Origin of the sequence: Paenibacillus sp. S150, from assembly GCF_019352175.1 — a bacterium.
Lineage (GTDB): Bacteria > Bacillota > Bacilli > Paenibacillales > Paenibacillaceae > Paenibacillus_AQ.
Genome location: NZ_JACBYI010000021.1, coordinates 57,672 through 99,958 on the forward strand (window position 1 = coordinate 57,672; position 42,287 = coordinate 99,958).

At 52.6% G+C, this 42,287-nt stretch carries 38 protein-coding genes and 1 pseudogene (1 of these 39 only partly in view); 13 read left to right on the top strand and 26 right to left on the bottom strand.

Annotated elements, in window-relative coordinates; genetic code table 11:
• Both HYD27_RS18645 and HYD27_RS18650 read right to left on the bottom strand, forming a co-directional pair.
• A protein-coding gene (locus HYD27_RS18645) for an aldo/keto reductase (protein WP_219217665.1) crosses the window boundary here: on the bottom strand, positions 1 to 142 show its beginning. Its footprint begins 857 nt before the window's first position; 142 of the gene's 999 nt are visible here — the first part of the coding sequence; its start codon is at positions 140 to 142; the stop codon falls past the left edge of the window.
• A 62-nt stretch (positions 143 to 204) separates the two neighbouring features.
• Positions 205 to 435: a stalk domain-containing protein gene (locus HYD27_RS18650; RefSeq protein ID WP_219217667.1), complete on the bottom strand. Its 231-nt coding sequence runs from the start codon at positions 433 to 435 to the stop codon at positions 205 to 207.
• 127 nt (positions 436 to 562) lie between these two features.
• On the opposite strand from HYD27_RS18650, the gene HYD27_RS18655 reads away from it, so the two are divergent.
• Positions 563 to 1,234: a tetratricopeptide repeat protein gene (locus tag HYD27_RS18655; protein WP_219217669.1), complete on the top strand. Its 672-nt coding sequence runs from the start codon at positions 563 to 565 to the stop codon at positions 1,232 to 1,234.
• Between the two features lie 156 nt (positions 1,235 to 1,390).
• On the opposite strand, the pseudogene HYD27_RS18660 reads toward HYD27_RS18655, so the two are convergent.
• The 11 genes and pseudogenes from HYD27_RS18660 to rpiA form a co-directional block, all read right to left on the bottom strand.
• Positions 1,391 to 4,547 (bottom strand): annotated as a pseudogene (locus HYD27_RS18660) (MMPL family transporter).
• Positions 4,544 to 4,996 carry a MarR family winged helix-turn-helix transcriptional regulator gene (locus HYD27_RS18665; RefSeq protein ID WP_219217670.1) on the bottom strand — a complete coding sequence of 151 codons (453 nt, stop codon included), beginning with the start codon at positions 4,994 to 4,996 and terminating at the stop codon, positions 4,544 to 4,546. Before HYD27_RS18665 ends, HYD27_RS18660 begins: the two are co-directional and overlap by 4 nt.
• 225 nt (positions 4,997 to 5,221) lie before the next feature.
• Complete coding sequence (locus HYD27_RS18670) at positions 5,222 to 7,462, bottom strand: helix-turn-helix transcriptional regulator (protein ID WP_219217671.1); 2,241 nt, start codon at positions 7,460 to 7,462, stop codon at positions 5,222 to 5,224.
• 124 nt (positions 7,463 to 7,586) lie between these two features.
• The gene (locus HYD27_RS18675) at positions 7,587 to 9,278 is read right to left on the bottom strand and encodes a type 2 periplasmic-binding domain-containing protein (RefSeq protein WP_219217672.1); all 1,692 of its coding nucleotides are present in this window, start codon (positions 9,276 to 9,278) and stop codon (positions 7,587 to 7,589) included.
• Between the two features lie 67 nt (positions 9,279 to 9,345).
• A complete protein-coding gene (locus HYD27_RS18680) occupies positions 9,346 to 10,218 on the bottom strand; it encodes a carbohydrate ABC transporter permease (protein ID WP_219217674.1) in 873 nt (290 codons plus the stop codon).
• A 13-nt stretch (positions 10,219 to 10,231) separates the two neighbouring features.
• Positions 10,232 to 11,131, bottom strand: coding sequence for an ABC transporter permease (locus HYD27_RS18685; RefSeq protein ID WP_219217733.1), 900 nt, complete (start codon positions 11,129 to 11,131; stop codon positions 10,232 to 10,234).
• 175 nt (positions 11,132 to 11,306) lie between these two features.
• Complete coding sequence (locus HYD27_RS18690) at positions 11,307 to 13,118, bottom strand: sialidase family protein (protein ID WP_219217675.1); 1,812 nt, start codon at positions 13,116 to 13,118, stop codon at positions 11,307 to 11,309.
• Between the two features lie 89 nt (positions 13,119 to 13,207).
• Positions 13,208 to 13,897 carry a GntR family transcriptional regulator gene (locus HYD27_RS18695; protein WP_219217676.1) on the bottom strand — a complete coding sequence of 230 codons (690 nt, stop codon included), beginning with the start codon at positions 13,895 to 13,897 and terminating at the stop codon, positions 13,208 to 13,210.
• A gap of 220 nt (positions 13,898 to 14,117) precedes the next feature.
• Positions 14,118 to 14,558, bottom strand: a complete 441-nt coding sequence (locus HYD27_RS18700) for a GNAT family N-acetyltransferase (protein ID WP_219217678.1) — start codon at positions 14,556 to 14,558, stop codon at positions 14,118 to 14,120.
• 56 nt (positions 14,559 to 14,614) lie between these two features.
• A complete protein-coding gene (locus HYD27_RS18705; RefSeq protein ID WP_228745208.1) occupies positions 14,615 to 15,139 on the bottom strand; it encodes a VanZ family protein in 525 nt (174 codons plus the stop codon).
• Positions 15,108 to 15,788, bottom strand: coding sequence for a ribose-5-phosphate isomerase RpiA (gene rpiA, locus HYD27_RS18710; protein ID WP_219217735.1), 681 nt, complete (start codon positions 15,786 to 15,788; stop codon positions 15,108 to 15,110). The genes HYD27_RS18705 and rpiA overlap by 32 nt, the downstream gene beginning before the upstream one ends.
• Positions 15,789 to 15,867: 79 nt before the next feature.
• Between rpiA and HYD27_RS18715 the strand changes: the two genes are divergently transcribed.
• A complete protein-coding gene (locus tag HYD27_RS18715; RefSeq protein ID WP_219217681.1) occupies positions 15,868 to 16,065 on the top strand; it encodes a hypothetical protein in 198 nt (65 codons plus the stop codon).
• A 6-nt stretch (positions 16,066 to 16,071) separates the two neighbouring features.
• On the opposite strand, the gene HYD27_RS18720 is transcribed toward HYD27_RS18715, so the two are convergent.
• Genes HYD27_RS18720 through HYD27_RS18730 form a run of 3 tightly spaced genes read right to left on the bottom strand, consistent with a single transcriptional unit; the run spans position 16,072 to position 17,612 of the window.
• Entirely contained in the window at positions 16,072 to 16,548 is a 477-nt protein-coding gene (locus HYD27_RS18720) for a GNAT family N-acetyltransferase (protein ID WP_219217683.1), read from the bottom strand.
• Between the two features lie 49 nt (positions 16,549 to 16,597).
• Positions 16,598 to 17,161 (bottom strand): macro domain-containing protein, encoded by a 564-nt coding sequence (locus tag HYD27_RS18725; protein ID WP_219217684.1) that lies wholly within the window; start codon positions 17,159 to 17,161, stop codon positions 16,598 to 16,600.
• Positions 17,145 to 17,612, bottom strand: coding sequence for a hypothetical protein (locus tag HYD27_RS18730; RefSeq protein WP_219217685.1), 468 nt, complete (start codon positions 17,610 to 17,612; stop codon positions 17,145 to 17,147). The genes HYD27_RS18725 and HYD27_RS18730 overlap by 17 nt, the downstream gene beginning before the upstream one ends.
• Positions 17,613 to 17,843: 231 nt before the next feature.
• Between HYD27_RS18730 and fsa the strand changes: the two genes are divergently transcribed.
• The 3 genes from fsa to HYD27_RS18745 all read left to right on the top strand — a co-directional run bounded on the left by fsa (position 17,844) and on the right by HYD27_RS18745 (position 20,489).
• Positions 17,844 to 18,491, top strand: a complete 648-nt coding sequence (gene fsa, locus HYD27_RS18735) for a fructose-6-phosphate aldolase (RefSeq protein WP_219217686.1) — start codon at positions 17,844 to 17,846, stop codon at positions 18,489 to 18,491.
• Positions 18,492 to 18,814: 323 nt separating this feature from the next.
• The gene (locus HYD27_RS18740) at positions 18,815 to 19,258 is read left to right on the top strand and encodes a MarR family winged helix-turn-helix transcriptional regulator (protein WP_219217688.1); all 444 of its coding nucleotides are present in this window, start codon (positions 18,815 to 18,817) and stop codon (positions 19,256 to 19,258) included.
• Between the two features lie 10 nt (positions 19,259 to 19,268).
• Positions 19,269 to 20,489 (top strand): MFS transporter, encoded by a 1,221-nt coding sequence (locus tag HYD27_RS18745; RefSeq protein ID WP_219217689.1) that lies wholly within the window; start codon positions 19,269 to 19,271, stop codon positions 20,487 to 20,489.
• A gap of 55 nt (positions 20,490 to 20,544) precedes the next feature.
• Here the strand turns inward: HYD27_RS18745 and HYD27_RS18750 are convergent, their stop codons facing one another.
• From HYD27_RS18750 to HYD27_RS18760, 3 genes are all read right to left on the bottom strand, one after another.
• On the bottom strand, positions 20,545 to 21,822 hold the full coding sequence (locus tag HYD27_RS18750) for an MFS transporter (RefSeq protein ID WP_219217690.1): 1,278 nt from the start codon (positions 21,820 to 21,822) through the stop codon (positions 20,545 to 20,547).
• A 135-nt stretch (positions 21,823 to 21,957) separates the two neighbouring features.
• The gene (gene helD / locus HYD27_RS18755) at positions 21,958 to 24,315 is read right to left on the bottom strand and encodes an RNA polymerase recycling motor HelD (protein ID WP_219217691.1); all 2,358 of its coding nucleotides are present in this window, start codon (positions 24,313 to 24,315) and stop codon (positions 21,958 to 21,960) included.
• Between the two features lie 845 nt (positions 24,316 to 25,160).
• The gene (locus tag HYD27_RS18760) at positions 25,161 to 26,192 is read right to left on the bottom strand and encodes an FUSC family protein (RefSeq protein ID WP_219217692.1); all 1,032 of its coding nucleotides are present in this window, start codon (positions 26,190 to 26,192) and stop codon (positions 25,161 to 25,163) included.
• A 291-nt stretch (positions 26,193 to 26,483) separates the two neighbouring features.
• On the opposite strand from HYD27_RS18760, the gene HYD27_RS18765 reads away from it, so the two are divergent.
• On the top strand, positions 26,484 to 26,990 hold the full coding sequence (locus HYD27_RS18765) for a hypothetical protein (protein ID WP_219217694.1): 507 nt from the start codon (positions 26,484 to 26,486) through the stop codon (positions 26,988 to 26,990).
• Positions 26,991 to 27,088: 98 nt separating this feature from the next.
• On the opposite strand, the gene HYD27_RS18770 is transcribed toward HYD27_RS18765, so the two are convergent.
• Complete coding sequence (locus tag HYD27_RS18770; RefSeq protein ID WP_228745209.1) at positions 27,089 to 27,697, bottom strand: phosphatase PAP2 family protein; 609 nt, start codon at positions 27,695 to 27,697, stop codon at positions 27,089 to 27,091.
• A gap of 152 nt (positions 27,698 to 27,849) precedes the next feature.
• Between HYD27_RS18770 and hfq the strand changes: the two genes are divergently transcribed.
• Positions 27,850 to 28,071, top strand: coding sequence for an RNA chaperone Hfq (gene hfq / locus HYD27_RS18775; protein ID WP_219217696.1), 222 nt, complete (start codon positions 27,850 to 27,852; stop codon positions 28,069 to 28,071).
• Positions 28,072 to 28,243: 172 nt separating this feature from the next.
• Here hfq and HYD27_RS18780 read toward each other — a convergent pair whose 3' ends face one another.
• Positions 28,244 to 29,338 (bottom strand): lactonase family protein, encoded by a 1,095-nt coding sequence (locus HYD27_RS18780; protein ID WP_219217698.1) that lies wholly within the window; start codon positions 29,336 to 29,338, stop codon positions 28,244 to 28,246.
• A 220-nt stretch (positions 29,339 to 29,558) separates the two neighbouring features.
• Here HYD27_RS18780 and HYD27_RS18785 point away from each other — a divergent pair, with 220 nt between their 5' ends.
• Positions 29,559 to 29,894, top strand: a complete 336-nt coding sequence (locus HYD27_RS18785; RefSeq protein WP_219217700.1) for a LytTR family transcriptional regulator DNA-binding domain-containing protein — start codon at positions 29,559 to 29,561, stop codon at positions 29,892 to 29,894.
• Between the two features lie 220 nt (positions 29,895 to 30,114).
• Positions 30,115 to 31,287, top strand: coding sequence for a peptidylprolyl isomerase (locus HYD27_RS18790; protein WP_219217702.1), 1,173 nt, complete (start codon positions 30,115 to 30,117; stop codon positions 31,285 to 31,287).
• Positions 31,288 to 31,384: 97 nt separating this feature from the next.
• Here the strand turns inward: HYD27_RS18790 and HYD27_RS18795 are convergent, their stop codons facing one another.
• The 4 genes from HYD27_RS18795 to HYD27_RS18810 form a co-directional block, all read right to left on the bottom strand.
• Positions 31,385 to 31,579: a DUF2188 domain-containing protein gene (locus HYD27_RS18795; RefSeq protein WP_219217705.1), complete on the bottom strand. Its 195-nt coding sequence runs from the start codon at positions 31,577 to 31,579 to the stop codon at positions 31,385 to 31,387.
• 74 nt (positions 31,580 to 31,653) lie between these two features.
• Positions 31,654 to 32,253 carry a nitroreductase family protein gene (locus HYD27_RS18800; RefSeq protein WP_219217707.1) on the bottom strand — a complete coding sequence of 200 codons (600 nt, stop codon included), beginning with the start codon at positions 32,251 to 32,253 and terminating at the stop codon, positions 31,654 to 31,656.
• A 267-nt stretch (positions 32,254 to 32,520) separates the two neighbouring features.
• Positions 32,521 to 34,035 (bottom strand): copper amine oxidase N-terminal domain-containing protein, encoded by a 1,515-nt coding sequence (locus tag HYD27_RS18805; protein ID WP_219217710.1) that lies wholly within the window; start codon positions 34,033 to 34,035, stop codon positions 32,521 to 32,523.
• A gap of 101 nt (positions 34,036 to 34,136) precedes the next feature.
• Positions 34,137 to 34,805 carry a TraX family protein gene (locus tag HYD27_RS18810; RefSeq protein WP_219217712.1) on the bottom strand — a complete coding sequence of 223 codons (669 nt, stop codon included), beginning with the start codon at positions 34,803 to 34,805 and terminating at the stop codon, positions 34,137 to 34,139.
• Between the two features lie 204 nt (positions 34,806 to 35,009).
• Between HYD27_RS18810 and HYD27_RS18815 the strand changes: the two genes are divergently transcribed.
• From HYD27_RS18815 to HYD27_RS18830, 4 genes are all read left to right on the top strand, one after another.
• Entirely contained in the window at positions 35,010 to 36,164 is a 1,155-nt protein-coding gene (locus HYD27_RS18815; RefSeq protein ID WP_219217714.1) for an alpha/beta hydrolase, read from the top strand.
• Between the two features lie 281 nt (positions 36,165 to 36,445).
• Positions 36,446 to 36,880: a MarR family winged helix-turn-helix transcriptional regulator gene (locus HYD27_RS18820; protein ID WP_219217716.1), complete on the top strand. Its 435-nt coding sequence runs from the start codon at positions 36,446 to 36,448 to the stop codon at positions 36,878 to 36,880.
• A gap of 55 nt (positions 36,881 to 36,935) precedes the next feature.
• A complete protein-coding gene (locus HYD27_RS18825; RefSeq protein WP_219217718.1) occupies positions 36,936 to 37,922 on the top strand; it encodes an NAD(P)H-dependent flavin oxidoreductase in 987 nt (328 codons plus the stop codon).
• Positions 37,923 to 38,201: 279 nt separating this feature from the next.
• On the top strand, positions 38,202 to 39,644 hold the full coding sequence (locus tag HYD27_RS18830; RefSeq protein ID WP_219217720.1) for an MFS transporter: 1,443 nt from the start codon (positions 38,202 to 38,204) through the stop codon (positions 39,642 to 39,644).
• A gap of 246 nt (positions 39,645 to 39,890) precedes the next feature.
• Here the strand turns inward: HYD27_RS18830 and HYD27_RS18835 are convergent, their stop codons facing one another.
• Positions 39,891 to 41,696 carry an LTA synthase family protein gene (locus HYD27_RS18835; protein WP_219217722.1) on the bottom strand — a complete coding sequence of 602 codons (1,806 nt, stop codon included), beginning with the start codon at positions 41,694 to 41,696 and terminating at the stop codon, positions 39,891 to 39,893.
• Positions 41,697 to 42,287: the final 591 nt, after the last annotated feature.

The following is a 42,287-nucleotide window of genomic DNA, read 5'->3' on the forward strand; positions in this document are numbered from 1 at the left end:
CCGCATCCTCCAGATTGCTCCAATACCTTCCTACAATGCCTTTCCCCCTGCTGAATTGCCAGCAGCCAAGTCCAAGCGGCGATACGGCTAACGAGGATTGCCCCAAGGGGCGTAAACTGGCCTTTGCCGAGCCTGATTCCATGACTCATCCTTCTCTCAGAAATTTAGTAGGTATTCCCAGCTTAAATCTTAACCGGATGACTGTCAATTTAGCGCTGCAGGCGGGTTTCCGGCTCCCGGGACAAGCCGCATTAAACGCCCCTGAATCAACAGCGATTTGCCGTTTCTGGTGAGCTTCGTGCCCCCATCCCATAGAGTCATATAGCCCAGACTTTCGGCAACCGCCCCGACCGGAAGCATAACCTTCCCATTCATAGATCGGCGGCTGCCCACTCCGACTTTCTTGCCGGTAACGACCAATCTGACCGGCTTCAAAAAAAGTTGTGCTGCTGCTGCCCAAAAAATAACAATCAGAAATATAGACTGATATGGTATAATTACCCTGCTCTGCAGTTCAATATAGGAATTAAGTTCGGAAACACCATCATAACGGAGGGAATTCATGTTTAAAATTTTCGGTTTCTTGCTGCTGTTCCGTCTGATCGGCAACCCTTTTCTCGCGCTCATTATTCTGCTCGTTATCCTGTATTTCCTGGACCGCCGCTATGTCGGCATTCTTCCCAGCTTCACCAAGCCGTTCCGCCGGAGCCGGCAGATTTCCAGACTGCGGACTACGATTTCATTGAATCCGAACGATGTGTCGGCCAAATTCGATTTGGCAAGACTGCTGACTGAGCGCAAGCGGTACAGTGAAGCCAAGGAGCTACTTGTGCAAATCGCCGACCGTTATGAGCAATCGGCCGAATATTGGGTGGAGCTCGGCTATGCCAATCTCAAGCTGGGTCTGCTGCCTGAAGGCGAAGCGCAAATGCTGCAAGGGCTGGAAATCAACCGCAAGGCCCAGTATGGACAGCCTTATCTCCGTCTCGCGGAAACCTTCCGCAACATTGACCACGATAAGGCCCTGCATTATGTGGGCCAGTTCCAGGAGATCCAGTCCTCCTCCAGTGAAGCTTATTATCTCGCCGGCTCCATGTACAAAGCCCTTGGCAGAGACGAAGATGCCAAACGCGCTTTTGCCGAATCGACGGCCATTTACCGTTCGCTGCCCAAATACAAGAAGCGCCAGGAACGCGGCTGGGCGCTGCGCAGCTATTTTGCGAAGATGCGCTAGAGCCGCTGCTACATAGCTTAAAAACCCAAGAACCTCCGGTCTGCATGTTAATGTGCACCGGAGGTTCTTGGGTTTACTGGATTGAATTACAACCGGCAGCAGCATAGCTGCAAAAGGCCCTTAGGCTGCCGCTGCCGGCCAGAGTATGCGATATTGCTACATATCCAGCATTTTCGGTTTGCCGGCCGAGGCGGAGCCGCTGAACGGCCACCAGTTGGCCCGGCCGAACATGCGCACCATCACCGGCACGAAGAAAGGCAGGAACACCAGCGCGTAAAGGGCCAGGCCGGACAGCACCACGGTAGCAATCTGCATCATCGACAGCACCCCTGACGGATACATCGAGGCAAAGGTTCCGCCGAGAATGATAACCGCAGACAGGATTACCGTACCCATATTGCGCATTGCGTGCAGGATGGCTTCACGCACATCCCAGGTTTTATTCTCGTTGAAGCGGGCCATCAGAAAGATGCTGTAGTCCACCCCAAGCGCAATCAGCATCACAAAGCTGAAGAACGGCGTCGTCCAGGTAATCCCCGAATAACCCAGCAAATGCACGAAGATCGCCTCGGTAACCCCAAGCGCGGTGAAGTATGTGATCACCAGGGAAACAATCAGATACAGCGGCATAATCACTGAACGCAGCAGGAGTACCAGGATAATGAAAATACCGCCCAGCATCAGGATAACAGTCCGCGTGTAGTCTTCATTGGATATTTTCTGCAAATCGCTGTAGGTGCTGGTCACCCCGCTGATCGCCGATTCGGCGTTCTCCAGCTTCGTGCCTTTGACGGCGCGGTCTACCGCCGCCTGGATATCCTCCATGCTGTCAATCGCCTTCGCGCTGTACGGATTGGCAGCGAACACCACATCCAGAGTCATCACCTTGCGGTCAGCGGACAGGTAATTATCGAATATCTGCTGAATGCCGCCCTCTTCCAGCGCTTCCGCAGGCACGAAGAATCCGCTCAGCTCATCATCCTTCGCATTCTGAATCTGTATGAGATAATCCTGCGCGGAAGCGAGTCCGCCCGTAATCTGCTTCAGGCCGTCCGCACTGCCGCTTAGACCATCGGTCAGCTGGCCGATTTGACCCGTCAGCTGGCCGAAGCCGTCTGCCAGCTGCTGCTGTCCGCCCTGCAGCTCATCGAGTCCGCCGGAAATGAACGGAATCCGGTCAACAATCTGGCCTTGCCCCGCTGCCGCCTGGTTCAGCCCGGCTTGCAGCTGGCCGATGCCGGCCACCAGCTTGTCGAGGCCCTGCGCCAGCGCGGCCTGCCCGGCTGCCGCTTTCGCATAGCCGGCATTGGCCTCTGTAAGGCCCGCTGCCGCGCCTTGCAGCTGCCCGGAAATCTGGCCCAGCCCTCCGGCGAGCTGCGCTGCTCCCTCAGCACTCTGCGCTACTGTGCCCTTGATCGCCTGGTAGTCCACCTCCTGCAGCAGATCAGGATGAGAGGCTTCCAGTCCGGTGAAGGAAGCATCCAGACCGCCCAGTGCGTGCTACCCCTTGAAGCTGGGTCTGCAGCTCACCGAGGCCTCCATCCAGCGCGGCCAGTCCTGCGCCAATTTTCTTGTAGCCTTCCAGCAGCGCTGCATTGGCATCGGCGAGCTGCCCCGCGCTCGCCGCCGCTTGGGCGAGCCCGGCTTTGATCTCTCCGGCTCCGGAAGAGCCGCTCTTGATGCCGTTCTCGATGCGCGACAGCCCGTCACCCAGGGCATCAATGCCCTTTTTCAGCTCAGCAGTGCCCTCTGTCAGCTTTGTGCTGCCCGACACGGCTTCATCCAGCTTCGGCTCATTGTCACTGAGCTGCCGGCTGGCTTCCTCAAGACCCGATTGTATCTTGGCCAGCCCTTCATTGCTTTGGCTGAGGCCGCCGGTGAGCGCGGCCATCTGAGTCGGAATCAGGAAGTCATTGATCTGCTCCCCGGCCGGGCGCGACATGCTGCGCACCGATTTGACACCGTCCACCTTTTCCAGCTCACGGCTGATTTTCTCCGCAAGGCCCATATACTCCGGGGTATCCATGCGGTCATCATTCCTGATGACAATCTGACCGGGCATGGATTCACCGGGACCGAAGCTTTCGGAAATAATGTTGAAGCCTTTCACCGAGGCGTAATTGGAGCCAATTTCATCCATGCTGTTGAAGGACAGCTTCCCGCTGTAGGTCAGCAGGAACGGCACTACGATTACCGCAGCAATCAGCAGCGCCGCCCAAGGTCTTTTCAGGGAAAAGGAGCCCGCCGCGCCCCAAACCCGGCTCTCGCTATGCTCAAGCTTGCTGCTTGACGGCCAGAACAGCTTTTTGCCCAGCACCGCCATGAAGAAAGGAACAACGGTTACGAGCGCCAGCAGCATTACAGCAATGCCAACCGCCACCGCCACCGCCGAACGGTAGAGCACAAATTTGGACAATCCAATCGCCAGGAAGCCAACAAATACGGCAAGCCCGGAATAAAATACGGTGCCGCCCGCCTTGCGGTAGGTAGAGATAATGGCACTTGTGGTATCCTCAGCGGAGGCCAGCTCCTCCTTGAACCGGCTGATCAGCAGGATGCAGTAATCCGTCCCGATCCCGAACATTACGGCCACCATGAAAATTTGCGTAAAGGTTGATAAAGGAAAGTCGAAGCGGTCCACCAGGAACGCCACCACGGATTGTGACACAATATAGCTGAGCCCCACTGTCAGCAGCGGTACAAATGGCGCCACGAACGAACGGAACACAACGAACAAAATCAGCAAAATAAAAATAACGGTAATGTATTCCGATTTCTTCAGTCCGGCTTCGGAGCTGACAATCGTATCTTCGGTAATCAGCCCTTCACTGGTCAGATAATGATCGGCACTGACACCGCCCAGCAGTTCCTCCACCTTGCCCGGCAGCTGTTTGACCGCTTCATCCCCGCCATTCACCATCAACGCCGCCATGATGGTCTTGCCGTCCTTCGCAATCAGGGTGTCCTTCAATTCCGTCTGTGAAAAAGGATCGGTAATGGAGTCTATCTTCAGTGTGTCTTTCTGCGCGGCAAGCTTCTCGATTCCCTGCCTGATGCTCTCGGTGTCTTCGGCGGCCAGACCGCCCGGCTTGTTGAACACCAGTGCCACCTGATGCAGCGTTTCCCCGCCATTGGAAGCGGCCGCCTCCTTCATTATTTCGGAAGCCCGGGTAGAGGTATAGCCGTCCGGAACGGAAATTTGCCCCTTTTCGCGCACCAGACCGGACATCCCCGGAGCGGTCATGAATAAGACGGCCGCTGCGGCGAGCCACACGGCAATCATGGCCCATTTTGCTTTAAGTATGGTCTTCAATGGCTTTGACCTCCTCTTTCCTGCATTAAAAATGCCAGCTTCTCAAACATCGTGATGAAGTTCTCGATATCCTGCTTAGCAAAGTGGGAAAAATAAGGAGAAATAACCTCCTGCACCTGTTTCTCAGCTGTATAATAAGTGCTTCTGCCCTTCTCGGTGAGTGACAAATAGACTTGGCGGCGGTCATTCTCGTCCCGCGTCCGGTCAATAAACCCGGCTTCTACCAGCCTGCTGATAATCGCAGTAATGGAGCTCTTCCCCACAGCTACTGCCTCTGCCAAAAAAGTGGAAGTACACAGGTCCTGGCTGTTGATCAGCCGCAGGATGAGAAATTGGTCATTGGTCAGGCCTTCTGCCATATTGTCCCTGATCTGCGCATTGATCTGCCTGGTCACCGCCATGTACGCATCCACATAGCGGTTCATCCAATGCTTCGCCTCTTCCTTCAAGGTTATAACCTCCTCACTGCAATAATAGTTCGTCTGTAGAATAGTTTCGCAGTAAAACTATATGGCGCGCCGACTCAAAAGTCAAACTTTTCATTTTGTCCACACAGCCGCAGGCTATTTAGCAGATGAATTTTCGTCCTGACAAAAAAAGACGTCTCGGCAGCCAGTATTACAGCTGTTTGAGACGCCCGGCGGGACATATATATTTCTTTTTTCACGATCAGATCAGGTTCCCTCGTTCAACTCCCTTTGCAGATGGAGGCTTCTGTAATGCTGGCGGTACTGATTCGGCGTCATCCCGTATTTCTTTTTGAAGCGGGTAATAAAATACGTGCTGCTCGCCATACCCACCGCCGCGGCGATTTCCTCCACCTTCAAATCGTCATTTTCCAGCAGCTCCTTTGCCTTTTCGAGCCTCAGTTGGGACAAATATTCCGCGACGCCGATTCCAAAGGTTTTTTTGAACAGCTGCGATAAATAAGTGGCGCTCATGAACATTTTTCCCGACAAGAGCTCCAAAGAAATCTCACCGTCGTAGAATTCGTCAATGAAGCGCTTGACCTGTTTCATGGTTGCATTCACGTTCTCCTCACCGGCACTCTCCTGCTCCATGGCAACAAACCGGATACAGCAGTTTTCCAGCCAGTCCAAAGCCGCGGAAATATGAGGGAAATTGAAAAAAGTGGCCGGAAAATTCTCTGTATACGGTGTGGTATGGGTTTGGTTCCGCTTCGTTCCCACCCGCTTCCGGCTGATATCCGCAACCATTTGATAGAGGGCATATTCCACACTCTCCATCCGGTACATTCGCTCTTCGAACATCCCCTTAAGCTGTTTGAAGAACGAACGCAACCCTTCCGCATCGTTCGAATCCAGCAATACGGCCAGATTACCAAGCTCTTTGTGCAGCTGCAGGTTCTCAAGCTTCTCCACTTGCCCGGACTGCAGCACAATTTCCCCGCCCGCCTTGTTGACAAAATGGTATTGGAGAGTTGCGAGCGCACTCTCGGCAGCCATGTATAAATCAGCCGCACTGCTGACCGGCCGGCCAATTCCGCCGACCAGCAAAGCTCCGGTCTTCTCCCGGAGTTCCGACAGACAAGCGGCGAGGGCTCCCTCGGAGAGCGGCGATTCTTCCCTCTCATTCATTACGAGCATGCAGATATTTTTGCTGTAGGCAGTGACGTATACCGAACGTTCTCCTTCATCGGCCAGTGCCGCGCAGTGCCGTCCAATGTACTCTTCGCTGAGTTCACGGTCCCCCGCCCCGCCGGCCTTCTTCCGGATGGCAACTACAATATACCGTTCAAACGGCATATCCCGTTCAAGAGCAAGCGGTCCCGAAACATCCGCGGCGCCCCGAAGCAGCCGATTCAGTTCATTATCCCGGGCATGTGAGCTCATTTCCGATATCGTGCGGTGCAGCCAGCCAATCCCTTCCTGGATAAAAGCGAATTCGTTGGACCTGGCGGCAAGGCCGGAGGAACTGGAAAGCACCTTGGCGAGCCTGCGGATCGGGCGGTATTGGTTCAGCGCAAATCCCGCAGACAGCAGCAGGCCCAGCACAAACGCACTGACAGCAACAATGAGAATGCTATGCTGGATGGTGCGGGAAATTTGAAAGAAATCGCTTAACGGCAGCATTAGCGTATAGAACCATCCGTTGTAGGAGGACGGATAGGTTAACGCCATCAATCTGCCCCCATCGCCAAAATCTCTAATGATCCACTGTCCCCGCTCCCCGTTCATCTGCATGGACAGCAGCTCACCGGTCCCGATATCCGGTGCACCCGCATACTCGCCGGCAGCGGCAACCACTCCGGAAGCCGTGGACAGCAGCAGCCGTTCGCTCGCTTTGACAGTCTGAATGGAGAGGAGATTAAGCAGCTGGGATTCGCGGATATTCACATATACTATAAATTTGGGCAGATTCTCCGCCTGGGCGATGGAAGGCAGGACGTAACTGACATTCAATGCCTCTCCGCTGTCAGAGACTTCAGTCCATTCCTGCCATTTAGAAGGTTTGTATTGCCGCTGCTTCAGGAACTGCAGAAAGGTGTTGTCCGAATATTCAGAAGCATTATAGGTTACCGCATCTGAGGACAGAAGTAAATCGCGGGCCGGATAATAGATATTAATTGATTCCACATAAGCCATTTGCTGAATTTGCAGCTTCAGATCCTTATGAATCTCCCACTGCTTATAGGCGCTGAGCTGGCGGGTATTAATTTCGCCGGAAAGCACATTTCCTCCTGCAAGCTTCTCGGTCGGCTCCAGGATCCCTTTAGCCAGGATGGAGTCAATGGAAGACATCCGGTTCAGGGTCAGCGAGGACAGCTCGCGTTCCACCGTCCGGGTGATAAAAGAATTTAACACGAACCCGACAAGACCAATAATAATGACAAGTATAAGAGAATAAATGAAGAGAGACCGCTTCAGAAAGCGGGAATGCAGAAAAGCACGCATATCAAAGCCTCCTTTATTCTGCCGCCCGGCTGTAATGGAATTCAGCAGCCGGGCACATTTGTAAAACAAGGCAACAGACGAATGTCTCCGTCTGTTGCCGCAGGCTTATCCAGTTCAGTTCTTGTCAGTTCAGGCTTGCATACCAATCGTCCGCTTCCCGGGTCAGCTGGCTGCCGCCGTTGTCCAGCCATTTCTGGACCATGGCTTCGTAGGTGCCGTCAACGTCCACTTCTCCCAGTATTGCTTTCATTATATACTCCTGCAGCATGGTATCCAGTTCCGAGTATTGGGAGGCTGAAGGCAGCGGCGCTTTCAGCGCATTACTGTAGCCTGGCAGCGCATCGGCAATGACCGGCTTCGTGAGCTCATAGCGCTGAACGGAACGTGCGCCGCCGAAAGCCGCCGAGAACGCAGGGTTCATTGAATAGAACGGATCGAAGTACAGACCAGTGCCCATAATTTGGCCCTTCGGATGGTATTCGCTCGATTCAGTCCAGCCCTCTACCCAGACGCGTTGTCCGGCTTCATCATATTCCCATGCCTTGCCTTCTGGCCCGTATTCAATGGCGACGTACAGTTCTTCGTCTGTCAGCGTTGTATCAAGCACTTCCAGCAGCTTGGCCAGCTTCTCCGGCTGATCCTCCAGCTGTTTGCCGAACAGCAGGTATTTGATCACCGCGTTGTCCTGATACGAACCCGATACCCCGTCCGAGTTTACGGGAGGCTTAATATTGACATAGACCGGCTGCGGACCGGAGTCGGTAAGCTCGGTGAATGGTTTCAGAGTGTAAGACAGCGCGTTCGCGGGATCGGCGAAGTATTCCTGCCATTCGGGATTGTTCGCCACCCATTTGGCATTAAGCTGTCCGTCGTTGTCCCACTGCTCATCGTCAAAGGTCAGATTATCCATATAACCGATGCGGCCGCTGGCAAATTTATAGGAAATGTCATCCTGCGCCTGGGTACGGTGCTTGTCGGTAATAAATTCGGGATCGATAAGCTCCATCTCGTACCATTTATTAAGCAGCTTCAGCGCATCGGACATGCCGTCCGCCGTGAAGCCGTACTGCATCTTGCCCTCCTCCTGCTTCCAGATGAACGGATTGGTGCCGAACGCCCCGAAAATCGACTGGAACCACATCGCCGGATAATCACTTGGCATGCTCATCGCATACGTATCCTTTTGCCCGTCCTGATCGGGATCATTCTCGCGGAACTTCACGAATACCCGCTCCAGGTCCTCAAGCGTCTGTGGAACCGCCTCTCCGACATTCTGCAGCCAGTCTCCGCGAATGGCTATGGAGGTAGGGGCAACGTTGGAGCTGGTGGACGGCATCGCGTAATTTTTACCTTCTACCATCCCGTAAGTGAGCGCGTTCGGCTCCTGCTTCAGCAGCATTTCATAATAGCCGGGAGCATGCTCCTTAATGAAATCCTCGGAGATTTCCGCCAGCGCTCCGCTCTTTGCGTACTCCGTAATAACTGTAGGATCGGTCACCACCATCAAATCAGGAATTTCCCCGGTGGCGATTTTCAGATTGATCTGCTCAACCTCGTCCATGCGGATAATTTGCACCTTGATGCCGAAGGTGTCTTCCATCAGCTTCTGTCCGTAGGACCCGTCTTCAAAAGGATAATTATAATTCATCCACTGGTACGTATATACCTCTTCCTCCGCACCCGTCTCCGCCGCCGGACTGGCTGTAGCCGCCGTACCGGCCGTCTCGCCGTTGCCCGATCCTCCGCATGCCGACAGAAACAGCAGCATAGAGAGAGACAACACCCCTGCAACCCGCAAATCTCTTAACCTTTTCATTGAACTTCCTCCCTCTGATGGAATATGGCAGACTGGATTATAGTTGCAGAACCCGTTGACGGGTTCGTCAGCCCTTAACAGCACCGACCATGACACCTTTGACAAAATACTTCTGAATAAAGGGATACACAAACAGTATGGGAATCAGCGTAACAATGATCGCCGCGGCCCTCATGGATTCGGGCGTCGTCTGGTTCTGGCCGTTTCGGCCCATAATCATATCGTTCATCGAAGCGCTCTGTTCAATGACCAGCCTGCGGATATGCACGCTGATGACCTGCTTGTCCGTAGACTGGATATAGATCAGGGAATCGAACCAGGAGTTCCAGTGGGCTACCGCCGTCCACAGTCCAACCGTGGCCAGTGCAGGCAGCGACAGCGGCAGGATGATGGTGAAGAATGTCCGCATCTCGCCGGCGCCGTCTATTTTGGCCGATTCCTCCAGCTCCCCGGGCAGGGCCATGAAGAAATTGCGCAGAATGAGCAGATAAAAGGCGTTGATCAGCGGTCCCACGACCAGAACCCAGATGTTATCCAGCAAATGCAGGTTTTTCATCAGCAGATATGTGGGAATCAGTCCCCCTGAGAAGAACAGCGTAATAATGAAAAAGGTGGTGTAAAACTTCCGGTGGGGCAGATAGCTTTTGGAGAGCGGATAGGCGGCAAGTCCCATAATAAGCAGAGAACAGAACGTGCCCGCTACTGTGCGGAACACGGCAACAGAGTAGCCCGTGTAGACAAAATTCATCGAGAGAAAACGGCGGTACGCCTGCAGCGTCATCTGGTCGGGCCAGAGGGAAAAGGCTTTGGAGGATGCATATTGGCTGGCGGAAGTAGACAGCGACAAGCCGAGCAGATACACAAAGGGATAAATGATGGAGAGGCAGAACAGGATAAGCAGCCCAGCATTGACAACACCAAACACGGTCCATTTTCGCATTAGATTTCCCCTCCTACCACAGTCCGGTATGCCCGAAGCGGCTTGCCAGCTTGTTGGCCATAATGACCAGAATCAGACCGATAACATTTTTGAACAAATTGACTGCCGTCGAGAGGCTGTAGTTCCCCTGCTCCAGACCGATCCGGTAAGCGTAGGTGTCAAGAATATCGGCAACCTCCATTACCTTGAAATTGTACAGGTTGAAGATCTGATCGAAGCCTGCGTTGAGAATGTTGCCGATAGCCAGCATCAGCATGATTGTCACCACATTCATGATCGACGGCAGCGTAATGCTGAGCATCTGGCGGATGCGGCCGGCCCCGTCCAGCTCAGCCGATTCATACATGTGGGGGTCTACCCCGGCAATGGCGGCCAAATACACAATCGAGCCCCAGCCGATGCTCTGCCATACATCCGAGGAGATCAGAATGGCAATGAACCAGTGCGTGTCGGCCAGAAAATAAATCGGCTTCCCGCCCAGGCTCTGGATGATCAGATTGACAACCCCCCGGGAAGGCGACAAAATCTCGGTCAGCACACTGCCCAGAATGACCCAGGACAGAAAATGCGGCAGATAACTGATATTCTGCACCACCCGCTTCAAGGCCCCGTTCCTGAGCTCGTTGATCATCAGCGCCAGCAGGATGCTGGCCGGAAAGACAAACAGCAGCTTCAGCACGCTGATAAACACCGTATTGCGCAGAACACGCGGGAAGTTGGAGGATGCGGTGAACAGCATTTCAAAATGCTTGAATCCGGCCCAGGGGCTGTCCCAGATTCCACCGGTAATGCGGTAATCTTTGAAAGCGATCAGGATACCATAAAGAGGAACATAACTGAGAATGAATGTGCAGACAAATGCCGGAAGCAGCATCAGCAACAGAAATCTGTGCTTTCCATAAAGCCTGAGCATCCCTTTCAACGGGCAACACCTCCTGTGTGTCAGATGGACTCGCCTTTGCGGTCCGAATTGCCCTCATTGTGTCACCTCTTCTCCCACGCCTCAATCTCAATCTTTTTATATTCCTTCACTTTCTTATGGTTTTGGCATTTTCGCAGGTTCTTTTGCCTGAAAACAGGTGTTTTTTTCAATGATCATAACTTTCCGTGTGAAGTTCCTTGATATAAAACCGGCATTCCCGCTCCGGCTCCCCGCAGTTTGTCAGGTCCGCCTCCTGCCCGGGCATATCCGCCCATGGTCCTCTGCGCGTTGTTCCGGTACGGAAAGCGATGCGCTCCACTGTATACATCGCCCCCATGAACGCAATGGCCGGCAGGGCGTTGCCGTTCAGAGTGAGTGTCATCTTCTGGTTCTGCGCATCTACTCTCATGTCCAGCCCAATCCATTCCAGCGGCGAATAGCGTCCCACAGCATTGCGCCCGGCGCCGCCGTGCAGATAAATTTGACCGTCCCCGGCCAGCTCAAGCCGGAAGGCCAGCTCGCCGCGTGATCCCAGGACCTCGATTTCCAGCCTTCCGAAGCCGTTCTGGCCGGCGGCTATCCCCGTCCGGATATTGACCCGCCCGTCTTCGGGAAATATGCGCACCGCCTTGGCATAATCACAGGGATCACTGTGCTGCAATAGCAGGCTAAGCCCTTCTTCTCCCGGCAGCGCCGCCGCACCGACAGCCGACCATAAGGGACTGTAAATATTCCACAGCTCCGGACACTCCCCTTCCGCCAGACCTTCAAAGGTGTCGTGAACCGGTCCCCCGGCCCGCTCAAGAACCGGCACGGGCAGGCTGGTGACCCAAATATCCTCCTTGTTCACACTGTAGGTCAGCCACAGCTTGTCCGGGCATCCCTCCCCGGCTTCAATTCCCCGCACATAGCAGGGGCCGTCGTCCTTCCATTTGCCGGCATATCGCTTGGGCGGCACCTCCCCGTGCACACAGAGCAAGCCGCTGAAGCTCCGGCCGTCGTCGCTGAGGGTTACGGCGAGCGGCCAGCGGTGCGGGCTGTCCGGCACCGGATTATAGACCATCGCATATCTTCCGTCGGCCGTTTGCTGCGCCCAGGTCTTGCCCCCGGAGGTGATTATTCCTTTAGCCTTGACCACCGGAGACCAGCTTTTGCCTTCGTCGCTGCTGATGGCGCAATGCCCCGACTTCCAGACCCCGATAATCTCCTCCCCGGCCCGGTAATGGCAGAAAGCGCGCTCCCCGGCAACGGCATAGAAGCCGTCCGGGCTTCTGTCCTCCTCCCACCACTGGAGCGTGGCAAGCCTGTCTTCCAGAAGCTCCTCGCAGGCAGCGGTGAATCCGGAATCCTCCGACTCCTTATAAAAAGGGTAATCCGTATTGTTTTCATTCCAACCGGCATGCCGGTTGTAGCGAAGGAAATGAATCGGCCCGAAGCCGCCTCCGGCAAGCACCTCCCGGACTACCCGGCCGACTCCCCGGCCGTTATTGGGCATGCCATCTCCGTTCTTTGCGCTGATCCCGTAGAACCCCGATACAAGCAGCCTGTTGGCCGAGGATACATAAAAGCCCATGCGCTGATGCATGACTGCGTCTGTATCCCGCAGCTCCATGTCCCTGCCATCAATGGAATAGATACCGTCCGGCAGGCGGTACGGCGGAAACACCGCGACCGGCTTGCTCCAATCCCTGCCGTTCTTCGAATGCATGAGCAGCGTCCTTCCGGGGGGAATATGTTCTCCCACCGGGTTGCTGAGATATTCAAGATAGAAGCGGCCCTGCCACCGGGCAAGCATCGGGGCATGGTTGTAGGTCCATCCGGGAGTTCCGTCAGGCTCCGGCTCGGAACGGTTGGCCCGCAGCACCTGATAGTTCTTGGCGCCGACAACAGGGCGCAGGCCTCCGTCATGCAGGCGGATATCCGCGGTCTTCTGCCCTGTATAGCGGACAGGCGGTTCATATTCGTCAAATTTATTCAAACTCATTACCTCCTTTTGCTTGCGGTGTATATATCCATTATTGAAAAGGGCATCTTGCAGTTCATACAGGATAGTTGCCCCCGAGATTGTTATATATAACCGCCTGCAGCTTGGATTTTCTCGAGCAGCGCCTCCCGTGAGGCCTGCAAATGCAGCTTGACACAAGTGAGCGCAGCCGGTGCATCACCGGATTCAATCGCTTGAACGATACGTTCATGCTCCTCCTGGGCGCTTACCACCATATCATAATGGATTACGGATGCTTCAAACAGAATATAACGGTAATTCATCAGCTCCACATAAATATCCATATTTTTTCTGTTTTTTCCTGCAGCGACCATCCGCATATGAAACAAATAATTATAATTTTGCTCAAGATACTTAGGCAATGTAAGGCGGCCGATATCTTTGGCGGAACGGCTCAAAATATTTTTCAGCTCTGCAATCAGATGTTCCGGTGCTTCTCCCTTGCCATCCATGCAGTTCAAAATGGACCAGCTCTCCAGCATATGCCTGGTGTCCATAATATCGGCTGCAGCCTTGGCATCTATCGGCGTCACATAGGTTCCCACCTTGGAAACTGTCTGTACAAGCCCCTCCTTCTCCAGACGGCTGAGCGCATCCCGAATCGGGGTTCTGCTCACGCCAAAAATATCCGAAAGCTCCGGAATCGAAATCTTTTGGTTAGGTTTAAACTTCCGCTCCACAATTTCCTTTTTTAAGATATGGAAGGTCTTATCCCATAAATTCGAGTTGTCCAGTTTTGTCAAATTAGCCATTGTATTCACCTCCTTTCTGGAATGTTGTATACATGGTATATTAAGAGCCTCCGGTAATAGTGTCAATCTCGGAATAAGAATTTGAATAAACTTCTCCTTCGGACGATTCAATATGCAGCAAATAAAAATAGCCGGACAACAAAAAGCCAACCGGCTCATTAAAGCGCGATTGGCTGCAGCAAGCTGGTCTTTCATGATTTCGACCGGCCGATTTTGAATTCTATTCATCGTCCTCGGACTCTTCAACCTCATATACACACCGGAACATTTCAATACCGGCGGGATTCTCACCCAGACTATAGACCATAAAACCCAGATTCCGGTAAAAGTCTGCGGCGATTTCATCCTCGGTCTCAGCCAGCAGGTAACGCGGATCGTGTGCCGCCAGCAGCTCCAAAATCATGCCCCGCGCATAGCCCTTGCCTCTATTCTCCGGAAGAACGGCAATGTGGCGAATCTCCAGCGAACCATCCTCGGTCTCCTCAAAGCCCACCAGTCCCAGCAGCAGTCCTTCCTCTTCCCAGCCGCAGAGCTGCAATGCCGCCTTGCTGCCGTATTCCGCTGAAGTGCGCCACAGCGCATCCGGCTCATCAATTACGGCATAGGCCAGCAATTCCTTCACTTCGTCCGTATCGGTGCGCCGCTTCAAATCAATAAGCATATCGGGTCGATCTCCTCTCCGTACATCCATTGAATCCTGTAACAGGCTTCTCCAACTTACCTTTTGCGCCGCTTATGCATGATCTTAAGCAGGCTGTACCCGGATAATACTCCCGCCACGTTAAGCCAGACATCATCAATGTCAAAGCTGCCGGCGCGCAGCAGCATTTGCAGCGTTTCCAGGAACAGTATGCCCAAAGCCGACACAAATACCAGCCGGAGCACAGAGTGCAGACTTTTCCTCAGCAAGGGCAGCAGAAGGCCATAAGGAGCAAAAACAATAATATTGCCCAGTATATTCACAAGCCTCGACGGCAAAGAAACTCCATTCTCCAGGTCAAGGTACAGCTGCAGGGTATGCAGGGGCTTCAGGTTATACCGGAAAGGCCCTTCAGTGTGTACAGACCGTCCAAACCCGAGAAACATCCAGTACACAAGAGCAGCACTGTACAGAATAAGCAGCGTCAGCAGCAATGCCCGTGCCATTCCGCGCGGCTGCACCGGTGTATTCTTCTTTCTGCCGCGGCCGGGACTGCCCTGCTTCCGCCTGCTACTTGCCGTTCTTGCGCTCAATGACTTCAATGCTGCCGTCCTTTTTGCCGATAATCGCCACAGCGGCGATACCGATGAACAGCCCATGCTCAACAACCCCGGTGATGTTCTGCAAGGACTCCGCGAGCTTGGGGGCAGAAGGAATCGCCCCAAACCGGCAATCCGCAATGTAATTCCCATTGTCTGTCTTGTACAGCCCGTCCCCGCTGCGCCGCAGCTCCGGTGTGCAGCCCAGCTTCGCCAGTTCGGCTACCGTCCACTCCCAGGCAAATGGGACGATTTCCACCGGCAGCGGAAATTTGCCGAGCGTGCCGACAGCCTTGCTCTCGTCGGCCACCACGATCATCCGCGTGCTGCCCCTGGCGACGATCTTCTCACGCAGCAGCGCGCCGCCGCCGCCCTTGATCAGCTCCAGCTCCTGGTTCAGCTCATCCGCCCCGTCAATCGTCAGGTCAAGTCCGCCGATATCGCCGAAGCCGACCAGAGGAATGCCCAGCTCACGGGCCTGCTCCTCCGAAGCGACCGAAGTCGCAACAGCGGTGATCTTCAGCCCCTCCTTCACCCGCTCGCCCAGCTTGCGGATCGCCCAATATGCCGTTGAGCCTGTACCCAGCCCGACCTTCATTCCGTCCATGACATATTCCACTGCTTTCTCCGCCGCCAGCCGCTTCACATTGATACTCATTTTTATTACCCCCATATATCCGTTATAATATCCGGTAGAGCTATAAATTTATCATTGCCAGGAGGCTTCCACCATGAGAACCGAGCATCAGATTCAATCCAAAATCAACGAATTGACACTGCAGCGCAGATCCCTGGAGTCCCGCCTGAATCCGCTGCCGGAGGGCAGCCCCCAGCGGGAACCGCTGAATGCCCAGCTGACCCGGCTTGAGGATATGATCCTGATGCTGGAATGGGTGCTGGACGCGCCTACAGGCAAGTATCACGCCTGACATGCTTCAGGACAGGCTTTTGCCGTAGCAGAGACTGTCCGGATCGCCTATGTAACGTCCAAACAAATCAATCGGCCGGTAGCCGTGCTTCTCATAGAGTGCTGTCGCTTCCGGCTGCTTGATGCCAGTCTCCAGCCTGATCTCCCGGCAGCCTGCAGCCTGTGCCCTCTGCTCCAAATCCAGCAGCATGCGGTCGGCAATCCCCTGCTTGCGCGTGTCCGGGTCTACATAGAAGCGCTTCAGCTCCATGACGGACGAATCGGCAGCAAGCGGCCTTAAACCTCCACAGCCTACCGGCCTGTCCGCTGCATAGGCTACCACGAAGATCATTTCCCGCACCTTGGGATCGGAGAAATCCACAACATAGATCGTTTCATGCGGATACCTTGACTTCAATTCATCATCCAGACGGACAATCAGCCCCCGCAAATCCCGGTTCCCGGGGTCCACAGCCACAAAGCCCACTTCAGTATTTAATGACATCTCTGCTCCCCGCTCTCCTCCGGCTGCTTCTGCAAGCTCTCCATAAAGTTCACTCCATATTGACATAGCCGCTAAGGGTTTCCCCATATAAATCGGCATTCTCTTTCTCATAACAGATAAACTCAATCCGCTTCAGCGGCAGCCCCCCGGAATCACGTTCACTCACATAATCAATGACTGTGTGAACCGCAGTTTGGCTCGCCAAGGCCTTGGGGAAGTTATAAACTCCCGTGCTGATATTCGGAAAGGCAATACTCTGCGCCCCGAGGGCGCAAGCGGCATCCAGGCTGCTGATGTAGCATTTGGCCAAAGTGGCGTTCTCTCCCGCACCGCCGCCCTTCCAAATCGGGCCTACTGTATGTATGATTCCCCGGAGCGGAAGCCTCCCGGCACCGGTGACGGCTGCTTCACCAGGCAGAATGCCGCCTTGCTTCCGGCGGATTGCCGCGCATTCCTCGGCGATCTGCGGTCCGCCTGCCCGATGAATTGCGCCATCCACACCGCCGCCGCCAAAAAGGCCCGAATTCGACGCATTCACAATCATATCGCCCTGCCAGGCCGTTATATCTCCTTGGCGCGCGGAAATGTCCACGCTATTAATGGTGATCCGCATGCCCGATCTCCTCCTTCACCGCCGTTTCCAAACGGAAGATCAGCTCCCTCTCGCCTTTGCTGAAGGCTTTATCCGTGAAAGAGGCCGGAAGGAGCTGCTCGCCGCGCATAGCAGACCTGCGGATACTGCCGAGCATCCAGTTCTGCGCATCGGAGAGCGACATCTCCCCGCTTCCGGCAGGAACCCGGCAGAGGGCAACGGTCTTATCCGCCTCGCCGCTTGCAATGGGTCCTTCCGTGCGGGAACGCACGGTGAATTGGAACAGGGGAACCGCTTCCGGCAGTTCTTCATTATGAGAAAAGGCCTGATTATAGACGGAATACATCAAACGGCTGATGCGCCCCGCAGACTCTTCAGCCTCCTGCGCCGCAATCAGCCTGCTGTTCTGGCAGGCCATGACCCCGGCGGCAAACAACAGAAAGACAACCGCTCCTGCAAATACCATAATCATATCTGACACCTGCCGTTTCAGCGATATGGGCAATACCGCTTCTATATTATCACGCGGAGAACGTGTCAGGGAATGGGCGGGACACGCTGAATTGCATATTTTCATCCGAAGCTCTATAAAGTTATTTTGAAATATTCATATTAACAGTTGAAACTTCCAGCGGCATGATTCATAATGAAGTGGTACAAAACGTTTGTCAATCCATACGAAACCAAGGGAGGAACCCTCGAAATGAAATTTTTCTTGGATACCGGAAATATTGAAGAAATCAAACGTATTACCCGCCTCGGACTGGTGGATGGCGTTACGACAAATCCGTCGCTTATCGCCAAAGAAGGCAGACTGTTCAAAGATGTAATCAAAGAAATCGTTGCGATTGTACCAGGCCCGGTCAGCGCTGAGGTTATCGGTCTGAAGGCTGAAGAAATGCTGAAGGAAGCTTACGAAATCGCCGAATGGGCACCGAATGTTGTCATCAAGCTGCCAATGACCGAGGATGGTCTGGAAGCCTGCTATGAATTAACCAAAAAAGGCATCAAAACCAACGTTACCCTCATCTTCTCCGCAGCCCAGGGCCTGATGGCCGCCAAGGCCGGCGCTACTTATATCAGCCCGTTCGTAGGACGTCTGGATGATATCGGCGTAGACGGCATGAAGCTGATCTCGGATTTGAAGACCATTCTGACCAACTATGGCCTGAAATCGGAAATTATCGCTGCCAGTATCCGCAATATCGCACATGTGGAGCAAGCGGCCATTGCAGGTGCACATATTGCAACCATTCCGGGCTCACTGCTGCCTTCCCTCTGGAAGCATCCGTTGACCGACAGCGGCATCGAGCGTTTTCTGAAGGACTGGGAGAAAGTTCCGCAAGTTTAAGGCGCCATTAATTATACATCCGGCCTCTTTCCGTATATTCGGGAAGAGGCTTTTTGCGGTCCGGGAAATTATCAGTTAAAAGGCGTGTTAATCATGCTGGCCCTAAACATCAATCTATATAGGTAACCTAAATGGACTGAAAAACATTGCGGTAGAGGGGATTGCGGGAAGGTCTGGAGAGCCGCAGATAACCTTCAACCTGGACTCCAAAACGGCAACGCTGTCAGTGAAGGACGGCAGGGCCGTTTTATTCCCCCTTGCTTGACAAAATTACTTGTCCTAAATATAATTGTTGAAACAATTATTTGAAAGGAGGATAGCCTATGTCCTCTTCCTCACCTCAGGAATTTCTCGGATTTCTGCTCGGCTCCACACACCGGAGGATTTCCAATGCATTCGCACGGGCGCTGAAGCCCTTCGGCATCACCCCGGAGCAATGGTCGATTCTGCTGATGGTCTGCGGCCGCGAGGGCATCAACCAGAAGGAGGTTGCCGCCGCCGCCGCCAAAGACCAGCCTACTACTGCGCGGATTGTAGAACTGCTGCAGAAGAAAGGCTTCATCCGTAAGACAGCTAGTCCCACCGACCGGCGTGCCTTTCAGCTCTATGCCACAGAGACTGGCAGGGCATTGATTGAGAACACCTCTTCCCTGGAACAGCAGACCATTGACGCCGCCGTGCAAGGACTCAGCCCGGCAAAGCTTGAAGAACTCCGCTCCATGCTGAAGCTGCTCTACCACAACACCGGAAATACACTTCAAGAATAGGAGAATCCCTTTGAACCATTCATCTGAACGGCTATGGACCTCATCCTTTATCCTGCTTACTCTATGCAATCTGCTGCTGTTCATCGGCCTGCAGATGACGCTCTCCACACTTCCGGCTTATGCCGAGGGCACGCTGCAGGCTTCTTCCGTACAGGTCAGTCTTGTCACCAGCCTGTTTGCTCTAAGCGCCATTGCATCCCGCCTCTTCTCCGCGAAGGCCATGGAGAAGGGCGGCCGCAATCTGCTGGTCTTCCTTGGGCTTGCCGTATCGCTTGCCGCGGTAGTCGGCTATTACTGGGCGGGAAGCATTCCCGCCCTCCTGCTGCTGCGGATGCTGTTCGGCATTGGCTTCGGCATGGCCAGCACCGCCTTTCCGACGATGGCCTCCGATATTATCCCGGTCCGCCGGATGGGCGAAGGCATGGGCTATTTCGGCCTGTCCACGAGCCTGGCCATGTCTGCCGGCCCGCTGATTGGACTCAGCCTGCTTCAGGGACCCGGCTTTGGCCCGCTGCTTGTCTGCACAGCCGGAGTGCTGGCGCTGATTCTTCCGTTCGCCTGCCGCCTGACCGCCGGGCTGCCTGCGCACCACAAGGAGCCGGCTGCCGCACCGGTGTCAGAGCTCAAGGGCGGGGCCTTCCGCAGACTGTTCATTCCCTGTCTGCTTAATTTTCTGCTGGCCGTCTCCTATGGAGGACTGCTGGGATTCCTGGCTCTCTACGGCGCAGAGGTTCATCTGGAGCGCATCGCCTACTTCTTTCTGTTCAATGCCGCCGCCATTGTTGTTGTAAGACCCCTGTCGGGCAAAATTTACGACCGCTTCGGGCCTCCCGCCCTGCTCATTCCGGGGAGTCTTTTCATAGTCGCCGGATTGCTGCTGCTCTCCTTCGCAGCCTCAACAGCCGCACTTTTTCCGGCCGCACTGTGCTATGGGATAGGATTTGGCTCCATGCAGCCTGCACTGCAGACCTGGATGATACAATCCGTAGAGCCCCGCCAGCGCGGAATGGCAAACGGCATGTTCTTCAACTCGCTGGACCTTGGCGTAGCCGCCGGCTCCATGATTCTTGGCTCCATTGCGCTGTATACCAGCTATGCCGTCATGTACCGTTACTCGGCATTGGCCCCTGTTCTTCTGCTGCTTATCTATACGGCCGTACTGCTGGTTAAACGCTGCAACAGCCGAAAACCAGCTGCCGGACCTTCCGTAAGCTACCCGGCAGCCAAGTAGATATGGTTGCCCTGTCTGTAAAGGCAGCCCTTCTTCCGAAGCAGCGCACTCTGTTTCAGCGGGCGCGCTGCGCAAAGATATGCGGCAGCCGCTTGGCGGTATGCCCTCCGCCGTCTCCGCCCTTTTCTTTCTTTCCCCGGCTCGGGTGAACTGCGAACAAGGTTAACAGTCCGCCAACAGCACCGGCAGCAGCCAGCGTGCCGAACAGCAGCCAATGGCCCCGCGACATCAGCAGTGAAACTGCCGGTGGTCCCAGAGATACGCCGATAAACCTCATACTGCTGTAAAGGGAGGTAATGGTCCCCCTGTTTTCCTGCTCAATGCCTTCTGTAATCAGCGCATCCATGCAAGGAAGCGATACTCCTATCCCCAATCCGCCCAGGCTCAGAAAAACAATGATCTGATAAAGCCCCGCGCCAAACCCCGCAATCAACATGGCTGCGGTAAGGACAAGCATCCCGCCAAAGCCCAGCCATTTCATTCTTGCTTTGCTCTGTCCGATGACTTTACCGCTTCCGTAGGAGGCCAGACACAGAAGCGCCAGCGGAATTGCCAGCACATAGCCCTTTCTCGCCCCGTGCAGATTATAGCTCTCCTCCAGCATTTCGGATAAATAGAACAGCACTCCGAACGTAACGAACATGCTGATCCCGCCAATTGCAAAGATCGCGTACAGCCAGCGGCCCTTCTCGCGCAGAATGCCGGCGATTCCCGACATGAACTTCCGGACCCCGACGTTTGCCGCCGCCTCCTTGGGCTCCGGCTTGCGCACCAGAAAAGCAACGAGCAGAAAGGAAATTGCACACAGTATGGGAATCGCAATGAAAGGCGCGTACCAGAGCACCAGGCCCAGATAAGCGCCCAGAATCGGACTGAGCACCTTGCCGAAGGTATTTGAGGTTTCAATCAGACCCAGGCTTTTGCTGATCACCTTCTCGTCCTCGAACAGATCTCCTACAAAGGGCAGCACAATCGGAAAAGCGCCCGCAGCGCCGATTCCCTGCAGCACACGCCCGCCAATGATTATCCAGTAGGCGGTAAGCCCCTCCGCAAACCAGGCTGCAGCCACACAGATCCCGCCTCCGGCTGCGGCGATGAGCAGGCTGGGAAGAATGACTTTTTTACGCCCGAAGCGGTCCGAAAGATATCCGGCTACAGGAATCATCACAATAGCCATTAGCCCGAATACAGTAATCAGCATACTTACCTGGAAGGAGCTGATCTTCAGCTCCCGGGAAATCTGCGGCAGCACCGGCAGCAGCATGGAATTGCCCAGCGTCATAACCAGCGGAATGGACGCCAGTGCCGCCAGATCCCATTTTCTATCCTTCATGGATTAACCACCTTTATTAGGGTTCGTTATACACAATCCCCCTTATTGTGGTTAGTTCCGCTACCCTGTATGCACGGCAGCCAAAATACCGCCTCCCGCGATCCCGGGGACGGTCTTCCGGACAACTGTTCCGCTTCAGCCCGGCACAGCCCCGGAGGTCACCGACTCGCGAGCTTCGGCGGGCAGAAAATGATTGGGCTGTCCCAGACTGTAGATATGCAGCAAATGCATAGCCCGGGTGCATGCGGTATAAAACAGCTTGCGTTCACTTTCACGGCCATATTTGGCTTCAGAGCCATCATAAATAATGACGGCATCGAACTCCACGCCCTTGGCCAGATATGCGGGAAGCACCAGCGTGCCTTTTTGAAAGTTAGGGGTTTCCTTGGTCACCAGCCGCACAGGGAGTCTGCTCTGAAGTTCGGCATGCACGCGCGCGCTTTCCTCCGCCGTCTTGCAGATGACCGCCACATAATGATAGCCCATGGAATGCAGATTCAGCACATCCTGCTCTATTGAAGCAAGCAATCCCTCTTCGTTGTCCACAACGGTCAGAAGCGGTGATTCTCCCCTCCGGTTGAAAGGAACGATCTTGTCGCCTCCGGGAATCATTGAACGTGTGAATTCAACGATCTCGTAAGTGGAGCGGTAGCTGCGGGTCAATGAGACAACCTCCGTATTCTCCTCACCGTAGATGCTGACCAGCCCGCCCAGATCCCCCAGCACCTCGCCCTGGGCGTATATCGCCTGATTGAGATCGCCGAGCACGGTCATTTTGGCCCGCGGGAACAGGCGGCGCATGAACTCCAGCTGGAACGGGGAGTAATCCTGCACCTCATCGACAATCACATGGCGGATCAGGGTATTGGTGCGGAAGCCCTGGCTCAGCTCCTTCAGATACAGAAAAGGTGTGGCATCCTCGTAGGCCAGCTCGTTCCGGTTCAAGGACGCCACCGTCTGCCGGCAGATCTGATCCCAGGCCTCCGGAAGCACCCGGCTGCTGCCCAGGCGCTCCATTAAGCCACGGTCTCCAAAAAGCAGGCTGTACAGCCCTTTTACATCCACGAACCTTCCGCGCTTGGTCCAGCCGCGCAGCGGCTTCAGGCGTTGGCTGACGATATATCTGGCCAGCATGGTTTTCTCCAGCTCAAAATCATCAAAGCTGTCATTCCGGCCGCCGCCCTTGCGCCGAAGCATATTGTACGCCCGCTGATAGTCGCTGGAATCCATCAGCTCGATCTGATCCTCCACCCATTGCGACTCCCGCTCTTCGACACTGAACACAGCGATTTTTTTGAGCAGCCAGCCTGTCATGAGATCAATCCGGTTCGCGAGTTTAATACTGGAATCATAGCTGTAGAATCTGCGCTCCATGTCTTCCTTGCTGACAACCGTCCGGCCTTGAAAAACAAGCGGCTTAAACAGCATGCCTTCATGCTCCAGAAGATTGACATAACGTCGGATCACATCCAGAAAAGCCACTGAGGATTTATAGGCGATTCCCGCTCTTCGCGTGGCCGCCTCCGGCCCTTCCGGCGCATTCAGCAGGCTTTCGGTCTGGTTGAAAACATCCTCCAGCTCGAACTCCTGACCCAGCCGGTGCTCCAGATACATCTGGAACGTGGTCTGCTGCATGTTTTCTTCCCCCAGTTCCGGAAGCACGGTGGATACATAGCTGTTAAAAAGCGGATTCGGCGAGAACAGCAGCATCTGATCGGCCTGCAGCACCTCGCGGTATTTATAGAGCAGATAGGCTACGCGCTGCAGTGCGGCTGAGGTTTTGCCGCTGCCCGCTGCGCCCTGCACAACCAGCATCCGGCTGCGGTCATTGCGGATAATGGCATTCTGCTCCTTCTGGATCGTCGCAACGATGCTTTTCATCCGGTCGTCCGCGCTGTGGCTGAGCACCTGCTGAAGAAGCTCGTCGCCGATCGTCACCCCCGTATCGAACATGACTTCTATAATGCCGTTGTCGATGACAAACTGGCGTTTCAGCTCCATCGTGCCGGAGACCAGCCCGCCCGGTGTTTCATAAGCTGCCGGCCCCGGCGCCCCGTCATAGTACAGGCTTGAGATGGGCGCACGCCAGTCGTATATCAGGAAGGTGCCGTCATCCTCCATGAGCGAGCCAATGCCCAGATAGATCCGTTCGGTCCCGGCGTCCGGCGTTTCCCTGAAATCAATCCGGCCAAAATAGGGGGATACGACAAGCTTTCTATATTTTTTCAGCGCTTTGCTTGACTGCAGATGATGGCGCTCGCGTTCGTTCAGGATTTGGGCCTGCTGCCGCAGGCTTGTCGAGGTTTCACCCAGATCATCCGGGCTGCTGAAGTTCACTGTAACCTCTTCCCAGAAGTCTTTGCGCATATCCACGACATCGCTCCGGTGAAGCCCAAGCTCCCCGGATAACCGCCGGATATGGGCTGACAACAGCTTCGTGATTCTGCTGACCCGCCCCTGCTCCTCTTTCCATTCGTTATCATGTTTCTCCACTGCAATTCATCCCCTTTGGAAGGTTGACATTCATCTTATCCCATGTTATAATTAAATTGAATAATTATGTTTTTTGATTGTTTATCTTTTGAATATCTTTTTATTTTAACAACTGCGCTACACTTTTTCAAGCTTTTGATGCAGTTAAATTTATGGTCTGCACAGTTAGAATACTATAATCCGGTCCCTTCAGGGGCCGGATTTTTTGAAAGATAAGAATTTAAATAAATTCTTGTCTTTGGACAAAACGGCTATGCCGTCCTTCACTGGACAGCGTAGCTGCTGGGGATTACAGGTGGACGGCTGCCTGCTGTAACCCGGCGGTAAGTCCAAGTGGAAAAAGTGAACTTAATTCTCCCCGCACCCCCTCCTCCGCAAGCGTTAGTGGGAAAAAGGATACCTAATCCATCCGTTTGCCGCCTTTAGAGGGAAATACGCTTACAATAAGTTTACTTTTTCCCACTAATCCTTTTACCGTAAGCTTTTCCGTTCATTTAAGTGTACTATTTCCACTTCACTTCTCTGCCCCGGGGTTGCGCTCTTGGTTTACGCTCTTGCGTTGCCGTCCCGGTTAGTCCTCCCTGATTGCGCGCTTCCTGCTGCAAAACATCACACCTGCAGGTTCAGCACGATGACCGCGCCTTTCCCCAACTGCATGCACCTTCTCCACAATTACCAAAAATCATAAACAACAAGTGAAACGGATACCGTCCTTATAAGGACGGCGAAGCCGTTTCCGCTTGTTATATCCAATATTCAAGGACATCATTATCAGCGGCCTGTTAAGCCTTCTTCCATCGAGTCCAGGGGACAACCTGCGCCGGAAACATGGCCGGACCGGAGAATTATTCTTTTTCATCGGCGGCCTGCCGGTTGATCTGGTCTGCCACCTTGTCCAGACGCTCCAGCTGGTATCCATAATCATAGACTGCCGCCGCCACAACCGACAGCCGCAGCTGCCCGGCTTTCTCAGGATCATAGCCATTGATCGCCGCTTGCAGGAAGCGGTCGTTATCCCCGGCAAGCGGGCCGCTGTCGGTCGCTCCCGGCTTCAGCTTATCTTCGAATTTGAGCAGAATAGTCCCATGGTACTTGATCAGCTGCTCCAGGTGACGGTCGAAAAGCTCATCTGTCCGTCCGGTACGTTCGGCCTGAAAATAATGCCGGTCCACGGCCTCCAGCACCTCAAATCCCTTCTGCAGTGAAGCCAGCAGATTTTTGTAAACGACCATTTGCCGGGTCTGGCTGTATTTGGCCCTGCGCAGCTGCTTCTGCTCTTCCTCAAACAAGGCGTATTTATCGGCAAGCGACCGGATTGAGCCTTCCAGGGCGTTCTTCTCGTCGCGGAAGACGCTCTCCTTCATTTCATGCGACACCGCGGTCCGCAGCAGCAGCGACAGGCTGCCGAACACATTCTCTATCTGCCGGATGTACTGCTTGCGGGGCTGGGGCGGGAATACGGCGATATTGATAATAAAAGCGGCAACAATTCCGGTCAGCGTCAGCAAAAAACGGGTCAAGGCAAATTCCCACTGCCCCGAGGCCTCCATTACCGAGATTACCGTTACCAGCGTCAGACCGATCGTATCGGCCCGTTTCATTTTCATACTGATCATAATCACCAGAATACATACCAGCCCGACCGCAATCGGCTCATTGGACAGCAGCATTCCGCCCAGCAGCGCCAGTACCGCACCCATGGTACTCGTCTGAATCTGATCCAGAAAGTACCGCCAGGATCTGTAGATGGAGGGCTGCATCGCAAATATCGCTGCAATCGCCGCACCCACGGGGGAAGTAAACTGCAAAAGAGCGGATAGATAAAGAGCGAGCGTTACGGCCAAGCCGGTTTTGAGTATGCGGGCGCCAAATGCCAAATCCATCCCTCCTTAAGTTTTGTGAGCATAGTCTTCCTGAATAGTCGTCGTACAAAACTAGCTCCGAAAGCAGCCGCTTAAGTTTTGTGAGCACAGTCTTCCTGAACAATCATCGAACAAATATGTATATCCTGATCCGCTTTAGTTCATTTCTAATAAGGTACAGACTTTATTACCCAGGAAGCGGGCTGGCGAATTTTAGTATGGCTTAAGCAAGCTTTCAGGATTCTTTCAGCTTTCGGGGAATACTGGGTACAGCAGTCCCCAACACATCACAGACGAGGTGAGACCATGAGCAACAATGTCAAAAGAATTACAGCCTTCGCCGCAGCGATGATGCTCTGCCTGACACCAGCGGCCGCATTTGCGGAGAATGCTGCCGGAAACACACCTTCCGCTGCGCCGGATGCGGCGGTTCACGCCGAGAATGGACACCGGCATCCACATACGCCGGGCATGGAAAAAGGCTTCCGGGCCGGAGGCGGACATTTCATTATCAATGAAACGTCCAGGCTGCTGGAAATGGACCGGACCGAGCTGATCCGCAGCCTCAAGGCGGGCAAATCGCTGTACACGCTGGCCAAGGAGAAAAAAGGCTGGACCGAGGAGCAGTACATCCAGAAGCTGAGCGATGCAGCCAGCGTGAAGCTTGAAGCGTCCTTGAAGGACGGCGGCCTGACGCAGGATGAAGCCGCCAAGCTGAAGGCGGGTCTGCCTGCCCTGCTGAAGCTGAATATTGGCCGCATGGCGCATTTTCAGGAATCCAAGACGCCGGAAGCCCCTGCCAAGACCCCTTAACTTAAGTGTCCGGCCAGCTCCGGACCAAGAACGCATAACCGGCTGATGTCCTGCCGCCAATGCGGATTCCCATGCTTCGCTCGGGGATCCGCATTTTTTCACGGCATCCGCCGCTTCCGTGAATTTCTCCAAGCCTCCAGGCAGACAATACACAGCGTCATCCAGGCGCCGCTGGCCGCATATCCCCCAATCACATCACTCGGGTAATGCACACCCAAATAAATCCGGCTCCAGCCGATTCCCCCGGTCATAACCACAGTGAACAGAATCAGCAGGACCCGCTCGAGTCTGCTCCTCATATGCCGCCACAGCAGGTACGCGATCACCCCATACAAGGAGAACGCAGCCATGGAGTGGCCGCTCGGAAAGCTGTAGCCTGCCTGCTCGATCAGCCGGTGCACATTGGGGCGCTCCCGGTGAAACCATAGCTTCATCAGTGTATTCAGCTTCTGTGAGCCTAATGCAACTACGAGAAACAAAGCCAGCTCAATGCGGTGCTTCAGCACAAAGAAGAGCAGAGCCGCCGTCAGCAAAGAAATTCCGATCGCAAGCCTTGAGGAACCCACCAGAGACAATCCTTTGGCCAGCGAGGTCAGTGGCGGGGATTCCGCAGATTGTACGGCATGAATGATGAAGTTATCAAATGCTGCGATTCTGTCCAGCTTCACGAACACGGCAATCGCCGCAAAAACAAGCAGAAACCACAAAAAAAACAGAAAACCTTTGGACCAGCGTTGGTCTTTCAGTTGAATTCCCCCTTGTCAGTTGCTAAAGCCGGGTGACCCGATTTCCAGTGGAGGCCTTTCCCGTGGTATACTCTATTTTGAAGTTAATTCATAAAAAATGGAGTGCTGCCAAAGTGGAAACTCTGAAATTACAGGAGCGTTTGTTGAACCAATGTATCTCAACCAAGGTTCCCGTGACGATTTTTACTACCAATGGAGTCAAAATGCAGGGACTCGTAACTTCCTATGACACTTATACCATCACTTTGCAGGGCCAAGGTGACGGCAGACAAAATGTGCTCTTCAAATCGGCCGTATCCACAGTGGTGCCGCTGAAGCCTGTTTCGCTCAAATAAACCCGGCCCTCAAGCGGGCAGCCCTTGTAACCAACTAACGATTACAGCCTCTTTTCAAAAGGAACACCGGAGCTTCCCGCTCCGGTGTTCCTTTTGCTGAAAATATAAGGATTTACAGCTCTGAAATTTCCATCATCCTTGTATTTGTCACAGGGCAGAGCGCTTCGGAAGGCTATACAGTCGCCGGAAAATATGCAGGTTGGACACAAACCGGTTTGGACAACTCCGCGGTATTGCCTGTGAAGCTGAGCCGCCCGCTGTTGTTGTCGACACTGAATACGACCAGATTGTTGCCGTCGCGGTTCGCTGCCACCAGGTATGCGCCATCCGGCGTCAGAGCAAAATGGCGGGGATGCCCGCCCCTGGTGGAGACATGCTCCACCAGTGTGAGTCCGGCGGTTGCAGGATCAACAGCATACACCACGATACTGTCATGTCCGCGGTTCGAGCCGTACAAATATAAACCGTCTGCAGACAAGGCGATTTCCGCACAGGCGTTGTTTGCAGACGGGTAGTCTTCAGGCAGTGTGGATATGGTTGCTGCCGTCCGGAGCGTCCCTTGTTCGCTGTCATAGAGGAATGAGGTAACTGTGCTGTCCAATTCATTGATAACATAAGCCGACTTCCCATCCGGATGGAACACGAAATGACGCGGACCGGCGCCTTTGTGCAGCAAGGTATCATCCTTTGCTTCAAGCTTCTTCGTATCGCGGTTGATCCGGTAGGTACGGATCAGATCCAGGCCCAAATCGGAGACGAACAGGAATTTCCCGTCCGGACTGAAAATTGCAGAATGCGGATGAGGCTTGTCCTGTCCCGTATGTACAGCCGTATCCTCCAAACGGACCGGCAGGCCCTCCTGATCCATGGATACCAGTCCCACCTGGCCTCCATGATAGCTGCATACGATAATATATTCATTTTGAGGATCTCTTGAAATATGGCAAGTTGTGGTTTGAGCAGTGCGAGAGGCAGGCATGGTCAAAATACGGTTAAGTTCCGTAAGCCTGCCTCCTTGCGGATCTATGGCAAAAGAAACCACCTCGCCCTCCTTGACCCCCTCCCCGTTAGTCTTCTCTCCAATGGCATACAGCCGCCCTCCGGAGGCATCTACACTGACAAAGGTCGGGTTTGTAATGCCCTGCACCTTATCCAGAAGAGTAAGCGTGCCTCCGGCTTCTCCATTCAGTTCAAACACCTGGACCCCGCTCTCCTCAGCGCTTGCGTAGGAACCGGTAAACAGCAGCAGCCGGGTATTCTCTTTCATCTCGGTCATCCTCCTCCAATGGTTCATCCTTCTTGCAGTCTTATCCGGTCCGATTTCAACCGGCCATCTATATAATTTACATTTTTTCAGCGTCTATGACAAATCGGACGATAAAAATGACAAGAAACATTTTAAAAATAAGGCTTCTCAAGGGCAAATCAGCATGTTATAATGAAAGCGCTAACACCAAGTTTTAATTTCGTATAAAGGGGGAACATGAATGAGCAGCCTGCTGGAAGCCAGAAATGTGTATGAGGACTTCGAGGTGGAGACAGACATTCTGTTCTTTAAGGTCGGGGACCATGATTTGGTCATTTTTCACGGCAGGAACTACAACATTAAAAAGAGAATGACTGCCGAGCAGCTTAACCGTCTGTTATCAAACCCCAATTATTATCATGTGTATGGGGGTTGTTATGTCAACCTTCACAAGATCAGCTCCATTGAAGACGATTCCATTTATTTCGGTGAAATGGGCCTGTATGCCAAGACTGTCCGCGTGCCCAGACGGAAACAGGAAAGCATACGCCATCTGCTGAGAAGTCTCAGCTCTTAGGCGGATACATATATCCGCCTGTCCGGGAGTGTTACGGACTGTCTCCCAGAGCCGGAGCGGCATGGTCAACCCATGCCGCTCCGGCTTTTTCCTTGTATCTTAAGAGAAACTTAAAAAGAAAATCGGCTTTTTTATACTTTCTTAAGGTTTGGAATCCTGATTTCTGGTAAAGTTGTAGAAAGACAGGCAACACCTATATTGAAGGGAGTCATTAATTATAATGGACAAAAAAGATTTCAATGAAAATGAACATCTGGACAACCAGGAAACACCGGAAGAAAACATCACTTCCGATATCAATGAAGGAGCTCTGGAGGAATCCGCAGCTGCTCCTGAATTGGAACCAGAAACCGCACAGGAAGCCGCAGAAGTATTTGAAGAGAATGATACACCTGACAGCGCTGCCAATGTTCCGGTTATGAACAAGGTTGGAGACGGAACTCCTCCTTCCACCCCATCGTCCAAGGGAGGACGGGGCTGGATGATCGCTTCAATCGTCCTCGCTGCGGCACTTATCGTTGTTTTGATTGTACAGCCTTTCCAAAAGGATGACAGCAATGTAGCCGTTGCATCCGTTAACGGAACCGATATTACCAAAGCTCAGCTATACGATAAGCTGGTTGAAGCCGGCGGTGAAGCCACCCTGCAAAACCTGATCACTACTACACTTGTTGACCAAGAGGCCAAAAAAGCCAATATTACGGTAACCGATGCCGACATCGACGCTGAGATTGAAGATTTGAAGACCCAGTTCGGCGGTGAAGACGCTTTGAACAGCGCTTTGCAGCAAAGCTCGATGACGCTGGATGACCTGAAGAAGCAAATGCCGCTGCAGGTTGAAATCCGCAAGCTGGTTGAGCCCAAAGTTACTGTAACCGAAGACGATATTTCCCAATACTACGAGGACAACAAAGCTTCCTTCAACCAGGAAGAAGAAGTCCGTGCTTCCCATATTCTTGTCGAAACCCAAGAAGAAGCCGACGCGATTGTGAAGCAATTGGCGGACGGGGCAGATTTCGCCACGCTGGCGCAAGAAAAATCTACTGACACCGGCTCCAAGGATAACGGCGGAGACCTTGATTTCTTCAAAAAAGGCGATATGGTCGCTGAATTCTCCGATGCAGCCTTCAAGCTGAAGGTTGGCGAAACCAGCGGTGCTGTCAAAACGGATTACGGCTACCATATTATTAAGGTTACCGACCGCAAGGAAGCCCACGAATATACTCTTGACGAGAAAAAAGAAGAAATCACCAAAACCCTGAAGGCCCAAAAGGTATCCGAAATGTCATCGACCTGGCTGCAGGAGCTGACCGCGAGCGCGAAGATCACGAATTCGCTTACGGATACACCGGATGCATCCGCATCTCCTGAGGCCAGCACGGCTACAGAATAATACGGCAGCCACTGAGGCATCCAGCCAAGCCCAAAGAGGACAGGCGTTCACTCCGCCTGTCCTCTTTTATACTCCATGCCTCGTCTGCGCGGTTGCGCTAATGGTTTTTTTTGCGGATCTGCTTGTCATGATTCTCTCCCCACTCTTTGGCCTGCGCCGTGGCAATGGAGATTGCCCTTCCCTCCTCATATCCTTCGTCCAAGAGGGCATTGGCGATCTCAATTGCTTTATTGCGCACCGGGGCCATAAAGTTCTTCAGAGAATCCGGATAATCATCTTTGCTCCAGGGCATAACGAAAACCTCCTTGATTGGGCTATAGATATCATTAGCCTGATCGGGGAGGTTTTAAACATTTCAGAAATGGCTTACTTGATCACCTTTACGCGTTCTTCGATCGGCTGGAATTCTTTTTCACCCGGAGCGGTAACGGTTTTGCCGAAAGGCAACTGGGCGATCAGCTTCCAATCTTCCGGAATATCGAAGGCTGCCTTCACTTCATCATCAATCAGCGGGTTGTAATGCTGCAGCGAAGCGCCAAGTCCCGCTTCGGCAAAAGCAGTCCATACAACGAACTGCAGAATACCTGAGGATTGATTCGACCAAACCGGGAAGTTTTCGGCATACAGCGCAAAGTTCTCTTGCAGATGCTTCACGACTGCCTGATCTTCGAAGAACAATACAGTGCCGTATCCGGCCTTGAACGAGGACAATTTCTGTGCAGTGCCCTCAAATTGTTCAGTTGGTACAATCTTGCGGAGGGTATCTGCCGTAATATCCCATACCTTGTCGTGTTTATCTCCCAGCAGGACTACCGTTCTGGAGCTTTGGGAGTTGAAGGAAGTTGGGCTATGCAGGACTGCCGCTTCTACAATCTCCCTAATCTGCGCATCGGAAATCGGGGATTCTTTGCTGATTGCATATACGGAACGTCTGCCTTTTACCGCGTCAAAAAAGTTGTTAGACATAAAATAACTACCTCCATTTATTTAGTAACTTACTTTTTTAAAATCCTAACACTTTACTTCCAAAAAAACAACACGCATGCATAAATTTTTCCTTTTTCCTGTTTTTATGCCAATCCTTATTGTCGCTGCGCTTGAGCATATTTATGCGCCTTCCACTATTTTCTATAATCAGATTGGGCGACTAAGAAACAGTAACTGTATTTTCAAATAAATTGCCAAAAAGCCGGAGCCTCTTATGGAAGAGGCTCCGGCTTTTTGGCAATTTGATTAAGGCCGGTCAATGTAGATGTAGCCATACTCGTCTTTTTCAACCGTGGCATGCAGCGCTTCTGCCAGCACGCGAAGCGGCACATAAGCATCGCCGTATTCGTCCACGAATACAGGCTGTGCAAGCTTCACTGCGGTGCCGTTGATCAGGGCCTGATCAGAACCGATTTTGAATACCAGCTGGTCGCCGTATACATCATCGGTCACTGTAATGGCGCGGTTAGCGCCATCCCACCCGACTGCAGCATCCAGATCTTCAGCCAGATACCGCAGCGGCACATAGGTGGTGCCCCCGTCAACAATCGGATAATAGTAATCATCATCCGGTGCAATCATCAGGGACTTGGCCGTAATGCCGATATCATTCTTAAGCAGGCTGTAAATATCGGAACCCTGTTCGAAGCTTCTGAGTGTCTCGCCCGGTGTAAGCTGCGCCGAGGACAAATCAAGCGCTCCTTCCGTGCTGATCGGATCAGCGGTCACCGGACCGTTCACATTCCAGGTCTCCGTCTCCAGCTTCAGCGAGATGCTCTGAAGCGGCAGCTCTTCGCTGGCCGGCAATGCAACATTCAGATCGATATTCTGCTTCCGTACATGGAACCCGCTGTCCACGAACAGATCGACATTCAGCCTGGTATCTTTGCTGAGGATGGTTTTCAGTTCAGGCGTGGTCTCGTATAGTTTATCCAGCTGCTTATCGTAGACAAGCAGAAGTGCATCTACAGCCAATTTGGCTGCATCATGCGCTACCGTCACTACCCCTTCCTTGTCTTCCAGCGGAATCTCACCCAGTCCCAAATCGCTGAGTTCGTTTGCACCGAGACCATTCGCTTCCAGGAGCGGATACAAATAATCGTATAGACCGCTTAGGAAGGCAGTGAAGCCTCCGGTGTCCTTGGAGATGGATTTCAGGAAGCTCTTTACCAGCGCCGGCAGTTCGTCGCCTGTAATCTCCGTATGTAGCTTGGTCAGGTTCAGCTGCTCGCCATACACTGATTTATTGACGGAAGCCACGCTGATCGCGCCGGGATTCGGCAGATTCTTCACTACGAGCTGGGACAGAAGCTTGTAGATCTCCTGTGTCTTGTTTTGATCTAATCCTACAATGCCAAGCGACTCCTCATACCCTGAAACCGGGTAGTAGAACGGCTGCTTTGCACCTTCTGCGGTAAAGACAACGGCAGTTGTATCCATATAGAATGTAAAAGGAATGGATAATTGCTTATAGCCTACAACGCCCGTTGCGGAAACGTTTCCATTGTCCTGAAGCTTCGTGCTGCCGATGCTCAGGGAGAAGGAGTTGATGAGATCAACCAATTCCTGATCCGGACTAATTCCGGCCGCAGGTACAGCATTCACTGAAAGGGTCATGCTGGACTCGGAAGATTTCACATCCGAATCTCCCAAAAGCGCCTTGTTGACGTCGAATCCCGCAACCGTCTGGCAGCCTGCCAGAATCAGCAGCAATGCGAGAATCGGCAGCAGCCACTTGGTTCTTGCTTTCATTTTCTTCATAGCATGTCTCCTCTAGATTTATTTTGCAAGCTTTATCCATCAACTCTAAAGAGGGAGGATCGGAGGCAAATGGTGCAGTATAATGGCCGCAGTATGCAGAACTACAAAGAAAACAGACTCCGCCATTCTATAGATACCCATTCCTGGAAAAACAGAATCTTTATCAAGGCCAACACCGCCAAATGTGCCGGATAAAAGGACCACCAGACCCAGCGCGGCAGCCGTCTTTTCTCCAGAGGCCTCCAGAAGCCCGGAGTCACCGCAATGAGAATGGTAGGCACGATACTCAGCATTTGCACCAGCCAGCCATAATAGAACAGATAGATGCCATTCAGCAGGAAGTGGGCCAGAATAAGCCAGTACGAACGCAGGTAGCGGAAAATCAGCACCAGCAGCAGACCATAAGCGTTGTAGTCCAGCGGAAGCCGGTCCATGACAACAAAAGCAAGGATGACTACCGGTACGCCATACCAAGAATTGGGCAGCTTATCCAGAATATACAGCACCGCCGCAGACAGGAGCAGGGTGAACACCACATTCCATCCGCCCGGATCGAGCGCCAAATTATAGGGGATCTGGGATAACAGCGCAATCCACAGCAGACGCCGCAAATAGCGGGGTCTCGATGATGTATGTATATGCCCCTGAACCAGCGCGTAGCAGTATATTGGAAAAGCAATTCTTCCCACATACCTCCAGGCCATCTCCCCCGGGAAAAAAATGTAGCCGATATGGTCAATCAGCATGGTGAGCATCGCGATAATTTGCATCTCTGTCCTCCTGTTGTATGATTAATTACTATAGCAGAGATTCTGTTTTCAGGCATGTCTCACGGATGGAGAGCAGCCTGGCCTGTGCAGCAGATTCAGAGTGGCTTGCATGGAAATTATAGCAGAGGCGTAAGTATTTTTCTAAAGAAGGATTATTTTTATTGAACTGGCCCATACCTCTTCCGAATCTGAAAGGAGCACATGATGAACTTCAAACAAAACTATACGCTTAGAAAACCAAGCGGTCCCAGCCTTGTCGGAGGCACACTGCTTTGCTATGAATACCAGCCGGCCCAGGCGGATTCCGGCACACGCCTCCTTCCCTGCCTTTGCCTGTATCCCGCCGGACAAACCGGAGGGGCCAGGCAGAAGGACTATGCACATGAAGAGGTCCATCCGGGTACCGGGACCATTGTATCCAATACCTGGCTGGATGCACCTGTCGCTGAAGGCAAACATCCTCTGCTGCTGTTCAGCCACGGCTTCGGCCTCTTTCATGAGGCGAACACCGTTCAACTGGAAGAGCTTGCTTCCCACGGGTACATTGTACTGTGCATTGGACATCAGGGGGAAGGCTCATATGAGCTGCCGGGCGGAGAAATTCTGAAGCCGGATATGGAGCAATTGATGAAGGATTATCAGGCGGATGCCAAAGGAATGGAACGTTTCCCCGAGTATGCCGCATGGCTGGCCGGTGATGGCAGGTCGGCAAGCCTCGCGGAGTATCGCTGCTTCTATCATCAAATGATCGAGCTTCAACCCGGCTTGACTGCTCAAAGTGCCAGATGGATTGAAGACAGCCTGGCCGCCCTGGACAGGCTTCTGCATGATCCGGGCAAGGACGGCAGGCTGCTGGCGCAGCATATCGATACCGGCAAAATCGGCGCATTCGGCATGTCCTTCGGCGGCTCAACCGCTTTGGGTTTGACCCAGGCTTCCGACTTGATCCAAGCCGGTGCCAATCTGGACGGGTTCTACTACAATACGAACTGGCAGAAGCCCTTGCACAAGCCTGTCCTGCTGCTGCAGAATGATGCGGGCCTGTTCCTCGATTTCCCTTATGCCAATGCTGAAGGCGATGCGTATCTGGCTACCTTCAGAAACAGCACCCATGCAAACTTTGCGGACTATAACGAGATTTTGGCGGAGAACTATATTGCCAAAGGGGAGTACCAGGGGCAAGAAATGGAACAGGCTATGCTTGGAAGCATCGATCCCGGCCGGATGGAAGATCTTTTAAACCTGCTTCTGCTTGATTTCTTTAATAAATATTTGCGGGGTGAGGAGTCCAAGGCTGTAGACCGTGAGGTTCTGCCTGAAGAGGTAAAGCTGGTGAGAAGAGGCTCCATCCGTCAGTGACATTGCCTGGAGAATTCCATTAATTGGAATTCTTTTTTTTATCCTTTTAGCGGACTGCGGTCCGCACGTTAAGTCCAAAGTACAGCACCTGACCGAGCCGCATAATCACCGTTCAGCCGCTGCAGGCATGGAGAGCTTTAACAAGGGCCATGGAATTTGACTGTGCCTTCTTTGGAGTAAAAACGGGGTGAACATACAGTCTTGATGGAACAACGGCTTGACAGAAAATATATCCTGTATTATATTTTTTGTTAGCTACCTAACACATGGAGGGGATATTGATGAAGCACAATAAATCAATAGGGCTTGCAATCCGGATGCTTTCCATTCAGATCGTGCGCAGTATTGATTCTGCAGTACCCAAAACGATTACTGGATTACAAGGACATGTGATTGATTTTATACAGATAGAATCAGCACATGCCGATGTGTTTCAAAAGGATGTGGAAATTGAATTTAACATCCGGCGCTCTACTGCTACTGGCATCCTGCAATCAATGGAGAAAAAGGACCTGATTAGGCGTGAAACAGTTCCCGGTGATGCAAGACTGAAAAAAATTGTTTTGACGGATAAAGCTCTTGGTATTCACAAGCAGATTATTTCTAAGCTTGCTTATGTTGAAGAACAATTCAAAAACAATCTGACCGAAGATGAAATCAATATGTTCTTTGATATTGTGGAAAGAGTATCTACTAATATTTCCAATATCAAATAGTTGATCATCTGTTGGCCAAAGCCATTTCAATTTCATTCATTTCAGGAGGTATAAAATGAACAGAATTACTGAAATCCTAAACATTCAATACCCGATTATCCAGGCACCAATGGCTTGGATTACCTCAGCTGAGTTAGTTGCCGCTGTATCAAATGCGGGAGGCATGGGAACATTAGGGGCCAATGCCGGACAAACAACGGTTACCACCGATCCGGTTGAAACTGGCGAGCGTATGCGCGCTCAGATTCGCAAGACGCGTACATTAACGGATAAACCGTTTGCTGTAAACTACATGTTACCTCGTGCAGGAAATGATGAGGCAACTCAATTATCCAATGCATTTTCCGAGGTGATTCTCAAGGTTGTATGCGAAGAAAAGGTAGAGTATATTGCGGCTGTTGGTGATATAAATGCTGAAGCGATTAAGCGTTTAAAGGAGCTTGGTTTAACTGTTATTTATCGTGCTCTGAATCCTACAATAGAAAACTCGAAACAGGCTGAAGCATTAGGAGTAGACATCATTGTAGCAACAGGTTTCGATGAAGGTGGCGGTATGCCAAGTAAATCCATAGGTACTTTCAGTATTGTCCCAATCATTGCAGATAGCGTAAGCATTCCTATTATGGCAGCTGGCGGGATTGTAGATAACCGGGGATTTAAGGCGGCTCTCGCTCTTGGTGCTGAGGGAGCGTATGTAGGTACAGCATTCATGGTAGCTGAAGAATGTGTGACATCTGATGCTTGCAAACAAGATATCATAGATACTGAATCCACTGATTTGCTGCTGTATAAAGCACTGCCCGGCTACTGGCGCGCAACCCCCCATAAGCTTGCATTTGAATGTTACGAAAAATATAAGCAGGGTGAAACTGTTCTGGAAATTGCCAAGACGATGAAGGGTACTCAGGGACCCAAAATTGCTCAGCTGGATGGTGATCTGGACAATGGTATCAATAGTGTAAACAGTGCAATTAGCCTGATCAAAGAAATCCGCACCTGCCAGGCGATTATTGATGACATGGTAAAAGGGTTGAATATTTAAGAAATGTGAGCTGGGCCTTCCAATAGCACTGCCATGGATTAGAGGGCCTTTAGACAAGTGAAAAGGAGTATGAAAATGTTTGAAATGCTGTTAAAAATCAATAACCTTCAAAAGCGTAAAAATAAATTTAAAAAATCCCCTTGAGCATTTCTCCGATCTGTTATCTCGCATTGCCACTCCGGTGCAGGCAGCATTCTGCAGCAGTTTTTTCCACATTCCCGCAGAAGACATGTTCAATCACGATTGCAGATATTTTACGATAAAAGAGGAGATTTTACGATGGACCCAAAGCAAAAAATCAATTTAGAGATAAATGCTGAGCGGACGGCCAGGATGGCGCTTTTTCTCGCAATTATAACGTGTTTTGCAGGGCCCTTTGCGGCAAGCGCGATAAACCTTGCCATTCCTGCAGTGTCTGCGGAGTTTGGAAGCGGCGCCGAGCTTACGGGATGGCTCATTACGGGATTTTTGATTAGTAATGTAGTGTTTTCCGTGCCCTTTGGCAGAATAGCAGATCTTACTGGGAGAAAGCGTATTTTTGCGGTCGGCGTGGGGATTTTCGCTGCCACATCGATTGCCTGCGCATTTGCAACTTCCGTATGGGTCTTGATCGTTCTGCGCATTATACAGGGCGTGGGCGGGGCTATGTTCGCCAGCACGAACATAGCAATCATGATCGACACGTGTGCGCCTCACAAGAAAGGAAAGGCGCTGGGTCTTGCCATTGCTTCGGCTTATATCGGGCTTTCTGCCGGCTCCACGCTTGGCGGAGCTTTAAATAACTACCTTGGCTGGCGGTCGATCTTCATCGTGATGACGCTTATCGGTCTTATTTCCCTGATCCTGATTATATTAAAGCTGCCGGATGATTCGAAGAAATCCGCTGGTGAAAATTTCGACGTACCGGGGAACCTGATGTATATCGCTGCCAGCTCGCTTGTTTTGATCGGACTTTCCATGTGGGCAGGTTATCGCTGGGCAATCGCTTTAATACCCGTAGGCTTACTGATCGGAGTAGTATTCGCTAGGCATGAGCTGAAACGCCAAAACCCCGTCCTCGACGTCAGACTTCTCGCAAGCAATAAAAACTATGCTTTTTCAAATATAGCGACATTTTTGAATTATGCGTTTGTCGCTGGCTTAACTTACTACCTGTCGATATACCTTCAGCTCGTCAAGGGGCTTAATCCAATGATTTCTGGTGCGATCATGCTGGGCCAGCCGCTGTTTCAAGCCATCATTTCTCCATATGCGGGAAAGCTGTCCGACAGGGTTTCGCCGTTCAAAGTCGCGACGGCAGGAATGGCGATCTGCGCAGCCGGCCTGCTTGGTTTCTGTTTCATAAGCGAGAGCACCCCTCTTGCGTATGTGATTGCAGTACTGGTCGTGATCGGTATGGGCTTTGGCGTCTTCTCATCCCCGAATTCCAACGCGATTATGTCATGCGTAGGACCTCAGGAGTACGCCGCTGCGACCTCGTTACAGACAACAATGCGAAATCTCGGACAGACGGTAAGCCTAAGTATCGTGACGTCTATCATGACTGCCTACATCGGGAAAACAGCCTTCGCGGACGCGCCAGTGTCTTCGTTGATTTTGTCGATGCGCACAGGCTTCATTATCTTTACCGTGCTCTGCATAATTGGAGTTTTCTTCTCAATGGAGAGAAAGAGCGGCAATCCGGCGATAACGATCCAGAACAAACGGGAGGCTCAAAATTAAGGAGCTCGGATCTGATATTGTATGCGAATAAATCCATGCCGAGTTTACTTTTCCAGTAAACTTGGCTTTTTTCTATTTACAGGAATACCCATAGCTAGAATAATCTTTATTTTTTCTTTACCGGTGGTATCTCTAACCGCAATTCCTCTGGTCATAAAAAAGCCTCCCGCAGACTTGTCGATATATCGTTTAGGCATGCCGCGCCTAGAAAATATATTCTTATAACATCCCCCCGGGAGGTTAATTTCAATACATTAATCCCTCGGCATAGCCTTCGCCCTCCAGCAAATCGTACTCCACCATGCGGTAGTCAGCCAGCAGCTCCTGCTGTCCGGACGTGAGACTTGCCGGCTCGCCGGAAGCGCCGATCAGCACATTTTTGCTCAGACCGGGAAGCTGTGCCTGAACCTGCTCCAGCATTTTATAGAAAGGCGGGAGCGTTTGACCCGACAGCTTAAACACGGTGGGCCCAAGATAAGCCGGACTGATTGTACCCAGCGGCTCGTTGCCGATATCGAAGTTGGCGAGAATCATCAGCTTGGTTTCATGCTTCAGCCTCGGGTTTTCATCCCAGCCCGCCTCCGTATAGATTCCCGCCGACAGCGCCGGAAGATGATCCCCCCAGAATACGGCAATCGTAGGCCGCTCAAGCGTTTTCAGCTCCTGCTGCAGGTAAGACAGTGCCTCGTCCGTCAGCTTCGTATTCTGAACATATGTCTCCAGCTCATCCTTCCAGGCAGCCTGAACGCCTTGCACGGCAATGGTATTGGGACCATTCAGCCCCTTCGTGAACGGAAAATGGTTCTGCATCGTTACCAGATGCACAAACACCGGTACCGCTGCCGCCTTCAGTTCACGAACCGCCTCCTGCACGGCGGCTTTGTCGGAGATATAGCCGTCCGGTGTAATCCGCTCGGCATCCTGCAGATCCTTCTCGCTCGTGAACCGGTCGAATCCAAGCACCGGATAGACCCGGTTGCGGTTATAGAACGTCTCATCGAACGGATGCACCGCCAGCGTCAGATAGCCTTTCGCCTTCAGAATACTGACTATGGACGGCAGCGAGGACATCTTGACAAGCCGCTGCTGGTAAGGAATCGAGCCGTCCCCCAGAAAATACATCGACATGCCCGTCAGCGCTTCGAATTCCACATTGGCCGTGTTGCCGCCGAACTCAGGCGAGAGCAGGAACCCTGCGGGGGTGGCGCCTTCCTCCCGACGAATGAATTTCAGCGGGTCCTCGCTGAGCTGGAGGCCGGGCAGACGCGTCGGATCAAAAAACGCCTCATCCATCATGAACAAGATATTCGGCTGCTCCGCCGCTGATTGCGCAGAGCTGTTATCCGGCAACGCGCTGTATTTTGCAGCAACAGCTTCTACGGCCTCCCGGCTGTAGCCCTCCGGCTTCTCCAGCAGCTTCTGGCGCAGATTCCCCGTAAAGGCAAACACAAAACCATTCTGCGAGTAATTCACCTTCTGGTTCCAGAAGATATTCTGATAATTCAAGGAAGAGGCAAATGCGGTCTGCCTGCTGACCATAATAATAAAGCCGGCAACCATTCCGGCGGACACCGCCGTAAGCAGCAGCCGCAGCGGCAGCCGGATTCGGATTTTGGGCAGCTTGAGAAGCAGCCAGACGCCTGCGGCAACCGCCGGCACCGCAAGTCCCACCGCAAGGGGGGAAATCATGCCTTTGGTGATCTTACTCATTTCTCCGGCGTTCTTCACCAGCATCAAATCCCACGGAAACAGCGGTTCTCCGGTAGTGCCTTGCTTCTTGTAGTTGGCAAGCCCGAGCAGAAGAACCAGCACAAAGCCAACCGCCGGCCCAATGTATATATTGGGCAATACCGCCGACAAGGCCAGCAATACAAAGAAAAATAACAGGCTTCCGCCCAGATACAGCCAGCAGGACTTTCCGATCCAATCAAGCACGCTGATAAAATTCATATTCAATGAAGCCGCCTGGATAAAAAAGTTCAGCACAAAACCGCCCAGCAGCAGGCCGAGCAGCAGAAATCCCAATCTTTTGGAAGGCTGAAAATAACGCATTGCTTTCACTCCTATCTGTACTAAACGTACAGTATACGCTTCCTAGCTTAAAGGAGCATTAAAACACTATCAAGCAGAAACGGCTGCGCCGTCCTTGACCGGGCAGCGCAGCTGTTTGCATTTCAGGTGTAAGGCTGCCTGCTGTTCCCTGGGTCTCCGGTTCCCCCGGCCGGCTGAAGCCCTTCCTCCCCGATTCCTCCAGACCTTCCTGCTGGGACCCGGCGGCTACGCCCAAGTGGAAAAAGGAATCTTAATCCGCACATTCCCTTTTTCGCCAGCATTAGCGGGAAAAAGGGACCTAATTCTTCTGTTTCGCACCCTTGCAGAGGAATACGCCTACATTAAGATGAACTTGAACCATTAATAAAAAGGGCAGCCATTTTAGTGGGAAAAAGTACAGGCCTGTTGATTAGCTAAATTATGGATGAGGAAAAACCAGATCGTTTGCTAAATAAACCCTCCATTCCACGGGTAAGGTTTGTAAACTAAACAAGCGACCAAAATCGGCAAACGTCAATCGGGCACTCCAATGAACCACCGTGTTTCCTTGGTCGAACAGGAACTTCAGCAATACGTAAACCAGCAGAGCAG

Bases quoted from the DNA above. Each gene is read 5' to 3' on its own strand.
- HYD27_RS18730 (WP_219217685.1), bottom strand. From the start codon at position 17,612: ATGATTATGGTATTTGCAGGAGCGGTTGTCTTTCTGTTGTTTGCCGCC.
- HYD27_RS18795 (WP_219217705.1), bottom strand. From the start codon at position 31,579: ATGCCCTGGAGCAAAGATGATTATCCGGATTCTCTGAAGAACTTTATG.
- HYD27_RS18810 (WP_219217712.1), bottom strand. From the start codon at position 34,805: ATGCAAATTATCGCGATGCTCACCATGCTGATTGACCATATCGGCTAC.
- HYD27_RS18835 (WP_219217722.1), bottom strand. From the start codon at position 41,696: ATGCGTTATTTTCAGCCTTCCAAAAGATTGGGATTTCTGCTGCTCGGC.
- HYD27_RS18740 (WP_219217688.1), top strand. From the start codon at position 18,815: ATGTCCTCTTCCTCACCTCAGGAATTTCTCGGATTTCTGCTCGGCTCC.
- fsa (WP_219217686.1), top strand. From the start codon at position 17,844: ATGAAATTTTTCTTGGATACCGGAAATATTGAAGAAATCAAACGTATT.
- HYD27_RS18685 (WP_219217733.1), bottom strand. From the start codon at position 11,131: ATGCTCAGGCTTTATGGAAAGCACAGATTTCTGTTGCTGATGCTGCTT.
- HYD27_RS18825 (WP_219217718.1), top strand. From the start codon at position 36,936: ATGAACAGAATTACTGAAATCCTAAACATTCAATACCCGATTATCCAG.
- HYD27_RS18785 (WP_219217700.1), top strand. From the start codon at position 29,559: ATGAGCAGCCTGCTGGAAGCCAGAAATGTGTATGAGGACTTCGAGGTG.
- HYD27_RS18780 (WP_219217698.1), bottom strand. From the start codon at position 29,338: ATGAAAGAGAATACCCGGCTGCTGCTGTTTACCGGTTCCTACGCAAGC.
- HYD27_RS18695 (WP_219217676.1), bottom strand. From the start codon at position 13,897: ATGGCTAATTTGACAAAACTGGACAACTCGAATTTATGGGATAAGACC.
- HYD27_RS18790 (WP_219217702.1), top strand. From the start codon at position 30,115: ATGGACAAAAAAGATTTCAATGAAAATGAACATCTGGACAACCAGGAA.
- HYD27_RS18700 (WP_219217678.1), bottom strand. From the start codon at position 14,558: ATGCTTATTGATTTGAAGCGGCGCACCGATACGGACGAAGTGAAGGAA.
- HYD27_RS18765 (WP_219217694.1), top strand. From the start codon at position 26,484: ATGAGCAACAATGTCAAAAGAATTACAGCCTTCGCCGCAGCGATGATG.
- HYD27_RS18800 (WP_219217707.1), bottom strand. From the start codon at position 32,253: ATGTCTAACAACTTTTTTGACGCGGTAAAAGGCAGACGTTCCGTATAT.
- HYD27_RS18805 (WP_219217710.1), bottom strand. From the start codon at position 34,035: ATGAAGAAAATGAAAGCAAGAACCAAGTGGCTGCTGCCGATTCTCGCA.
- HYD27_RS18720 (WP_219217683.1), bottom strand. From the start codon at position 16,548: ATGTCATTAAATACTGAAGTGGGCTTTGTGGCTGTGGACCCCGGGAAC.
- HYD27_RS18675 (WP_219217672.1), bottom strand. From the start codon at position 9,278: ATGAAAAGGTTAAGAGATTTGCGGGTTGCAGGGGTGTTGTCTCTCTCT.
- HYD27_RS18830 (WP_219217720.1), top strand. From the start codon at position 38,202: ATGGACCCAAAGCAAAAAATCAATTTAGAGATAAATGCTGAGCGGACG.
- HYD27_RS18750 (WP_219217690.1), bottom strand. From the start codon at position 21,822: ATGAAGGATAGAAAATGGGATCTGGCGGCACTGGCGTCCATTCCGCTG.
- HYD27_RS18670 (WP_219217671.1), bottom strand. From the start codon at position 7,462: ATGCGTGCTTTTCTGCATTCCCGCTTTCTGAAGCGGTCTCTCTTCATT.
- HYD27_RS18655 (WP_219217669.1), top strand. From the start codon at position 563: ATGTTTAAAATTTTCGGTTTCTTGCTGCTGTTCCGTCTGATCGGCAAC.
- HYD27_RS18725 (WP_219217684.1), bottom strand. From the start codon at position 17,161: ATGCGGATCACCATTAATAGCGTGGACATTTCCGCGCGCCAAGGAGAT.
- HYD27_RS18715 (WP_219217681.1), top strand. From the start codon at position 15,868: ATGAGAACCGAGCATCAGATTCAATCCAAAATCAACGAATTGACACTG.
- HYD27_RS18820 (WP_219217716.1), top strand. From the start codon at position 36,446: ATGAAGCACAATAAATCAATAGGGCTTGCAATCCGGATGCTTTCCATT.
- HYD27_RS18680 (WP_219217674.1), bottom strand. From the start codon at position 10,218: ATGCGAAAATGGACCGTGTTTGGTGTTGTCAATGCTGGGCTGCTTATC.
- HYD27_RS18815 (WP_219217714.1), top strand. From the start codon at position 35,010: ATGAACTTCAAACAAAACTATACGCTTAGAAAACCAAGCGGTCCCAGC.